Origin of the sequence: Actinoalloteichus caeruleus, from assembly GCF_049311605.1 — a bacterium.
GTDB lineage: Bacteria > Actinomycetota > Actinomycetes > Mycobacteriales > Pseudonocardiaceae > Actinoalloteichus_B > Actinoalloteichus_B caeruleus.
Genome location: NZ_CP186005.1, coordinates 3,165,790 through 3,223,460, shown reverse-complemented (window position 1 = coordinate 3,223,460; position 57,671 = coordinate 3,165,790). Strand labels below are relative to the sequence as shown.

The window sequence follows — 57,671 nt, the reverse complement described above, 5'->3', positions numbered from 1 at the left end:
CGGCACGGGAGACGGTCCACTGGCTCGTGGACGAACCGGCGGCTCCGGCCTGCCACGCGGCCACCTCGCGGTTCCGCCACGGTGGCGGTGTGCGGGCCGGGACGCCGGAACGCCGCCACCCGCCCGCCACCCGCCGGCCGGTGCTCGACCCGACCAGGAGGCGGGGTCCTACATTCCGTTCAGCTGCCTGGGCCAGCCGGACGCGTCGACAACGTCCATTCAGCTGGCCCTCCCGAGGAACAGGCCTGCCTAGCCTGGAACGGCCCCAAGATCCCTGGTCGAAACACGAGGAGAAGATGATGACGATGAGACGATTCCCGCGCGTGATGGCCGCCGCCACCGGTATCGCCGCCGCCGTCGCCGGCACGGTCCTCACGACGGGCGCCGCCGCCGCCGAGAGCCCGACCCTGATCGCCGAGGAGCCCGGCATCCAGATCATCGCGCAAGGGCAGACGGCTGACGGCGGCTGGGTGGAGTACACCGGCGTGGGCGAGATCGTCGTCGACGGCACCAGCGACGGCGTCGGAGCGCGGGCGGTGGAGGAAGTCGGCGGTGGCATCTGGAGCTACGGTTCCACGCGGAACCTCGCCGGGCGGAAGGTCTGTTACTCGCAGTACCAGCATCAGACCGCCGCCCACGGATCTTCGGTGTCGATGAACGGCAAGGAGGACTCGGACTGGGTCGGGCCGGGAGCGGTGTCGAATGCGCGGCTCACCGAGTACACCAATGCGACCTGCCACGCGTACTGGCGGAAGTGAAGCGGCCGCCGGCGGCCGCACCCTGGCCGCCGGCGCCGGACGAGACGGGGTCCATTGCCGGCGACGACCCGCGCGCACCTGGTCACGGGGTGGTGCGCGGGCCGAGCGATTCCGACGACCGGGGCTTTCGTCCAGTCGTCGCCGAGGGGCCGGACGACCGTCGGCGGGCGGACGGGGAGTGGCCAGTGGATCACTCACCGCTCCGGACCAGCATTACTTGACATAATGTACATTATCGGCGTTTTGTGGAACCGCTGGTGGGACCGTGCTAGGGACTCCGATCGCCCCGATATCCCGCGTCTCCCGTGCGCGGGTTCCGCCTGGACCCTGCCGGCCGTGGCACTCGCCGACGCGGCCCCCACGAGCGGCGACGCCGTCGTATTCGTCCCGCCGGCGAGGCGGCGGCCGGGTGGGCGGCACGACACGCCGTGCCAGGCGCCGTCGCCGTCGGCTGCCGAGGACATGGCCCGTCCGTTCGCGGCCGAGGGCGACACCGTCGGCTGGTGCGCGGGTGACCCACGGCCCGGGTGCGACGGTCGCCCGCTCGCCAGCCACGTCCGCGCCGGACCGGGCGGTGCGAGGCTGGCGAGCCACGTGCTGTCGCGTGAAGCCCGCCAGAGGCCCGGCGGGCGCACCGAGGCGGTCCCCCGAGGTGGGCCTTCGAGGCCGGACGGCGCGGGGTCACCCCCACCGCACCGCGGGCTTCGGAACCAGCCCCACTTTTCATGGATAATTGCGATTATCCATGAAAAGTGCCGGGACGGCGGTGCTCGTCCGCGTTGCCGCGAACTCCGCCGTCCGCATCGGACAGGCATGCGGCGCGCGATCCCGGGACCGGCCCGCGTTTCGTCGCGGCCCCCGTGGTCCGGCTCCTCTCCCCTGCGGGGTGGACCGTGACCGGCGGGTCCACCCCGCCCGTGGCGGTAACCGATCCCGCCGGTCCCCTCCCCGTCGGGCTGGCCGGGTCACCACCCGCCGCCGTCGCCCTCGTGGGCGGTCGCCGGGGCCACCGGAGGCCGGACGTGCTGGGGTGACAGTGCCGGTGAGCGGAGGCGGCCCCTCCCCCACCCGCTCTGTCGGTCCGCGCCGCGAACCGTGGGGAGGCCCGCCGGGTGGTCGAGGACTCCCGGCCACTCGCGCGGGCGACCCCGCGCGGCGGCCCGTCGCCTCCCGCCCCGGGGAGGCCTGGGCCGGCGCGACCGGCGTCGCGGGTGATCAGTTCGGGCCGAGCGCCGGAGGCTGATCGATCCCGAACTCGTGGCGGAGCACCCGCGACGCCGCGTGGTAGCCGCACATGCCGTGCACACCCGGGCCGGGCGGAGTGGCGGAGGAACACAGGTAGACGCCGGACAACGGGGTGCGGTAGGGGTCCCAGCGGGGGGCGGGCCGGAAGATGGCCTGCCACGGCGTCATGGCTCCCGCACCGATGTCCCCGCCCACGTAGTTGGGGTTGTACGCGGCCAGCGCGGCGGCGGGAACACCACGGGCGGCGATGATGGTGTCGGAGAAGCCGGGGGCGAAGCGTTCGATCTGCCGACGGACCCGGTCGACGGGGTCGCGGGTGTCACCGTGCGGGACGTGGCAGTAGGACCAGACCGGACGTCGGTCGGGGCGGCCGCGTGTCGGGTCGATCGTCAAGGGTTCGGACAGGAGGGTGAAGGGGCGGGCGACGTGGCGTCCGCGCGCGGTCATGGTTTCGGTGTCCCACACCTCGTGGTGGTCGCCGCCGAGGTGGACGGTGCCCGCTCCTCGGGTGTCGGGGTCGGACCAGGGAACCGGGTCGGAGACGAGGAAGTCGACCTTGGCGGCGGCGGCACCGTACCGGAAGCGCTCGAGGCTCCTGCGGTAGCCGGCGGGCAGGGAGGGGCCGGCGATGTCGAGGACGCCGGCTGGGGCGAGGTCGAGCAGGACGGCGCGCGACGCGGCGAGCTGCCGGAGGTCGGTCACGCGGCTTCCGGTGTGGAGGGTGCCGCCGTGGGCTCGGAGGTCGTCCAGGAGCGCGTCGGTGATGCGGGCGGAGCCGCCCTCGACCAGGGGCCAGCCGGTGGTGTGCGCGAGGTGGCCGAGGAGGAGGGCGACCGCGGCGCCGGTGAGGCTGGGGAGCCGGCCGACGGTGTGGGCGGCGACGCCGGCCAGGAGGGCGGGCGCCGCTGGGTCGCGGAAGGCGTGGCGACCCAGTCGGGTGCCGTGGGTGAGGACGCGGGTGGGTAGCGGCAGGGCGGCGCGTGGTGCGGCGGGCAGGTGTCGTTGGTCGGCGAGGAGCAGGTCGCAGAGGTCGCCGCTGTGTCGGACGAGTGGGGTCATCAGGGATCGCCAGTGGGCTCCGTCGGGGCCGAGGCGGTCGCAGGTGCGGTCGAGGTCCCGGTAGGCCACGGCGGTGGGGGCGTTGTCGAGGGGGTGCGCGTAGCTGGTGTCGGGGGTGCGGAGGTGGACGCCGCGTGTGCTGAGGTCGAATTCGCGGAAGAAGCGGGAGGCGGCGGCCATGGGGTGCACGGCGGAGCACAGGTCGTGGATGGTGTCGCTGTCGAAGAGGGTGGTGGTGCGCAGTCCCCCGCCGGGGGTGTCGGCGGCTTCGTGGACCTCGACGTCGAGGCCGGCGCGGGCGAGGGTGACGGCGGCGGCCAGGCCGTTGGGGCCGGATCCGACGACGGAGACGTCGGGGGTGGGCATCGGGCCTCCGTGGGATGGGTGTCCTCGGTGGTGGTGTGGGGGCGGGGGTTGTGCTGGGGACTCTTCCACGGGGAGGGGGCGGGTGCGGGGAGGGCCACGCGGGGGTGGGGAGGGGGTGGGGGTGCCCTCCCCTCCCCCGCTGGTGGGTGCCGGGCGGGTGTCCCCGGTTCCGGCCGGGGATGGTGGGTGGGGGTGGCGGCACGGCGTGACGGTGCCGGGCGGGGTCAGTCGAGGGTTGTGGGGGTGTCCTCCCGCCACAGGTGGCAGTGGTGGGTGGTGTGGGGGTCGGTCAGGCGGATCCCGGTGGGGCCGGGTGCCAGGGCCAGGGTGGCGGGGTGGGGGGACGAGGGGTGGAGGGCCGGCCAGGTGGGTGCGCCGGGGCTGTTGGGGTCGCCGTGTCGGGCGAACTGGGTCCAGTAGGTGACCATGTCGTGGGCCAGTCGCCGTTGTGCGGGGGTGAGCTGTTCGGTGACCCCGCCCCAGTCGAACAGGTAGCCGAGTTCGGAGGCGTGGCTGGCGCCCAGGGGGACGTCGGGGCGACGGGGGTGGCCGGGGTTGGGGGCGCCCGGGTCGGCGAACTCGTAGGTGTGGGTGGGGACGTGGTTGGCCCAGGCGCGCGCTTCGGTGAGGACGGGGCAGGCGACGGCGCGGGCGGTGTTGAGGGCGGCCCAGGCGGAGGCGGGGCTGGGGTGTGCTGGTGCGGGGTAGTGGGCGGCGACGGTGTCGGCATGGGGGCCGAAGGTGTCGTGGAGCAGGTGGAGGTAGTCGTCGTTGGCGAAGCGGCCGTGCAGTGCCGAGGCGACTCCGGTCATCTCGTCCCGGGTGGTGCCGATGAGGACGGGGACCCGGTGGACGGCGGCCTGGTCGAGGGCGGTGGGGGGTGGGAGGGGGATGAGCGGGGTCCCGTACGCGGGTTGGGTGAAGTCGTCGTGGTGGGGTGTGAGTGCGGTGACGTCCAGGGAGCGGAGGCAGCGGAGGGGGTCGTCGTCGTGCTGGCATCCCAGGGCGGCGGTGGTGCGCTGGCCGGCTTCCTCGGTGCGGGTGAGGGAACGCCAGGGCAGGTGTCCGGGATCTCCGGGGCCGAGTGCGTTGCGGGGGAAGATGGCGGAGCAGGAGCCGCTCTGGAGGATGGCCCGGTGGAAGAGGGAGCGCGCGGTGGGTGAGGTGAGGTGGGTGCAGACGCTCATGCCGCCGGCGGACTCCCCGGCGAGGGTGATGGTGGTGGGGTCGCCGCCGAAGGCGGCGATGTTGCGGCGGACCCAGGCCAGGGCGGCCTGTTGGTCGGCGAGGCCGAAGGTGCCGCTGCCGGGGAGTTCGGGGTGGCCGAAGAATCCGAGGGCGCCGAGGCGGTAGTTGAGGGTGACCACGACGAGGCCGTTGGCCGCGAGTGCGCGGGGGTCGTGGTCGCTGCCCGCGCCGGTGGTGAAGCCGCCGCCGTGGATCCACACCAGGACCGGTGCCGGGTGGTGGTGTGCGGTGGGTGGTGGGGCGGTGACGTTGAGGTGGAGGCAGTCCTCGGCGGTGCTGGCGGGGGTGCCGCCGAGGCCGGGGCCCTGGGCGCAGCGGGGGCCGGGGGTGGTGGCGTCCCGGGTGCCGGTCCAGGGTGGTGGTGGGTGGGGTGGCTGCCAGCGGAGGTCGCCGACGGGTGGGGCGGCGTAGGGGATTCCGAGGAAGTCGCGGTGGTCGGTGTCGTGGTGTCCCTTGAGGAGCCCGGTGTCCACTCTGACCAGGGTTGGGTCCGGGGTGGGTGGTGGGTGGCCCGCGAGGGCGGCTGGGATGAGGAGTGCGAGGGCGACGGCGAGGGCGAGGGTGGTGGTCAGGGGGCGGTGTCGTGTGGTGTGGGGGTGGTGCGGGGGCCGCATGGGGTCACTCCGTTGTGGTCGTCCCGACCGCGACGTCGTGTGAGGGTGGCGGTGTCCGCCCGGCGGGGCGCGGGTGGCCTCGTCGGGTGCGGTGTCCGCTGTGCGGGTGGGTGGTCGCGGTCGGGTGGGCCGGTCCTCGGGCGGGCCGGCCGGTGGGTGGGACGGGTGTCGCCGCGTGTCCTGCGGCTGCTCCCCGGGTGGTCAGGGGGCGCTGCTGGGCGTGTGGCGACGGGTGGTTCGGGGTGGACGTGTGGTGCGCGTCGGGTCGCGTGGTGGTCGGGGCCGGCCGGTGCGCGGGGCTGCGCGGGATGGTCGGCGTGCGACGTGTGCCGGGCTTCCGGGTGGGTGCGCGGTGGTGGCCGTGGTGGGCGTCACCGGGTGCGCGCCGCGTTCCGTGGTGGTTTCCGGTTTCGGCGACGACGGGCGGCCGGGTCCAGGGACCGCCCGTGACAGGTTATCAACGGTCTGTGATCGACGCCAGGTCCGGTTGGTGGTGGGGTGGTGGGCCGGGCGGTGGATGGGAGTGGCGCTCGGGCTTGGGGTGTCCGGCGGTTGGCGTGGTGGCGGGGCGTGGGCGGTCCGAGCGGTCGTGGTTGGAGGGTTGGTGGCGTGTGGCGGGGTGCCACCGGGCGAAACGTGGCACCAACCTTCTAGCGGGTTGGCGTGGTGTGGGCGGGGGGAGTCGTGTGGCGGGCCGGTGGTGCGGGTGTGGTCGCCGGGGTCGTGTCGCCCGGTCGGAGGTGGTGGGAGGAGCGCGGTGGCCGTGCGGGCGCGTCGTGGGGCGGTGCGGTCCAGGTGGCTTCGCGGTGCGGTCCTGGGGTGGTGTGGTCGCGTGTGCGGTCCAGGCCGCCAGGTGCACGCGGTCCACTGCTCCCCTGGTTGGCGTAGCCGTGCGCGTCGCCCGAGGGGAAGTAGGGGGAAGTAGGCGGAGTTGCCGGTCTCCGGTGTCAGGGCTCGTCCGTCGGTGGTGAGTGTGCGGGTTCCTGACTCGATGAGCTCGAAGCCGTGGGAGGCGGGGAGTTCTCCCGTGTCGCCTCCGGGTGGCAGGGTGCCGTGGATCCGGTCGAAGTGGGTTCCGGGGGTTCGGGGGTGAGGATTCCCGGTGCCATCCCCCGGCCTCGTGGAGGTGGGCGTGGTCGCTGGCGGGGTGCGGGTACCACCGGGTCCTGTTCGGCTGCGGTGATCACGGGGTGGTGGGGCGACGAGAGTCCGCCCGGCGGTCCGGGTCAGGACGACCACGGTGGGTACCTTCTCGCCGCGTTCGACGGCGGGGAGCATGCTGGCGCTCACCGAAGGCGGCGGTGGCCAGGTCGTGCGGGGTCATGCCTCGTCCCCGGCGGGGGCGTTGTACGCGGTGGGCGAGGACACGCGGTTCCAGCACTACAGTGTTTTTGTGTCCGCTGTAGAGGAAAGTTCGGGGCGGGTTGGTGCCGTGCTGATCCGTCCCGCGCGTGTTGGTGACCTGGCCGAGGTGGCGGCGATCTTCGCCCACTACGTGACAGGCACGGTGAGCACCTTCGAGGAGGTGCCGCCCACGGTGGAGTGGTGGGGGCAGCGCCTGGCCGATGTCACCGGCCGGGGGCTGCCGTTCCTCGTCGCCGAGGTCGAGGGGGGTGTCGCGGGGTACGCCTATGCCGGGAGTTGGCGTGACAAGCCGGCCTATCGGCACACGGTGGAGGATTCGATCTACGTGCGTCCGGACCGTACGGGTCTGGGTATCGGGGGCGCGTTGTTGAGCCGGTTGCTCGGCGAGTGCGCCCGTGCGGGTGCGCGGCGGATGATCGCGGTGATCGCGGACTCCGGTGACGCGTCCTCCACGGAGTTGCACCGGCGGCATGGGTTCACCGAGGTGGGGCGGCTGGTGGGAGTGGGTTTCAAGCACGGCAGGTGGTGGGACACGGCGCTGTGGCAACGGCCGCTGGGGGTGGCCGGCTGGGGCGCTGGGCCTGGCGTGGGTGAGGTGTCGCGGCCAGGGGGCTGACGGTGCGGGGCCGGGTCGCGGTGGACCCGGCCCCTCCGTTCCGCTGGTGCGGTCCGTGTGGTGTGGCCGGTGCTCAGCTGGCGACGCGGATGGTCGGCTGGTGACGCACGGGGAAGTTGACCGAGTTCGCGATGAAGCAGTCGCGGTGCGCCGCGGCGTGCAGTTCCTCCGCCCGCTCGACCATGCTGGCGTCGGTGACGGTGACCACGGGGTTGAGGACGACCTCGACGAACCTGCCGCTGGAGACCCGTTCCATGCGCATCAGGCCGGTGGCGGCGTCCTCGTAGGAGGTGACCACCACCCCCTGGGTCGCGCACAGCGCCAGGTAGGTCAGGAGGTGGCATTCGGACAGCGCGCCGACGAGGAACTCCTCGGGGTTCCACCGGGACTGGTCACCGCGGAAGGAGGGATCCGCGCTTCCCTGGAGGACGGGCTTGCCCTCCACCACCAGGTCGTGGTCACGGGTGTAGGTGCGGTAGGACGAGGTGTCCTGTCCTGGCTGGGGGGTCCAGCGCACCGTGACCGCGTAGTGATGTTCCTTGCTCATCGTTCGTGTTCCTCCTCGCTCCCGTGTGTCAGGAGACGGTGGGCGACGGTACCGCTCGTCGGCGACGGGAACATCCAGGTTTTGGTGGAGTGTCCGGCGTGGGTGTCGCTGGGGGTGCGCTGGACTCGGCGGGCGTGGCGCCGGGAGGGTGTCGTGGTTCCGCTGGGGGTCAGGTCCGTGCCTGGCGGTCGCGGCGGCGGTTCGTGGATCCTTCCGCCGAGGTGGGTGCTGCTGAGGTCGCGCGCCCAGGTCGCCTCGTCCTCGGAGCTGGCCGTGCGGCGGGTGGGCGTCCCTGCTCCGCACCTGGTGTTGCGTGGCGCGCCGCGCGTGGTGTGGGCGGACGAGGGCGCCGAGGTCTTCCGGGTGTTTCGGTCCTGGCCGCTGCCCGGGGCCGGGAGGCCGGCCTGGCGGTGGGCGTTGGGGGCTTCCCGTGAGGTGGCGGCGCTGGGTGGTCTTCGGGTGCCGGTGCCGGTGGCGTGGTCGGTGTCGCGCGGTGATTTGTGCATCCGGTCGGGCGCCGGGGTGACCGGGACCCGGTAGCAGGGGACCCGTCGGTGCGTCGGGTGGCGTGGAGGACCTGGGTGCTCGTTCTTCTCGAGGCTGTTGGGGCCGCTGTTGGCCGTCGTCGGGAACCTTCCGGGGTTTTCGGCGAGGAGGGCGGGTGGGCTGGCCTGCCGGTCCTTCGCACCCCCCGGTTCGTGCTCCGCCCGCCAGGGGTGCGGGGTGGTCCCGTGGGCCCGGTGGTCCTCGGCTGTCCGGGTGGTGGCCGGAGTCAGGGGTGCGGATGGGGCGGCCGCTCCCCCGCCCGGGCGGGGGCCCGTTCCCGTCGGGGTCCGGGGGCCCGGGCCCCGGCTGGTTCCCGCCCCACGCGCCCCGTGAGGTGGGCCCCTCCCTCTCGGGGGGTGGGCGGGGGCTCTCGGTGTCGCACGGTGGGGCGGAGGAACGGACGAAAGTCACCGTCGGGCGTCGTGGCGGGTGTGGGACCGGCAGGATGTGCCTCATGAGCCACCACCACCCGTCCCGGCCCACGCCCGAGTGCGACGGCACCTCGACGCCCGGCCCGCAGGACTGGGAGCAGCGTTCCCGAGAGCTCGAACGTGAGGCGGAGCTGGCCGTCCCGTGGGTCACCGCCGCCACCCGGTGGATCGCCGAGCTCGTGGGCCCCAACCTGGTGGAGTGGGTCCTCGACGTCGGGTCAGGGCCGGGAGTGCACACCGAGACCCTGGCGTTGACCTTCCCCACCGCCAGGGTGACCGCCGTGGACGGTGCGCCGGCTCTCCTGCGCCACGCCGAGGCGCGGGCGCGGCGGGCGGGGCTGTCGGAGCGGCTCGACGTCCACCACGCCGATCTGAACACGGACCTGGACCGTCTTCCGGTGGCGGACGTGATCTGGGCGAGTCGCGTCCTGCACCACGTGGCTGACCAGCCGCGCGCGGTGCGGTCGCTGGCGGGGCGTCTGCAGCCCGGGGGGTTGCTCGCGGTCGTCGAGGGAGGGCTGCCGATGCGGTTCCTGCCCGCGAGGTCCGGGCCGGGGTCGGCCGGGTTCCCCTCGCGGTTGGACGCCCTGGTGTCGGAGGCCGTGGCCGAGGCGCTGGCGGGCCATCACGAGCCGGGCGGTCCGGGTCCGGTGACCGACTGGCCGGCGGAGCTGGCCGGGGCCGGGCTGGTGGGTACCCGGAGTCGGTCGTTCCTGTTGGACGTGCCCGCTCCGGCGCCCCCGGAGGTCCGCGAGTACGTGGTGGACCGGCTGGGCCGGGCGAGGGAGATGGCGGGCGGGGCGCTGGGCGCGCCGGACCGGGGGGCGTTGGACCGGTTGTTGGATCCCGAGGATCCGGAGGGGGTGGCGCGGCGGCCGGACCTGTTCCTGCTGTCCGCGGCCACCGTGCACGTCGGGTGGCGGGAGGCCTGAGGGGGCTGGGTCCGGTGGCGTGGCCGGCGTCAGTCGGGGTCGGTGGCGCGGGGGCGGGCACGGACGTGGACCCGCTCGCCTTGGCGGCCGAACAGGCTCAGCAGTTCGACGGGCCCCGAGCCGGTGCTGCCGAACCAGTGGGGCAGTCGGGTGTCGAACTCGGCGGCCTCACCGGCGCGCAGGACGACGTCGTGTTCGGCCAGCACCAGGCGCAGCCGGCCGCTGAGGACATAGCACCATTCGTAGCCCTCGTGGGTTTTGGGGTCGGGTTCGGTCTGCGTCTCGGGGATGACGAACTTGTAGGCCTGGAGTCCGCCGGGTTGGCGGGTCAGCGGGATGACGGTCATCCCCCGGATCTGGCGGGGTCGGGTCCGGATGCGGGGGTCGCCGACCGGTGGGCTGCCCACCAGTTCGTCGATGGGTACCTGGTGGGCGCGGGCGATGGGGAGCAGGAGTTCCAGGCTGGGTCGTCGCCGTCCCGACTCCAGGCGGGACAGGGTGCTCACCGAGATGCCGGTGGCGGCTGACAGGGAGGACAGCGTCGCGCCGCGTTGTTGGCGCACCCTCCGCAGCCGGGGTCCCACCTCGGCGAGGACCGTCTCCAGTTCGTCGGGGGGTGAGGTCGGGTCGCTGTCGGGGTCCCCGGGTCCGCTCATGACCCGATTATGGCAGGGACGGCAACGTGGGTTGCCGTTGTCAGGCGGGGCCGGAGAGGAGCCCGCCGTCGTGGACCAGCCGTTCCCGGCCCGGGGGGCCGGTGTCGTCGAGGGCGCGTCGCACGTGGTCGCGGTCCGCGTGGGAGGCGAGGCGCAGCCGCAGTCGTTCGGATCTGAGCACGGCGACGCGGAGGCGGAGCAGGCGTCCGCTGTCGGGGTCGAGGTCGGGTAGGTAGGCGGCGCGCAGGTCGGGGCGGTAGGAGTCGTGCCCGGTGATGCCTTCGTAGTCGTTGATGAGGTCACCGCAGCCGTAGAGGACGAGGTGCCCTCGGTAGACCTCCCAGGCGCGCGGGTGGTGGGAGGAGTGGCCGTGGACGAGGTCCACTCCCCCGTCGATGAGGTGGTGGGCGAAGTCCACCTGCGCCGGGGGCACGGTGTACCCCCAGTTGCCGCCCCAGTGCACCGAGACGGCGGTGGTCGCGCCGGCGCGGCGGGCGGGGGCGAGGCGGGCGGCGAGGGTGTGGGCGGCGGTGGGTGAGAGGTCGGGGATCAGGTGCACGCCGGGTCGTGCCGGGTTGGCGGCCCAGGTGGCGGGGACGCCGCTGTCCGGGGTCGCGCAGCCCAGCACGGCCAGCGAGTTCCCGCCGGGCAGGGGGATCGGGTGGGGGCGGGCTGCGTGGTCGGCGTCGGTGCCCGCCCCGACGGTGGGCAGGCCGGCGTCGGTGAGGGCGCGCAGGGTGTCGAGCAGTCCGGGGTGGCCGAGGTCGAGGACGTGGTTGTTGGCCAGCGTGCACACGTCGGGGGCCAGCGCGGTCAGCACGGGGAGGTTGTCCGGGGACATCCGGTAGTGCTGGGCCTTGGCGGGGTCGAACGTGTCGGCCCTGGTGACGCTGGTTTCGAGGTTGATCAGCCGGGCGGCGGGCCGGAGTTCGGTGAGCAGGGCGAGCAGGTCGCCCCAGGGCCAGTCGTGGGGGGCGGGGGCGGGCAGGGGGCCGTGCGCGGCCTCGGCCAGCCGCAGGTAGTCGCGGGCGTCGCGGAGCCAGTCCTCGCGGATCTCGGGGGCGCCGGCGCCGGGGAGCAGCTGGTCGACGCCGCGTCCGGTCATGACGTCGCCGGCCAGGAACAGGGTGACCGGTGGGGCGCGGCGCGCGGCGCTGTCCCGGTCGTGTCCGGGGTGGGGGTGGTGGGCGGGGGTCATCGGGGAGGCCGCCGGCGGTGGGTGGGGTCTCAGGCGGGGTGGGTGAGGGCGGCCAGGTGGGTGGTGAACCAGCGGGTGGCGAGGTCGGCGACCTGGTCGAGCGCGCCGGGTTCCTCGAACAGGTGGGTGGCGGCGGGCACCACGGCCAGGTCGGCGGGGCCTCCGAGTCGGGTGTGGGCCTGCCGGTTGAGTTCGAGGACGATCTCGTCGGCTCCGCCGACGATGAGCAGGGTCGGTGCCCGGACGGCGGGGAGGTGGGGGCCGGCGAGGTCGGGGCGGCCGCCTCGGGAGACGACGGCGGCGATGTCGGCGTCCCGGTCGGACGCGGCCCACAACGCGGCGGCGGCACCGGTGCTGGCCCCGAAGTAGCCGATGGGCAGGCCGGCGGCCCGGGGGTGCTCCCGCGCCCAGGTGGTGGCGGCGCGGAGGCGGCTGGCGAGTAGGGGGATGTCGAAGACCCGCGCCCGGTCCCGTTCTTCCTCGGCGGTGAGCAGGTCGAACAGGAGGGTGCCCAGGTGCCCGGCGGTGAGGGCGTCGGCGACCCGCTGGTTTCGGGGGCTGCGGCGGCTGCTGCCGCTGCCGTGGGCGAAGATCACCAGGCCCAGGGGTTGGGCGGGCAGGTGGAGGTGCCCGGGGAGGGTGACGGTTCCGGCGGGCACGGTGACGTCCTGGTCGGCGGTGGTGCTGCTCGCCGGGGGGCCGGGCACGGAGGACGGCCCGGTGTGGTCGCGGGAGAGCAGGTCCACGACTTCGGCGTCGCTGGTCTGGTCGAAGTGCGCGTAGGCCTGGCCGACGGCCAGGAACATCGAGGGGGTTTCCAGGCAGATGAGGTCGTCGACCTCGTCCCGGAGGGCGTCCACGGCCTCGGGTGGGGCGACGGGGACGGCGAGGATGACCCGTCGGGCGCCGTGGGCTCGGACGACCTGGGCGGCGGCGCGGGCGGTGGAACCGGTCGCGATGCCGTCGTCGACGAGGATGGCGGTGCGACCGGTGAGGGGGGTGCGGGGGCGGTCGCCGCGGAACCGGGCGGCGCGGCTGTCGACCTGGGCGCGTTCCCGGCGTTCGACCTCGGCGAGGTGGGTGGCGTCCACGCCCGCGCGCCGGCGGATGTGGTCGTTGATCACGCGGACGCCGTCCTCTCCGACGGCGCCCATGCCCAGTTCGGGTTGACCGGGTACTCCCAGTTTGCGGACGACGACGACGTCCAGGGGCCGGTGGAGGTGGGCGGCGACCTGGTGGGCCACCGGTACCCCGCCCCGGGGCAGTCCCAGGACCACCACGTCCTGGTCGGCGAGGGGCGTCAGGCGGTGCGCCAGGCGCTGGCCGGCGTCGGTTCGGTCGGTGAAGGGCATCGCTGCCTCCTCACGGGTGGTCGGGGAACCGCCCGCCTGTGAGGGCCGCACGGGGGCGGGGCGGATTGTCCGGTGTCGTGGTCCACGGTAGGCGGGGGTGGGGTGTCGGGGGCAGTGCGGAAGGTCCCGGCCCGGTGGGGTCGGGTGGTCGTCAGGGGGCGCGGCGCGGGTGGGGGGTGAGGAACTGGCGCAGCCGCTGCCAGGGGTAGGTGTTGATGACCTCGTCGGGGCCGACCCAGCCGCGTTGCGCGGTGCCCACGCCCAGCCGCACCTGGTCGAGGTGGGTCGCGGCGTGGGCGTCGCTGGCGACGGAGAAGCGGACGCCGAAGTCCCGGGCCCGGCGTGCGAGGTCGCCGTCGAGGTCCATGCGGTCGGGGAAGGAGTTGATCTCCAGGGCGGTGTCGTGGCGGGCCGCTTCGGCGAAGACGGCGTCCCAGTCGGCGTCGAGTGCCGGGCGGTGTCCGATCAGCCGGGTGGTGGGGTGGCCGAGCACGTTCACCAGTGGGTGCCGGACGGCGGCCAGCAGTCGGGCGGTGGTGTCGTGCCTGCTCTGCCGGAAGTGGGAGTGCACCGAGGCCACGCGGATGTCGAAACCGCGCAGGATGTCGTCGTCCCAGTCCAGGCCGCCGTCGGGTTGGATGTTCAGTTCGGTGCCGTGGAGCAGGTGGATGCCGGCGTCGCGGTCGAGCCGGCGGATCCGCCGGCGCTGCTCGAGTGCCTTCTCCGTGGTCATGCGCTGCATGCGCAGCAGGGGGGCGTGGTCGGTGATGGCGCAGTACTCGTGGCCGGCGGCCCGGGCGGCGCGCACCATCTCCTCCAGGGAGGCGACGCCGTCGGTGAGGTCGGTGTGGGTGTGGAGGTCACCGCGCAGGTCGCGGCGTCGCAGCAGGCGGGGTAGTTGGTGCCGTTGGGCGGCCTGGATCTCCCCGGTGTCCTCGCGCAGGGGTGGCGGTATCCAGTCGAGGCCGAGCCGTGCGTAGAGCTCCTCCTCGCTGTCGGCTCGGACCGGGCGTCGGGTGCGGGCCCGGAGCAGGCCGTACTCGGACAGGGTCAGGCCGGCGTGCACGGCGATCTCGCGGATGCGGATGTTGTGGGCCTGGGATCCGGTGAAGTACAGCAGTGCGGCTCCCCAGGCTCGGGGTGGGACGGCGCGGACGTCGATCTGGACGCCGTCTCGGGTGCGCACGGAGGTCTTGGTGCCTCCGCTGCCCAGGACGCGGTCGACGGCGGGCAGGGTGGTGACCGCGCGCATGACGGCGTCGGGGTCGGTGGTGGCGACCAGCAGGTCGAGGTCGCCGACGGTGTCGCGTCGGCGGCGGACGGAGCCGGCGACCTCGGCCCGCTGCGCTCCGGGCAGGGCGGTGAGCTGGCCGAGTGCCTGGTCGGCGAGATCCAGGGCGAGGGCGAGGGGGATGCGGTGCCCGGCTCGCTGGGTCTCGCGGAGGGCGGCGGTGAGGTTCTCCTCGGTGCGCGGCCCCCACCCCCGCAGGTCGCGCAGGTGTCCGTGCCGGAGGGCGTCGCGCAGTGCGGCGGTGGAGGTGATGCCCCGTTCCTGGAAGACCTGGTGGGCGCGGCGCGGGCCGAGCCCGGGGACGGCCAGGAGGGCCCGCAGGCCCGCGGGTACCTCGGCGCGGAGCGTGTCGAGTTCGGTGACGGTGCCCGTGTCGAGGTACTGCTTGATCTTGGTGGCGAGTTGGTCGCCGACGCCGGGGATGGCGCGCAGGCCGCGTCGGTCGAGGCCGGTGAGGTCGGCGGTGTGCCCCCGCACCGATCGGGCGGCGCGTTCGTAGGCCCGGATCTTGAACGGGTCGGCCCCCGAGATCGCCAGGAGTTCCGCGAACTCGGTGAGCATGTCCGCCACGGCCTCGTTGGAGCGGGGCATGCTTCGACGGTACGTCGGCGGGCCGGGCGGCGCGGGCGCGGCGGTTTCCCGGGCGTGACTGGTCACCGGGGGTGGCCGGGGCCCGTGGTCCGCGGGTGGTGGGGGCGGCCCAGCACGTAGGTGGCGGTGACGGCGCGGTCGTCGCCCAGGGTCATGAGGGCGAGGAGCCGCTCGGTCAGGGTCGTCGCCCGCCGGGTTCGGCGTCGCAGTACCGGGGTCGCCGCCCAGTCCAGGACGACGAAGTCGGCTTCCCGCCCGGGGTGGAGGTTTCCGATGGCCCCGTCCAGGCGCAGTGCCCGCGCGCCGCCGAGGGTCGCCAGGTAGAAGGCGCGGAGGGCGGACAGCGGGTGGCCGCGCAGGGCGGCGACGGCGTGGGCCGCGTTGAGGGTGACCAGCGGTGAGTAGCTGGTGCCGGCGCCGACGTCGGTGCCGATGCCCACCGGGATGCCGGCGGCCAGCGCCGAGGACAGGTCGAACAGGCCGCTGCCCAGGAAGAGGTTGGAGGTGGGGCAGTGCGCCACGGCGGTGCCGGTGCGGGCGAGCCGCCGCCGGTCGGTCGGGTCGATGTGGACGCAGTGGCCGAGGATGCTGCGGGGGCCGAGCAGTCCGTGGGCGTCGAACAGCGCGACAGGGGAATCGGTGCCGAACAGGTGGTTCACCAGCGCCACCTCCTCCTGGTTCTCGGCGGCGTGGCTTTGGATCCACAGGTCGGGAATCTCCCGGTGGAGGCGGGCGACCATCGTGAGCAGCGCCTCGGTCGAGGTCGGGGCGAAGCGGGGGGACAGCGCGTAGCCCAGGCGTCCTCGCCGGTGCCAGCGTTCGAGGAGGTCCCGGGTCTGGTGTTCGGCGGTGGCGAGGTCGGGGTCGCGGAGTCCGTCGGGGGCGTGGGGTGCGCGGTCCATGAGGACCTTGCCGCTGATCATGCGGAGGTCGCGGTCGAGCGCGGCGGAGAGGAAGCCGTCGACGGAGGCGGGGTGGGCGGTCGGGAAGACCCCGGCGGTGGTGGTGCCGGCGGCCAGCAGGGTGTCGAGGAGGAAGTCCGCTGCCCGCCGGGCGTGGTCGCGGTCGTCGAACTCGCGTTCCCTCGGGTACACGGTGGTGGTGAGCCAGTCCTGGAAGTCCTGGCCGGGGCCGGCGATGGCGTCGATCTGGCTGGAGTGGACGTGGGGGTCGACGAAGCCGGGCAGGATCAGGCCGCCCCGGTGGTCGACGTGGGGGGCGTGGCGGTGGCGTGAGGGCAGCGCCGTGGCCGGGCCGACCCAGTCGACGTGCCCGTCGGGGGTGACGACCAGGGCGCCCTCGGGGTGGTGTTCCGCGCTGCCGGGCGCCTCCTCGTCGCCGGGGTCGTCGAGGAAGTGCAGGATCTCACCGAGGAAGACGGTGGCGGTGTCCTCGGGTCCGGTGGGGGTGTGGTGGTCGGGGCGGGTGGTCGGCGGGTTCATGGTGCGGGTGGGGTCGGCCGGCGGCGCCGGGGGGCGCGGTGTGGGCGGGCGGGGGCGGGTTCCCGCGGTGGGATCACGGTGGCCTCCCGGGTGGGTCGTGGGTGCGGGGTTCTCCGCCGGGGGCGGTGTCGGCGTGCCTCCCATCCTGCCCGGCTGGGCACCGTGGGGGCGGGTGGGACGGGTGCGTGGGCGGCCGGGAGGGGTCGCGGGCCGGTGCGCCGTCCCGCCGGCGGGCGCGACGGCGGGGAGGGCGCGGTGTCGGAGGTCTCAGCTGCCCTCGCCCGGTGGTCCCGCCCCGTCTGCCTCCCCGGGCTCCCCGGGCCGCAGGGAGCCCTCGAGGAGGCCGTCGACGCCCAGCCGGACCAGGGTGCGCCCCAGTTCCGCGGCCTGTCGTGCCTGGTCCTGGAGTTGGAGCAGCCGCAGGACCACGCGTCCGTAGGCGCGTTGCTCCTCGATGGGCAGGCGGGGGACCTGGGCGCGGCGCGGGTCGACGCGGCTGGCCCCGGGCAGGTGCCGGGCGGTGGCGGCCAGCAGGACCCCGGCGAGGAAGTGCGGGTCGATCTGGTCGGGGTCGACGCGGTAGCGGGTGAGCGGGGGGGCGAGGATCGCGGGGGTGTCGACGACGCGGACGGCGCCGAGTCCGGCGACCACGTCCCCGATGTCGACGCGGACGCAGCCGGGTTGCCATTCGGCGCGGTCGGAGGGGGGGCCGCCCTCGGCGAGGTCGGTGGCGGTCAGCACGGGTTCTCGTCCTGTTCCGGTGGTCAGCCGGGTGGGGGCGGTGCGGATGGTGACCAGGCCCGCCCTGGCGAGTTCGCCCAGGGTGGTCGGGGTGGGTGGGGGGTGGTCGGGGGTCGGGGTGGGCGTGAGGGTGGGGGCGGCCAGGGTCAGTGCTCGCAGCTGGTCGAGGGCGGAGTGGAAGCGGGCGCCGAGGTTCTGGTGGTGGCGGCCGAGGCGGTGGCTGGTGGGTCCGACGTCGACGGTCTCGTCGAGCAGGTCGACCACGGGGAGGGCGGCGGCACCCGGGGGGAGGTCGTCGTGGCGGCCGGTGTCGAAGCGGCGCCAGGCGGTGAGCACGTCGGTGGGATCGTCCCCTTCGGCGGCCATCAGCATCAGGTGGGAGGGCGGGGTGTCCCCGGGGTGGGGGCGGCGCAGCAGCCAGAGGTCGACGGCGGGCGCGGCGAGGGTGACGACGGCGCGCAGGGCTCCGGCGCGCAGCAGGTTCGCCCTGATCCTCCTGCCGGCCCGGCGGCCCGCGGCGGCGGGTGGCATGAGCACGGCGGCGTGCCCGGCGGGTCGCAGCCGGGCCAGGCAGTGTTGGACCCAGGCCAGTTCGGACTCGCTTCGGGGGGGGATCCCGTACTGCCACCGGGGGTCGGCGGTGAGGTGGGCGTGTCCCCAGGACCGTTCGTTGAAGGGGGGGTCGCAGACGACGGCGTCGGCGAGTTCGGTGGCGAGGTGGTCGTCGAGCAGGGTGTCGGCGGGGGCGATCCGGGCGTCGACGGTGTGCAGCCGCAGTCGGGACTCGGTGATCGAGGCCCGGGTCGGGTCGATGTCCTGGCCGAGGCGGCGGGCCGAGGGGGCGGTCATCAGGAGTGTGCCCAGTCCGCAGGCGGGGTCGAGTACCGTGCCCCTGCCGGCGTCGGTGAGGGTGACCATCAGGGTCGCCAGGTCGGGGGAGGTGAGGGCGAGCCGGCGGGAGTGGGTTTCGGCGTAGCGGGCGCAGACGAACTCGAACGCGGCGGCGGGTCCGCGTTGTTCGGCGAGTCGGATGAGCAGTCTGGCGGTGTCGGGGTCGTCGAGTTCGGGTCGGTCGATCTCCGCCCGGGGGGTCAGGGAGAGCAGGAACCGGCCGGTCGCGGCGACCCGGTCGCCGAGGGACAGGTCGTCTCCCAGGCGGAGGCGTTGCCAGACCCGGTCGGCCAGCGACACCTCGTAGGGTTTGCCGTTGCGGCGGAGCCAGTCCTCGACCTCCCGCAGGGAGAACAGGGGGCTGGAGGTGGTGCCGGCGATCGGTTGGGGGAAGTCCTCGTGTCGGCGCCGCCAGTTGCTGACCGCGGCCCGGCCGACGTCAACGAGACGAGCGATCTCCGCCGCGTTCACGGTGGCGTCCTGGCTCATTTCCCCCACCCTAGTTCACACTACGTTCACCGTCCACAACCTACTCGCTTGTGAACACGATCAACCAGTGATTTACTGCCTCCATGATGCACACGAAGCCCCTGCTGTTGCGGTACGCCGCGGGCTCCGATGTTGGCCAACGGCGGGCGGTGAACCAGGACTCGGCGTACGCGAGTCCTCGCCTGCTGGCGGTGGCCGACGGGATGGGTGGGCACGCGCACGGCGAGGTCGCGAGCTCGGTGGTGGTGGCCACCCTCGTCGAGCTCGACGGTTCCCTCGCCGCCTCCGATCCGGATCGGGGCCGTGCCCTGGACCTGCTGGCCGGTGGGGTGAGCTCCGCCGCCGAGCGGCTGACCGAGCTCGCCCAGCGGGACGAGGACCTGGCGGGGATGGGGACCACGCTGACCGCGCTGATGTGGGACGGCTCCCGCCTCGCGCTGGCGCACGTGGGGGACTCCCGGGGCTACCTGCTGCGGGGCGGGGTGCTCTACCAGATCACCCGTGACCACACCATGATCCAGAGCCTGCTGGACGAGGGGCGGCTGACCCCCGAGGAAGCCGCCGACCACCCGCGCCGCTCGGTGGTGATGCGGGCGTTGCAGAGCCACGGCTCGGCCGACCCGGACCTGTCCTCCCACGACGCGCAGGTGGGCGACCGCTACCTGCTGTGCTCCGACGGGCTGACGGCCGTGGTGAGCGCCGAGACGGTGCACGAGGTGCTCAGCACGGTCGAGGACCGCCAGGAGGCCATCCGGCAGCTGATCGACCTGGCGAACCGGGGCGGCGGACCGGACAACATCACCTGCGTGGTCGCCGACGTCGTGGAGTCCGAGCCGGACCCGGAGCCGCAGCCGGGCCTGGTGGTGGGCGCGGCCCAGGACCAGGGCGTGACCGCTGATCCGACGTCCGGGCCGGCCTGGTTGTCCCGGTGGACCGGGGAGGTCTTCCCCGCCGACGCGGACTGACCGCCAGCACCGGGTCCCCTGGCGGACCCGCAGGGCAGGCCGAGGCGGCCGATCATCCGACGACGAGCACGACCAGGACGTCACGCGTCCGCGCGCGCCGACCAGCACCGGCGGCGGGGCGGGCCTGGCCGTCCGTCCCCGACCGGCCTCGCTCCGCCTTCCCGGCCGAGGACCCCGCCCGCCTCCGCGCGGCCCGGCGGCGTCGACGGGTTTCCCGGGCCGGGCCCGGGCAATCCTGGCGGGTGAGGGCCCCGCGTGGGGCGGGCCCGCGCGGTCCGGTGGTACCCGGACCGAGCCCGGCGACGGTGACGGGAGCGGAGGAATGTCACACATCGGTTATCGGCGGGTGTACGAGGAGCCCCGGTTCCGTGACGGCGTGCGGGTGCTGGTCGACCGGGTGTGGCCGAGGGGAATGCGCCGCGAGGACGCCCACCTCGACGAGTGGTTGCGGGCGGTCGCTCCCTCCACGGAGTTGCGGCACTGGTACGGCCACGATCCCGACCGGTTCCCGGAGTTCCGCCGCCGCTACCTGCGGGAACTGCGGGAACCCGGGCGGCGGGACGCCGCGGGGCACCTCCAGGACCTGGCCAGGTCCGCTCCGGTGACACTGCTGACGGCCAGCCGGGACCTCGACCACAGCCAGGCGGCGGTCCTGGCGGCCTGGCTGGCCGAGCACACCCCCGAATCGGCCTGAGCGGCCGCCGGGGGCTCCGCCCACCCCGGGTCGGCGGCCCGGCACCGCGGCACCCGAGGGACACCGCCGGGCGGACGAGGCGGTCGGCGCCCGGGGGCGGGACGCCGGTCGAGGGCGGTCCCGCCCGGGGCCACTACCCGCGGGCTGGGGGTGGAGCCACGCGGTGGACGACCTCCACCAGGGAACCCTCGTCCCCCACGTTGCCGGGGAACACGGTGTAGCGCGGGCCGGCGGGCCGCCCGTCGAGGTCGAGTGGTTGCCACAGCGAGACCGCCCCCGGCAGCAGGGAGCCCAGGACGCGGGCGCGTCGGACCCCGAGGCCGTGCACGGCGACCTCGTGGGAGGTGATGCCGCCCTTGGCGACCACGCAGGAGGGCGGGCACTCCCGCCGCACCGCGCGGACGACGGAGACCAGGGCCCGGGAGACGACCCGGGCGATGCGCAGGCTGTCGGCGGCGTCGACGCCGCGGCGCAGGGCTCGGGAGGTTTCCAGGAGGACGTCGTCACCGCGCCGCAACGCGCCCACGACCCGGCGGGCGGCCTCGTCCACCACGTCGTCCGGGGCGGTGAGCAGGGTGTCCACCGGGAGCGTGACGTCCACCAGCGGACGGGCCGCGCGCAGCGCGGCGGTCTGGGCGGTGGTGAGCGCGGTGTGCGAGCCCACGACCACGAGCACCCCGCTCTCGCGTGGGACGGGGGCGGGCTGGAGGGGGGCCGCTGAGGGCAGTCCGGCCCGCACCCGGACGTAGGCCGGGCCGGTGCGGTACAGGAACCGGTGCCCGGCCCGTTCCAGTTCGGCCAGGGCCAGCGCGGTGACCTCCATGTCCTCGGCGGCGGCGGCGTCGAGGGCGACCACGGCCGGTGGGGACGAGGGGCTCCGGTCGGACAGCCGGCGGTCCAGGAGCGCGACCACCCCGGCCACTCCCCCCTGGCGGATGGTGGCGAGGTCGACGACGGTGACCTCCGCCGGGCTGATCCGGCCGCCGCTGCGCTCGGCCACCCACCCGGGCAGGTCCCCGGCGGTGAAGCCGAAGGTGGCGTCGCGGGAGAACTCGGTGCGCTCGGCCGGGGTCCACACCCCCTCCACGCGGACCAGGTGCTGGCCTCCGACGGTGACCCGGCCGGCCTCGTGGTAGGCGGGGCACAGGACGACGGCGTCGGTGGCTTCGCCGGTGGCCCGCCGCCAGGCGGCGGCGAGCGCGTCGGTCTCGACCGGGTAGTGGCCCCGCAGCGTGGAGTCGCCGCGGCTGAGCAGTCGGACGGTCACGCCGACGCTGGTCGCCGCCCTGGCGAGGGTGGTGGCGACCTCGGTGGCCACCCGGTGGGCCGCGTCGGGGTCCAGGGAACGGGAGTTGGTGAGCACGAAGAGCAGGCCGCGGGTTCGGGCGTGCCGTAGCCCCCAGCGCAGTTCGCGGTCCGACCAGGCCGTGACGAGGGGCACGTCGTGGACGGTTTGGGCGCCGGTGGGGTCGTCGTCGACGGCGACCAGGACGGTGCCGTCGCCCACGAGGCCCTCGGCGAGCCGCGGGAGGGCTCGGGGTTCGCGGCGGGGTGGCGCGATCTCGTCGGCGGGAGGGTAGGCGGGAGTGCTCATCGCGGTGGGCGGCCGGGGCCGCTGCTCCTTTCCGGGGAGTCGGCGGGAACCCGATCCGACCACGGGACACCGCTCGGGTGCCAGGGCGGGGCGCCCCTGACGGTCCGTGCGCCCCTCCCCCAGGGACCGGGTGATGAACCCAGCGCACCGACACGGTCACGCACCGCTATCCTGATCACGGGGTGTGCCCGGATCGTCCCGCGTTGGCGACGGTGTGTGCCCGTCTCGTCCCGGTGCCTCACCGGTTCTCGTCCCTTCCGTCCGTCGTCACTGCCGAAGGAGGGCGCCGTGGCCGCCCCTGTCCAGCTGTCGTTCGAGCAACGCTGTCCCCTGCACGTGGCTCCCGGGCTGCGCGAGTTGCAGGCCACCGGGCCCATCCACCGCATCCGCACCGCCGTCGGCGACGACGCGTGGTTGGTGACCGGCTACACCGAGGTGCGCGCGCTGCTCGACGATCCCCGGGTGGGCCGGTCCCACCCCGATCCGGCCCGCGCGGCCCGCTCCGGGGACGCGGCGTTGCAGGGCGGTCCGATGGGCGAGTTCGCCAGCGAGGACTCCGACCACGCGCGGTTGCGGACGCTGATCCAACCCCACCTCTCCCCCGCCCGGCTCCGACCGTTCACCCCGCGCGTCGAGGCCCTGGTCGAGGAGTGCCTGGACCGGCTCGCCGCGGCGGGCCCGGGCCCGGTGGATTTCGCGCGGCTCGTGGCGGCGTGGCTGCCCACGGCCGTCATCTGCGCGCTGATCGGCGTGCCCGACGCCGACCGGGACCGATTCCGCGGTCACGCCCGGGCGATGGCCGACCTGCGGGACGCCGAGCGGTCCCGGCGGGGGATGGCGGAGCTGTTCGAGTACTGCCGGCGGCTGGTGGCGGTGAAACGGCGGACGCCGGGGGAGGACGTCGTCTCCCGCCTGCTCGCCCGGGACGGGGTGACCGACGAGGACGCGGCACGGGCCTGCGTGCTGCTGCTCTTCGGGGGCGAGGCCGCGGTGATGGCGATCGGGATCGGGGCCGTGCTGCTGCTCACCGACGCCGGCCAGCGGGAGGAGCTGCGGGCCCGGCCGGACCGGATGCCCGGCGCGGTCGAGGAGATGCTGCGCGGCATGGACAAGGGCGGGGACGGCGTGTCCCGGTACGCCCGGGCGGACCTGCGGGTGGGCGAGGTGGTGGTGCGGGCCGGGGACCTGTTGCTGCTGGATACCGGAGCGGCCAACCACGACGTCTCGGTGTACGCGGCACCCGACCGGTTCGATGTGGGTCGCCGCGACGCGCCGCACCTGTCGTTCGGGCACGGTTCCCGCTACTGCGCGGGGGCGCCGCTGGCCCGGGTGGAGCTGCGGGTGCTCTTCACCCGGCTGCTCGCCCGGTTCCCGGGGATGCGCCTGGCGGTGGACCCCGCGCGGTTGCGGGTGGAACGGGACGTGGTCGCCGGAGGCCTGGCGGAGTTGCCCGTGCTGCTGTGACCTGGCCGGTGCGGGCGCTGGGGGTGCGCGAAGCGGCCGCGCCCCCCGGGGTGTGTTCGCCCCGCCGTGGGGCCTTCGCCTCCTCCCGTGGTGGTGGGCCCGGCCCCGAGCGGCGCGTCGCCGGCCGGCTCCACTGTGCTCGGTGGGCTCGGGGTGGACGAATCCGAGGGCGGTGCCGGGACCGCCCCGGCTCCTCTAGTGGCCACGCCGGGGTCGTCCAGCCGAGCGGGGTCCCCCGTTCGGGTGGCACTCCTCCGCCGGCTGTCTCGCTGGCTGGGACGAGGGGACGATCAGCGTGAGCTCCAACGGGTTCGATCGGGTGAGATCGCGGGCAGGGTGTGGACGTCCGGGTCCACCGCGATCGGGAGACGTGGTCGATGGGAGCTGGGCGGGACGAGGGTGGGGCACGCGGTGCGGCGCGGGGGGCCCCGCACGAGGACGCGCCGAGCCGGCGGCGCGGGCGGTGGGGCGTGGCCACCGCCGTCGCGGTGGTGCTCGTCGCCGTCACGATCGGCGCCCTGGTGTGGGGAGGCCGGGGTGCGCGGGAGCCGGCCGCGGCCCCGAGTCCCGGCCCGGTCCCCTCAGCGTCGGAGCCGTCGGCGGAGGCGGGGGGCGGTTGCCCGAGCCGCCCGGAGCCCACCGACGAGTTCCTGGTGGCGGTCTGCGCCGAGGAGAACAGGCAGGGGCGCGGGCGGGCACTGGCCGCGGCGGCGGCGGACACCGGGTTCAGCATCGGGCTCGACGGTGCCGTGCCGACCGAGGGGTACATGGTGTCCTTCGGGGACGCTCCCGTGGTGGAGCTGCCCGGGTGGGTGCTGGGGCGGACCGGGGAACTGCGGCGGCGGGTGGAGGACTACCTGCTGGAGAACCGGTCCTTCTTCGCGGAGCGGACGGATGCCTACCTGGGCGGGTGGGTCAACCCGGAGACCGGGCGGCTGGTCATCGAGGTCTCCGAACGCCACCTCGACCGGGACGCCGCGGTGGCGGCGGGCGCCGAGCGGGGCCAGATCGCCATCTACGACCTGGCCGAGGGCGCGGACATCCTGGTGGACCCGGCGCCGACGCCCGGGAGGTGAGCGTCGCCGACCCCGACCGCACCCCCGTCGTCCCATTCCCTGGGAAGGTCGTGGCCTTCGCCGCCGAGTTCTTCCCAGATCCTGGCACAGCCGACTAGCCTTCCCCCATTCGAGTGATGTACCTGCTCACCGACGGTGTCGGAACCCGCTGGGGTGGCGCCGTCACGGCACGAAGGACCGTGATGTCTCGTCCGCTGCGCCTCGCCACGCTCGCCGTCGTCACCTCGCTCACCGCGGTGGGCTGCAACGCGGCGTCCACCGACTCGGCGGGCTCCTCCGAGGACGGACCGTCCTTCGTCCTGGTCACCCCCAACCCGGTCGGGGTCAACGACTTCCTCACCCTGTCGGTGCGGGGCGTCGAGGAGGCCGCCGACCAGCACCGTGGCAGCCACCGCACCTTCGAGAGCACCGACCCCGCCTCCCTCCAGCACAACGTCGCCGCCGCCGTCCGCGACCAACCCGACGTCGTCGTCGCCGTCGGCTTCAACTTCGCCGACGTCCTCGCCCAGGAAGCCGAACGGAACCCCGACCAGCAGTTCCTCTTCGTGGACTCCTGCACCGAGGACCCCTTCCCCAACGTCACCTGCGCCACCTTCCGCGAACACGAGGCCGCCTACCTCGCCGGGGCGCAGGCGGGCCTGCTCACCCAGACCGACAGGGTCGGCGCCGTCGTCGTCCTGGACTCCCCCCAGTTCCACCGGTTCTCCCTCCCCTTCGCCGACGGCGCCGCCCGCACCAACCCCGACGTCGAGTTCACCCAGTTGTTCATCGGCGGCCAGAACCCCTTCAACGACCCGGCCCGCGCCAAGGAACTCGCCGCGACCCTCGCCGGCTCCGGAGTGGACCACGTCATGGGCGCCGCCTCGGCCGCCGGGAACCTCGGCGTCTTCGAGGCCGCCGCCGACCACGGCATCCACGCCTTCGGCGTCGACTCCAACCAGTGCCCGGCCAGCCCCGGCCAGGTGGTCGACAACGTCGTCAAACGCACCGACGTGGTCATCGCCGACGGCATCGAGGCCATCCTGGCCGGCGACACCGGCGGGAACCGCTCCTACGGCCTGGCCGAGGAGGGCGTGTCCCTGAACGGGCTCCTCGACGACGTCGACGAGTCCGGCTGCGTCATCGCCGAGCACCCCGAGGTCGTCGAACAGGTCCGCCAGCTGCACGACGAGATCGTCGCCGGCGACACCGTCGTCACCGACCCCGCCGCCTGAGCGGCCACGACGGCGGGAAAGGCCGAACACCGGTGACCAACACCGACAACGGGACGAACCACACCACGCCGCGCCCGGTCGTGCGACTGCGGGGCATCACGGTCCGCTACCCCGGCGTACTGGCCAACGACAGCGTCGACCTGGACCTCGCCGCCGGCGAGATCCACGCGCTGATGGGGGAGAACGGAGCCGGCAAGTCCACCCTGGCCTCCGTGCTCTACGGGGCGCGCCGCCCCGACACCGGCACCCTCGACCTGTTCGGCGCCCCCACCCGGCTGGCCAGCCCCGCCGACGCGATCGCGGCGGGCATCGGCATGGTCCACCAGCACTTCATGCTCTTCCCCGGCCTGACCGTGGCCGAGAACGTCGTCTACGGCGCGGAACCCCTCCACCGGTTCGGCGTGGTCGACCGCGCCGCCGCCCGCCGGGCGGTGGCCGACCTGGTGCGCCGCTACGGCCTGGACCTCGACCCCGACGCCCTGGTGCGCGACCTGCCCGTCGGGGTGCGGCAACGGGTGGAGATCCTCAAACTGCTCCACCGGGGCGCCCGCGTGCTCATCCTCGACGAACCGACGGCGGTGCTCACCCCCGGCGAGGCCGACCGGCTCTTCACCGTCCTGCGAGGCCTGGCCGCCGAAGGCCGCGCGGTGCTGCTGGTCACCCACAAACTCGGCGAGGTGCTCGCGGTCAGCCACCGGGTGACGGTGCTGCGCGACGGCCGACGCACCACGGTCCTGCGTACCGAGGAGACCACCGCCGGTGACCTGGCCGCCGCCATGACCGGCCGCGACCTCGACCTGGACGTGGTGCACCCCCCGGGGACCCCCGGCGAACCCGTGCTGGAGGTGCGGGAGCTCACCGTGTCCGGCCGGGGCACCAAACCAGCGGTGGACGCCGCGACGTTCACCGTGCGCGCCGGGGAGATCGTGGGTATCGCCGGTGTCGCCGGCAACGGGCAGGCCGAGCTGGTGGCCGCCGTGGTGGGTCTGCGCCGCGCACGGTCGGGCGTCGTGCGGTTGCGGGGCGAGGAGATCACCCATGCCCCGGTGGCCGACCGGCGCCGCCGGGGCCTGGCCTACCTGCCCGAGGACCGGGGCGAGGTGGGGGCCGCCGGGCAGGCCTCACTCGCCGACAACCTGGCGGCGGGGTTCCACCGCGGCCCGCTCCTCGGCCGGTTCGGGTTCCTCTCCCCCACCGCCCTGACCCGCCACGCCCGCCGGATCATCGACCGGTTCCGGGTGCGCACCCCCGACACGCGCACCCCGATCGCCGCGCTGTCCGGGGGCAACCAGCAGAAGGCCGTCCTGGGCCGCGAACTGGCGCACCAGGCCCCGCTGCTGGTCGCCGAGCAACCGACCCGGGGCGTGGACATCGGGGCCGTGCAGGCCATCCACGCCGAACTGGTGGCCTACCGGGACGCCGGCCACGCGGTGCTGCTGGTCTCGGCCGAACTCAGCGAGATCCGCGGTCTCTCCGACCGGGTCCTGGTCTGCTACGACGGGCGCGTCGTGGCCGAGTGGGACAGGGACGAGGCCACCGAACACCGCATCGGACTCGCCATGGCCGGGGAGGCCGGATGACCAGCCGCACCGCCGAGGCCACACCACCGGCCGGCACCGCCCGCCCGTCCCGCCTGCTCCGCACCCGAGGCGGGGTGGTCGCCCTGGCCATCCTGACCGGCGTCGTCGTGGGCACCCTCGTCCTGGCCGGCACGGGAACCAACCCGCTGACCGCCTACGCCGCCCTGGCCACCGGGGCGTTCGGACCGGACAACCTCCCCGACACCCTCAGCTACGTCCTGCCGGTGCTGGGCATGGCCACCGCGCTCGCGATCCCCCTGCGCGCCGGCATGGTCAACCTCGGCGGCGAGGGCCAGCTGGTACTCGGAGCCGTCGGCGCCCTGGTCACCGGCCTGTTCAGCCCACTGCCAGCACCCCTGACCGTGGTCGCGGCCCTGCTGGTGGGAACGCTGGCCGGGGCGTCCTACGCGGCGCTGGCCGCGCTGTGCGACAGCCACCTCGGGGTGCCCCTGCTGGTGAGCTCCCTGCTGCTGTCCTACCCGGCGATCTCCTTCGCCTCCTACCTGGTCCGGTTCCCCCTCGCCGACCCCGGCTCCAGCCTCCCGCAGAGCGAACGGCTGCCCGCCGGGGTGGCCCTGCCCACCCTCGGCGCCGGGCAGATCTCGGTCGGCCTGGTCGCCGTCCTGGCCGTGGTCGCCGCCTACACCGTGGTGGACCGCCGCACCCCCGCCGGGTACGAGGTGCGGATGACCGGGCTCGGCGCCCGGTTCGCCTCCTACGCCGGCATCGACCGGCCGCGCCTGACCGTGCGGGTCCTGGCCGCCTCCGGGGGCATCGCCGGCCTGGTGGGCGCCATCCTGGTGTTGGGGTTCCCGTTCCGCTTCATCGACGGGGCGCTGATCAGCCCCCAGTACACGTGGATCGGGCTGATGGCCGCGTTGCTGGCCGCCGCCCACCCCGTCGGCACCGCCGTCGCGGCGTTCTTCTTCGCCGCGCTGACCAGCGGCGCGTTCGAGATGGAACGGATCACCCAGGCGCCGCGCGAACTCACCGCCATCGTGCAGGCCCTGGTCATCATCGTGCTGGCCACCTCCACGGGCCTGCTGCGCGGCAAGGGAGGGCCCCGGTGACCATCGACCCCGCGTTGTTCTCGGCGGCGCTGCGCGCGCTGACCCCGATCCTGTTCGCCGCCCTGGCCGGGGCGTTGTGCCAGCGGGCCGGGATCTTCAACATCTCCCTGGAGGGGACGATGCTCGTGGGCTGCTTCGCCGGGGTGGCGGGCAGCTGGTTCACCGGCAACCCCTGGCTGGGCGTGGCGCTGGCCGTGGCCGCCTCGGCCGCGTTCTCCCTGGTGTTGGCGGTGGGATCGGTGTCGTTGGGCGGCGACGCCATCGTGATCTCGGTGGCGATGAACCTGCTGGCCGTCGGCCTCACCGCGTTCCTGCTGCGGACCGTCTTCGGCGCCCAGGGCAGCTTCAGCGACCCCGAGCTGCGCGGCCTCGACCGGGTGCGGCTGCCCCTGGTCGAGGAGATCCCCCTGCTCGGCCCCGTCCTCTCCGGACACTCCCCCCTGGTCTACGTCTCCTGGCTGGCGGTGGCCGTGACCGCCGTCCTGCTCTACCGGTGCCGGTGGGGGCTGCGGCTGCGCGGCCTGGGGGAGAACCCGGCGGCCGCGGCCAGCCTCGGCGTGCGGGTGACCCGCCAGCGGTACCTGGTGGTCGTGGCCGGCGGCGGCCTGTGCGGCCTGGGCGGAGCGCAACTGGCCCTGGGCAACGTCACGCTCTTCGCCGAGAATATGACCGCCGGCCGGGGGTGGATCGCGGTGGTCGCGGTGATGCTGGGGGCGGCGGCACCGGTCGGGGTGTTCCTCGCCGCGCTGCTGTTCGGGCTCGCCGAGGCCCTCGGTTTCCGGTTGCAGGGCCTGGGGCTGCCGCAACAGGCCACCGACGCGGCCCCCTACGTCGTCACCCTGATCGCCCTGTTCGTCTCCAGCCGGCGGCTGCGCCGGCGCGACCCCGTGGAAGGTGCGGTGGACCGATGACGGTCATCCTCCCCATCACGAAGATCCCCCGCGAGGGCCTGCCCACCCGGGCCCTGGTCGTCGGCGACCCCGCCCGCGCCGACGCCGTCGCCGCCCAGCTCGACGACGCCCAACTCCTCGGGGAGAACCGGGAGTACCGCAGCTACCGGGGCCGGTGGCGCGGCACCGACCTCGTCGTCTCCTCCCACGGCGTCGGCGGCCCCGGCGCGCTGTGCCTGTTCACCGAGCTCGCCGCCGCCGGGGTGCGCACCTACCTGCGGCTGGGCACCGCCGGATCGCTCACCGACACCGTCGGCGACGGTGACCTGGTGGTGGCCGAGGCCGCGGTCCGCGACGACGGCGTCACCCCGCAACTGGTGCCCGCCGAGTACCCCTCGTTCGCCACCCCCGAGGCGGTGCTGGCCCTGACCGCGGCGGCCCGCGAACACCGCCTGCGCCATCACCGGGGACTGGTCTGGACACGGGCCGCGTTCTCCCCGGGAGTGCTCGAACTCCCCGTCCGCCAGTACCAGGCGGCCCGGGTCATCGCCATCGAGATGGAGCTGTCCACCCTGCTGGTCTTCGCCGCCCTGCGCGGGTTCACCGCCGGCGGCGCCCTGGTCATCGACGGCAACGCCTCCCAGGACAACGCCGACCCCACCCGCTACTCGCCGCACCGGGCCGTGGTGACCGAGGCCGTCCGGGCCTCCGTCGCGGTGGCCCTGGACGCGCTGGTCAGCCTCGACGTCGAGGAGGACCGGGCATGACGGGCGAGGACCACCCGGGCGCGGAGCCCGCGGCCACCCACTGGCTGGCGGTCGCCGACGAGGTCGCGCGCACCTTGGCCGGCGACGCCGTGGAGCGGGAACAGGCCAACGAACACCCGCGCCGGGAGGTCGCGTTGCTGCGGGACGCCGGCCTGCTGGCGCTGCTGGTCCCGGCCGAGGCGGGCGGCGCCGGCCACCAGTGGCCGTTGGCCCACCAGGTGCTGCGGCGGATCGCCGCCGCCGACGCCTCGGTGGGTCACCTGCTCGGCTACCACTGGTTCCAACTGTGGCGCACCCGGCTGTTCGACCGGCCCGACCTCACCGCACGACTGGAACGGAACACCGCCGAGGACCGGCTGTTCTGGGCGGGGGTCAGCAACCCCCGCGACGCGGCCCTGGCCCTCACCCCCACCGGGCGCGGGTGGCGGGTCACCGGGCGCAAGTCCTTCGCCACCGGGGCCAGCGTCGCCGACCGGCTCGTGGTCAGCGGCACCGAGGACACCAGCGGACGCAAGCTGACCTTCGTGACCGACGCCGCCGACCCTGGCATCCACTACCTCGGCGACTGGGACAACCTCGGGCAACGCCTCTCCGCCAGCGGCGGCGTCGAGTTCCGCGACGTCCTCGTCCACCCCGACGACGTCCTCGGCGCCCAACCGGAGGAGGACGGCGGCGCCGCGCACCGCCAGTCCCTGGCCCCCCTGGGATTCCAGCTGCTGCTCAGCCAGCTCCACGTCGGCATCGCCCACGGCGCCCTGACCACGGCCGCCGGGTACACCACCGAACGCACCCGGGCCTGGTCGGCCTCCGGCGTGGAACGCGCCGTGGACGACCCGCACGTCCTCGCCGGCTACGGCGGCCTCACCGCCCGCATCGAGGCCGCCGCCTGCCTGGTCGACACCGCCGCCGAGGCCTTCGACGCGGCCGCCGCCGCCGGGCAGGCCCTGGACGCCGCCACGCGCGGCCGGGCCGCGCTGCGGATCTCCCAGGCCAAGGTCGTCAGCACCGAGGTCGTCAACGCCGTCACCACCGAGGTGTTCGAGCTCACCGGGGCGCGGGCCACCGCCAACCGGTACGGCCTCGACCGGTTCTGGCGCAACGCCAGGACCATCACCTTGCACGACCCGGTCAAGTACAAGGCCGCCGAGATCGGCCGGCACCTGCTGACCGGCCACTACCCGCCGGTCACCGGATACAGCTGAGGAACGGGTGATGACAGCCACACCGCCGCCGGAACCCCCCGGCCTGCCCGAACCCACGGGCACCCCACCCCGCCCGCCGGGCACCGTCCCCGACCCCGAGGTCCTGCCCGTCCTCGCCGACAGCGTCCGCCTCGACGGCGACACCGTGCTGATCCTGGACCGCCGGTGCTTCCCCTTCGACCTCCGCTGGGTCCGCTGCGGCACCGTCGAGGAGGTCGCCCGCGCCATCGAGGACATGGTCACCCAGTCCTCCGGCCCCTACTTCGCCGCCCTGGGGGCGATGGTCCTGGCCGCCCGCGCCGCCCACCACCACCGGGACCCCGCCGCCGCCCGGGCCGACCTGACCGCCGCGGGGGCGCGCATCATCGCCGCCCGGGCCACCAACAACCACCTCGCCACCGCGGTCCGCGCCGTGGTGACCGAGGTCGACCGGGCGGGAACACCCACCGGATCGGCCCTGGTCGAGGCCGCCCTCACCGGAGCCAGGGCCGGCGACCGCCGCTACCGGGACCGCAGCCGCGCCCTCGGCGAACACACCGCCGCCCTGCTGCCCGACGGCGCCTCGGTCCTCACCCACTGCTGGGCCGACCTCTACCTGGTGGACACCGTCGCCGCCCTGGGCCGCCACGGCAAACGGGTCCGCTACTACTGCACCGAGACCCGCCCCTACCTCCAGGGCGCCCGCCTGACCGCCGAGACCCTCGCGGAGATGGGGGTCGACACCACCCTCATCACCGACGGGATGGGCGCCTCCGTCATCGCCACCGGCCAGGTCACCCACCTGGTCACCGCCGCCGACCGGGTCACCATGGACGGCCACGTCATCAACAAGGTCGGCACCCTGCAACTGGCCACCGCCGCCCACGCCTACGCCGTGCCGTTCCTCGCGCAGGTCCAGGCCCCCGACCCGGCCGCCCCCACCGCCGCCGACGTCCCCATCGAACACCGGGACGGCACCGAGGTCCTGCACACCCTGGGCCGCCGCACCGCCAGCTCCCGGGTCCGCGGCCACTACCCGGCCTTCGACATCACCCCACCCCGGTTCGTGCGCACCGTGGTGACCGACCGGGGCCCCTTCGACCCGGCCCACCTGGCCGACTACCACGACGACACCCGGCCGGACCCCGCGCCGGCCCCCGATGAGGAGGCAACCCCGTGACCGACACCCTGACCGCCCGGTGGGTGGTGGTGGACATCGAGGGAACCCTGACCGCCACCAGCCAGGTCCACGTGGTCCTCTACGACTACGCCCGCCCCCGCCTGGGCCCCTGGATCGACGAGCACCCCGACGACGACCGGGTCACCGCCGCCGTCGCCGAGATCAAGGAGGACGCCGGACTGGCCGCCGACGCCTCCACCGAGGACGTCGTCTCCGTCCTGCACTCCTGGATGGACGCCGACCGCAAGGCCAGCCCGCTCAAGGCACTCCAGGGCCTGATCTGGGAACACGGCTACACCCACCGGGAACTCATCTCCACCTACTTCCCCGACGTCGTCCCCCAACTCCGGGCCTGGAAGACCGCCGGACTGGACCTGGCCGTGTTCTCCTCCGGCTCGGTCGCCGGCCAGATCGCCTCCTTCTCCCACACCACCGAAGGAGACCTGCGGGAACTGTTCGACCACCACTTCGACACCGTCAACGCCGGCCCCAAACGCGTCCCCACCTCCTACGCCGCCATCCGCGCCGCGCTCGGCTCCCCCGACCCCGCGCACCTGGTGTTCCTCTCCGACGTGCCCGCCGAACTCGACGGCGCCGCCGCGGACGGCTGGCACACCGTGGGACTGGCCCGCCCCGGCGAACCCTTCGCCGACGCCGACTTCGGCGCCCACCCGGTCGTCACCACCTTCGACGACGTGACGATCGAGCGAGCCGATGACTGACCCCGCACCCACCCCCACGGCCACCGAGGACCGGGACGCCGCGGGCACCGCCCTGGCCGCCGAGGCCGCCCGCTACGCCGACCTCGGCTGGATGCGCGGCACCTCCGGCAACCTCTCGGTCACCCTGGGACGCCACCCGCTGCGGCTGGCCGTCACCGCCAGCGGCCTGGACAAGGGCGAACTGACCCCCCACGACGTCGTCATCGTCGACGAACACGGCCACGCCACCCCCGACCAACCCGAACCGGTCCCCCGCCCCTCCGCCGAAGCCGGCCTCCACGCCCGCATCGCCCGGGTCGCCGGCGCCGGCGCCGTGGTCCACATCCACGTCCTGGCCGCCGTCCTGGCCGCCGAACGCTGGCCCGCCGGGGTGGCACTGCGCGACCTGGAGATGCTCAAGGGATTCGGCCGCCAGGCACACGACGACCTGGTCACCGTCCCGGTCGTCCCCAACAGCCAGGACATGCGCGTGCTCGGCGACGCCTTCGAGGACCGCTTCGACCCCGCCACCCCCGCCTTGCTGGTCGCCCGCCACGGCCTGTACGTGTGGGGAACGGACCTCGTCCAGGCCCGCCACCGCGCGGAGTGCCTGGAGTGGCTGTTGCGGTTCGTCCTGGCCGCCGACCTCGACCTCGGTGACCAACCGGACCCGCTGACGAGGAGGGCACGACGATGACACTGCTGACCGTGTGGCCCGAACAGGGACCCGACGCGGTGCTGCTGCGCACCGAGGACCCGACCGAGATCCGCCGGGTCCTGGCCGAACTGGGAGTCCGCTTCGACCGCTGGGAGGTGGTGCCGGGCCTCCCCGAGGAACCCACCTCCGCGCAGGTCCTGGCCGCCTACCGCGACCAGATCGAGGAGGTCATCTCCACCGAGGGCTACGTGCACGTCGACGCCATGCACATGACCCCCACCGACACCCCCGACTGGCGACGCCGCGCCGAGGAGGCCCGCGCCCGGTTCCGGTCCGAACACACCCACGACGACGACGAGGACCGCTTCTTCGCCCGCGGGTCGGGGGTCTTCTACCTCCACGTCGGCCACCGCGTCCACGCCGTGCTGTGCGAGGCCGGCGACCTGCTCAGCGTGCCCGCCAACACCACGCACTGGTTCGACATGGGCACGACCCCCGACTACGTGTCCATCCGCTTCTTCCACGACGAGCAGGGCTGGGTCGGTGACTTCGTGCCGAACTCCATCGCCGACCGGTTCCCGGGCCTCGACGAGATCCGGGCGACCCTCGGCTAGGGCCCGACGCGGTGCCGGCGCCCCTCGGCCCCCACCCAGGACCGGGTGCCCGACCGAGGAGAGCCGGCACCGCACCCCCTCGGCTGGATCAGGCCAAGCGAGGCCCAGCCACTCGGCACGACACCGGCCACCGGCCAGGGTGGAGTCCTGCCGACCACTCGAGCCGGGGAGAGACCATGACCAGTCCCGTGCTGCCCTCCTCCGGAGTGCTCACCCCACTCGGACTGAACGAGGTCCAGCTCACTTCCGGGTTCTGGGCCCACCGCAGGGCGCTCAGCGCCCAGGTGACGCTCCCGCACTGCGCCGAACGCATGACCACCCTCGGCTGGATCGACAACTTCCGCGACGGAGGCCACCGCGGCCCCGACTTCGCCGACTCCGAGGTCCACAAACTCCTCGAAGCCGCCTCCTGGCACGGCGACGACGCCCTGGTCGAGCGGATCACGCCCCTGCTGGCCCGGGCCCAGCACGACGACGGCTACCTCAACACCCGCTGGTCGGGTCGCCGATACCAGAACCTGGAGTGGGGCCACGAGCTCTACTGCGCCGGCCACCTGATCCAGGCGAGCGTGGCCCGGGCCCGCCGCCACGGCGACGACCTCCTGGTGGAGGTGGGCCGACGCGCCGCCGACCACGTGTGCGCCCGCTTCCTGGAGGGCGACCAGGTGTGCGGGCACCCCGAGATCGAGATGGCCCTGGTGGAACTGTGCCGCCTCACCGGGGAGGAACGGTACCTGGAGATGGCCCGCCGGTTCGTCGAACGCCGAGGCCGCCCGGCGCTGGGCGACAGCGAACACGGCCGCGCCTACTTCCAGGACGACCAGCCCGTCCGCACCGCACCCGCCTTCCGGGGCCACGCCGTCCGCCAGCTCTACCTGGCATGCGGAGCGGTCGACGTGGCCGTGGAGACCGGTGACACCGCGCTGCTGGCGGCCGTGGAGGCGCAGTGGGAACGGACCGTGGCCCGCCGCACCTACCTCACCGGCGGCATGGGCTCCCGCCACCGGGACGAGGCCTTCGGTGAGGACTTCGAACTGCCGCCCGACCGGGCCTACGCCGAGACCTGCGCGGGCATCGCCTCAGTGATGCTGTGCTGGCGGTTGCTGCTGGCCACCGGCCACCCCCGCTACGCCGAACTGGCCGAACGGACCCTGTACAACGTGGTGGCGACCTCCCTGGCCTCCGACGGCCGGTCCTTCTTCTACGTCAACCCCCTCCAGGTGCGCACCCCGGGTGTGCCGGCCGGAGCCGACGAGGTCAGCTGGTGGGGCGGCAGCGCCCTGCGCGCCCCCTGGTTCAGCACCTCCTGCTGCCCGCCGAACATCGCCCGCACGCTGGGCGCCCTCCCCGGGTACCTCGCGACCCGGGACCGCCGGGGAGTGCAGCTGCACCAGTTCGCCTCCGCCGAGATCGACACCCGCCTGGTCGACGGGTCCCGGCTGCGGCTGAGCGTGCGGACCGACTACCCGGAGTCGGGAACGGTGCTGGTCCGGGTCGTGGACGCCCCGAGGGAGACCTGTCGGGTCTCCCTGCGGGTCCCGGTGTGGGCCGACGGCGCCTCGGTGTTCCACCCCGAGGGCGTGGTGCGGGCGGCCCCCGGGCTGGCGACGGTGGACCGGAGGTGGCGGCCGGGCGACGAGCTGCGCCTGGAACTGCCGATGACCCCCCGCTGGTCCTGGCCGGACCGGCGGATCGACGCGGTGCGTGACTGCGTCGCCGTCGAACGCGGGCCGCTGGTGTACTGCGCCGAGTCCCCGGGCGACGAACCGCCCCTGGCCGAGATCAGCGTGGACACCTCGGTCGATCCGGTCGAGCACGCGCGGGGCGGGGTGGTGGAGCTGTCGGTGGCGGGCCATCGCACCTCCCCGGCGGCGGAGTCCTGGCCCTACGGCGGCAGCCCGGCCCCCCGGTCGGTGCGGCCGCACCGGGTGCGGCTCGTCCCCTACCACCAGTGGGGCAACCGGGGGCCGGTGTCGATGCGGGTGTGGCTCCCGAGGTCCGGGCCGCTCGACTGAGGAGCGGGGACGCTGCCCGGCTCCGCTGCCCCCACCCTCCCCGGCCCCGGTGCCGCGCCCGAAGCGTGGCCCTCGGGAGGCTTCCCACGGGGCGGCCGCGTCCGCGTGCCCCCGGCCGTGTCGGTGCCCGAGCGGCCCACTGGCCGGGCATCCCCGAGAACGTCCTCGGCGCGCCCCGCCGGTCATCACCGGTCGGGCGCGCGCCGAGGAGGAGGCGCCGTCGGGCACCCGGGACGCCTCGGAGGGCGCTCGCCCACCCTCCCGGGCCGTGGGAGCGTTCCCAGAGTTCAGGAGACCGGGCGTTCGGTTCGACTCGGTCCCCCGGCGCGAGGTACGAGGTCCAACCGGACCACCGCCTGGGGAGCCGAGGTGCGCGACAGGAGCAGGCAGGCGGGGAGGGAACACCACCGGGGGGAGTCCCGCCCCCGCGACGCGGGCGCGGGCCCTTCGCGCTGGCCAGGAACGCCCGGCCCGCGAGTGGGGCCGATCGGCGGCCCGCGCCGGAGGCCAACCACCGCACTCCCGCCGGGGGCGGTCGGAGTCAGAACGGGTCCGGCGAATGCCACCGGCGCTCCCGCGAACGGAAGAGAACCGCGTGCTCCACCCATTCCGAAGCGTTTTCCGCCGGATCCGTACCAGGCCGGTCCAGTCGTCGGCGGCGGAAGCGAGAATCGACGTACCGGTGGACGCCTCCGCAGGTCACAGGCCCATCGGTCAGAATCAGGTGTGCGGGTTCCCCGATTCGGAGGTGCCACCACCCCGCATCCGGGGGAATCCCCTGGGGCCGTCGATCGTGGCACCAGAAATATCGGCACCGAATGGTGAACGACTCTTTTCAGAGTGTTACCCCATTGGTACAGTCCCTCTCATGGGAGCGCTCCCAGAACTCGGACAAGGACGTCATGAGGGAACGACGAAGGAGCCCACATGAAGACTGACTCGGCACGGGGGGCGCGCGGCTCGCGCCTCCGCCGCGGACTCACCGCGGCATCCGCGCTCGCACTCACGTCGGGCCTGTTCGTGACCGGCGGAGCGGCCGGTGCCGACGACGCCAGCCCGCAACAGGCCAGGGTGGACAACCCCTACGTCGGCGCGGACGTCTACGTGAACCCGGAGTGGTCGGCCAACGCCGCCGCCGAACCGGGCGGCAGCGCCGTCGCCGACCAACCCACCGGTGTCTGGATGGACCGCATCGCGGCCATCGAGGGACCGGAGGGGAAGATGGGACTGCGCGAGCACCTCGACGAGGCGGTCAGCCAGGCCAACGGGCAGGACTTCGTCTTCCAGGTCGTCATCTACAACCTGCCCGGGCGGGACTGCGCGGCCGTGGCCTCCAGCGGCGAACTCGGCCCGAACGACCTGCCGCGCTACCAGTCCGAGTTCATCGACCCGATCGCCGAGATCCTCTCGGACCCGGCCTACGCCGACCTGCGCATCGTCACCACGATCGAGATCGACTCGCTGCCCAACCTGATCACCAACGTCACCCCGCGCCCGACCGCCACACCCGAGTGTGACGTGATGAAGGCCAACGGCGGCTACGTCGACGGCGTGGGCTACGCGCTCGCCCAGCTCGGCGCGATCCCCAACGTCTACAACTACATCGACGCCGGCCACCACGGCTGGATCGGCTGGGAGGACAACTTCGGCCCCTCCGCCGACCTGTTCTTCGAGGCCGCCAACGCCAACGGCGCCACCCCCGCCGACGTGCACGGCTTCATCGCCAACACTTCCAACTACAGCGCGTTGGTGGAGGAGAACTTCAGCATCACCGACGTGGTCAACGGCCAGCAGATCCGGGGCGAGTCCAGCTGGATCGACTGGAACAACTACGTCGACGAGCTGTCCTTCGCCCAGGGATTCCGCGAGCGCCTCGTGCAGGCCGGTTTCGACCCGGGAATCGGCATGCTCATCGACACCTCTCGCAACGGGTGGGGCGGCCCGAACCGGCCCACCGGCCCCGGGCCGCAGACCAGCGCCGAAGCCTACGTCGAAGGCGGCCGCTACGACCGCCGCATCCACATCGGCAACTGGTGCAACCAGGCCGGCGCCGGCCTCGGCGAGCGCCCGACCACCGCGCCCGAGCCGGGCATCGACGCCTACGTCTGGATGAAGCCCCCGGGCGAGTCCGACGGCTCCAGCGAGGAGATCCCCAACGACGAGGGCAAGAGCTTCGACCGGATGTGCGACCCCACCTACGAGGGCAACCCGCGCAACAACCACAACCCCTCCGGTGCCCTGGGTGACGCGCCGATCTCCGGCCACTGGTTCTCCGCCCAGTTCCAGGAGCTGCTGGCCAACGCCCACCCGCCGGTGTGACCCACACACCGCGACCCCCGGTCACGGCGGGGATGATCCCGCCTCCCTGACCTGATCACCCTCGGCGGGCCCGGTGCCAACGCACCGGGCCCGCCGCCGTACGCCCCGACCCCTGATACCCCCAGGGGGTATAGTCGGTGGGCGACCGCGAGCACCCGCACCCGTGGAGACCCACCATGACCACCCCAACCACCCCCTCCCGCGCCCTGCCCCCACCCCTGCGGCTGGCCGCCTTCGCCGCCGCGACCGCCCTGGTCTTCGCCGGTGGCCTCGGCCTCGGCCACACCCTCGGCGCCCCACCCGACCACGCCGAGCACCCGCCGGCCACCAGCCCGTCACCCCACGACGGCCACCCCCGGCACTGACCGGCACCCCGCAGGCCGCAGGAAGAGGACCACCACGATGACCACCAACACCCCACCCACCACGACCGGCGACCTCGAACTCGACATCGGCGGCATGACCTGCGCCTCCTGCGCCGCCCGGATCGAACGCCGGCTGAACAAGCTCGACGGCGTCGTCGCCACCGTCAACTACGCCACCGAACGCGCCCGCATCACCCACCCCGCGACCCTGCGCCCCCAGGACCTCATCGACCAGGTCGAACGCGCCGGCTACACCGCGACCCTCCCCGCACCCCCCGCCACCACCGACACCCAACGCGGCGACGACCCCACCGACCCCCTCACCCCCCTGCGGCACCGCCTCCTGATCTCCCTGCTGCTGTCGATCCCGGTCATCGCCATGGCGATGGTCCCCGCCCTCCAGTTCACCTACTGGCAATGGCTCTCCCTGACCCTGGCCGCCCCGGTCGTGGCCTACGGGGCCTGGCCCTTCCACCGGGCGGCCTGGCTCAACCTCCGACACGCCACCGCCACCATGGACACCCTCATCTCCCTGGGCACCCTCGCCGCCCTGGGCTGGTCCGTGTACGCGCTGTTCCTGGGCACGGCCGGCACACCCGGCCTCACCCACCCCTTCGAACTCACCATCACCCGCGGCGACGGCGCCGCCCACATCTACCTCGAGGCCGCCGCCGGCGTCACCACCTTCATCCTGGCCGGCCGCTACCTGGAAGCCCGGTCCAAACGCCGCGCCGGACAAGCCCTGCGGGCCCTGCTGGAGATGGGCGCCCGTGAGGTCACCGTCCTGCACCACGGCCAGGAACGACGGATACCCATCGACGACCTCACCGTCGGCGACGAGTTCCTGGTCCGCCCCGGGGAGAAGATCGCCACCGACGGCACCGTCCTCGACGGCTCCTCGGCGATCGACGCCTCCCTGCTCACCGGCGAATCAGTGCCCGTCGAGGTCGGCCCCGGCGACACCGTCGTGGGCGCCACCATCAACTCCGGCGGCCGCCTCGTCGTCCGCGCCACCCACGTCGGCGCCCACACCCAACTCGCCCAGATGGCCCGACTGGTCGAACAGGCGCAGAACGGCAAGGCAGCCGCGCAACGGCTCGCCGACCGCATCTCCGCCGTCTTCGTCCCCCTGGTCCTGCTGCTGGCCGCCGGCACCCTCGGGTTCTGGCTGGGAGCCGACGCCGGCGCGGCCGCCGCGTTCACCGCCGCCGTCGCCGTCCTGATCATCGCCTGCCCCTGCGCCCTGGGCCTGGCCACCCCGATGGCCCTGATGGTCGGCACGGGCCGAGGCGCCCAACTGGGCATCCTCATCCGAGGCCCCGAGGTACTGGAGTCCACCCGCCGCGTCGACACCGTCGTGCTCGACAAGACCGGCACCGTCACCACCGGCCAGATGACGCTGCGCGAGGTGATCCCCGCCGAAGGCGAAACCCGCCACACCGTCCTGCGCAGGGCCGCGGCCGTGGAACACGCCTCGGAACACCCCATCGCCCGCGCCGTGGCCACGTCCGCCACCGACGAACTCGGCGCACCACCCGCCGTCACGGACTTCCACACCACCCCCGGCCTCGGAGTGTCCGGCCACGTCGAGGGCCACACCGTCCTCGTCGGCCGCCCCGCCCTCCTCACCGACCACGGCCACCAGCTACCCACCGAACTCGCCTCGGCCCGAGACCACGCCGAAGCACGCGGCGGCACCGTCGTCGCCGTCGCCTGGGACGGGCAGGCCCGAGGACTGCTGGTCGTCGCCGACGCGGTACGCCCCACCTCCGCCCAAGCCGTCCAACGCCTCCGCCGCCTCGGACTGTCCCCGGTCCTGCTCACCGGGGACAACAGGACCGTCGCCACCGCCGTCGCCCACGACGTCGGCATCACCGAGGTCATCGCCGAGGTCCTCCCCCAGGACAAGGTCGACGTCGTCCGCCGGCTCCAGCAGGAGGGCCGCGTAGTGGCCATGGTCGGCGACGGCGTGAACGACGCCGCCGCGCTGGCCCAGGCCGACCTCGGCCTGGCGATGGGCACCGGAACCGACGCCGCCATCGCCGCCAGCGACCTGACCCTGATGCGCGGCGACCTGCGCGCCGCCGCCGAAGCCGTGCGGCTGTCCCGCCGCACCCTGGGCACCATCCGGGGCAACCTGTTCTGGGCGTTCGCCTACAACGTCGCCGCGCTCCCCCTGGCCGCCGCCGGACTGCTCAACCCCATGCTCGCCGGCGCGGCGATGGCCTTCAGCTCGGTGTTCGTCGTGCTCAACAGCGCACGACTCCGCCGGTTCGCGCCCCTGCCCGACCACCCCTCCCCCGCCGGGACCGGCACGGCGAACACCACCACCCCCCAACCGGCGCGATCCGCATCCTGACCGCCACCCGGCCGCCCAGCCCCACACCCCCACACCCCCAGCACACCGACGCGGGTGCCGACGGCCGGGACACCCCGACCCGGCCCACCGCCGCATCCCGACAGCCCCGCAAGGCACTCCCCCGGGCCTCGAACCCGGCCGGCTCCTTACCGGCGACGCCGACCCCCCACGGCAGTTCGGTCACCTCCACCCGCAGGACCGAACACCACCCCCCTCAGTCAACGCCGACATCGCATCGTCCATCACGATCACCCGCGCATCCCACGACAGAGCCCGCGCGATCTCGACACACCGCTGATCCGCGATCGACAGCCCCCACCGGCCGCCACGGATCCAGATCCACCCCCAGCCAATCGAACAACCCCACGCCCGCGAACCACCCATGAACACGTCCTCCGCGACCGCGGATCACCGGCGCGGCCCCGGACGACGCACCGCGATACCAGCGGAACACGCCTCCGCCAGACCAGAAGCACGCCACACCACCCCATCCACCCGCAACTGCCGACATCCGGCCGGCCCACACCCGCCCACCCGGCCACCCCGTCGACTTCCCGCCCCGTTCCCGCCCCACACACACAAGGCGCGCACCCCCCGCGAACAACTCCACCCCCACCCCGAGCAAACGCCCACACCCACCCGACATACCCGCCGACCTCGAACAACGACACCACCACAACCGCCTCCCACACTCAGCCCCCGCCACGCCACTCACCGACACGCCGCGCACCGCTCCCGCTCGACGCGGAAACGCGCCACACCAGGGTGTCCCGTCGAGCCTTTCCCCGCACCCAACACAACAAGATCCCCCAACCCCCACCACCCGGAACCCGAACACCCCGCACAACACGACGGCGGGGCACGGCCACCACACCGCACCCCGCCGGCACCCCAACGAACTCAGCCGTCACACCCCGCCGAATTCAACCGGAACGACACCGGAGCCTCATTGGACCCGGCATGACGCGCAGTGAACCCGACCGTGACCGAACCTCCCACCCCGATCGTCGCGTTCCACCCCTCATCCCTCGCGCGAACCGCCGTGCCCTCCTGCGAGAACACCGCGTTCCACCCGTGATCAATCCGCTGCCCGGAAGGGAAATCCCACTCCAGGATCCACCCGCTCACCGGCCGACCCGACACGTTCGTCACCACGACCTCACCACTGAACCCCGTCGACCAGCTGTTCGTCACCCGATAACCCACACGACAACCCTCCACCGGCGCTCCACCACCACCGAACGCCTGGTGCACCGCGTCATAGGCGGGCTTGGGCCGCAGATCCTCATCGAAGAGCAACGCCGCCCCCTCCCCCGGGAAGTGGTCCGGGATCCACGAATACCGATCCGTGAAACCCCACGTCGTCACACTCACACACCGCGACACCGCCAGGCAGGCCTCCACCACCGCACGGTAGTCCTCCGCCTGCGTGGCCAACTTCTCCGCCGTCACCGGCAACCCCATCCGAACATCCAGCTCCGTGATCGCCACATCCAACCCCAACGCCGCGAACCGCTCGATGTTCTCCCGGATCCCACCCGGCACCGCCCCCACGATCAGATGCCCCTGAAGACCCACCCCGTCCAACGGCACCCCCGCCGCCACCAGATCCCGAGCCAACTCGTACAACGCATCACTCTTCGCGTTCAGCCCCTCCACGTTGTAGTCATTGACGTACAACTTGGCCCCCGGATCAGCCTCCCGCGCCGCCCGCAACGCCGTCGCCACGTAATCCACACCGAACGCCCTGGTCCACAACGTGTCCCGCAACGAACCATCCTCGTTGAACGGCTCGTTCACCACATCCCACGCATACACCTCACCCCGGTAGTGACCAGCGACCTCCGCGATGTGATGACGCATGATCCCGTCCAACTCCACCGCCGAGAAGTCCCCCTCGGTCAACCACCCCGGCAACTGGCTGTGCCACACCAACGTGTGGCCACGAACCTGCTGCCCCGCCGCCCTCGCCGCCTCCACGACGGCGTCCCCCCGCTCGAAACTGAACACACCACGCGCCGGCTCGGTCGCATCCCACTTCATGTCATTGCCCGGCGTGAGCATGTCGAACTCCCGCGCGGACACCGCCGCGTACTCACCGTCCCGCAGCTCCTCGACCGTGGCGGCGCTCCCGATGCGCACCCCACGCTCAGCGGCCAGATCACGCAACGGAACGTCCTGCGCGACCCCGACCCCCGCACGATCCCCGGCCCCGGCAACCACCACCGGCCCGGCCAACCCCAACCCCGCCGCCAACCCGACGACGACAAGTCCACGTACCCAAGGCATACCGCTCTCCTGACTTCTCGTGAGTACAGGTGCGCGCCCGGAACAGGAAGCTACCCCGCCCATACCCCCAGGTACAGACCTCCACACACCACCCACCCCAACTTCCCCCACCCCACCCCGCACCACCTACCCCGACCGGCCCAACCCCCACACGACCCCGGCCCAGTCCCCCTCCAACGGCCACCGAGGAGCACCTCGACGCGGAACGCACCGCGCACCACGACCAGCGCACCCCGGCCCCGACCAACCCCTACCGGCGGGCAAGGTGACGCCACACCTCCGGCTCAGCCTCCAGGAACTCCCCGAACGTCCACGGACGCACACCCGTCACCGCCTGAACCGTGTGACTGGTCACCGAACTCTCCCCCGAGGCCACCGCCAGGTACGACCCCACCCACGCATCCACCTGCCACTCCGCCGCCCCTGCCCGCGCCCGCACCGCCTCCTCCACCGTCTCCTCCCGGTACCGGATGTTCCGCCCGGTCACCTCCGACAACACCCGCACCGTCTCCCCGAAACCAAGAGCACACGGCCCCGACACGTCATACACCTGATCCGCGTGCACCTCGTCCACCAACACCTCCACCGCCAACCGGGCCACATCCTCCCGAGCCACCCACGCCACCCGACCACCCCCAGCCGGAGCCGAAAGCACCCCGTCCTCCCCCACGAACCCCGGCGCCACATCCGCGTAGAACGTGTTGCGCAACGACGTCAACCGCAGCCCCGCGCCGCTGATCAGCCGCTCGGTCTCCCCGTGCTCCCGCGCGAACCGGAAACTCGCCCGAGGAGCCGCCCCCATGAACGACGTGTAGACCACCCGCTCAACCCCCGCCGCCACCGCCGCCCGCACCGCCGCCCGGTGCAACGGCATCCGATCAGCCGCCTCCGGCGCCGACACCAGGAACACCGTCCGCACCCCCCGAAACGCCTCAACCAACGCCGCCTCCTCCTCGAAGGACGCCACCGCCACCTCCGCGGCACCCGCCCCCACCGGAACCCGACCCGGATCCCGAACCACCACCCGCTGGCGGGCCCCCCGCTCGGCGAGACGACGCACGACACGACGCCCCAACTGGCCACTCGCACCCGTCACCGCGATCAGATCAGTCACACCCCACTCCCTACCCGATCACCACACCACGATCCAGACCGCCACGCCCCCGCCACCGAACCCGGCCCCACCACCACACCGGGGTTGACGACGACGCCACCCGAAATGCAATATTTCGCATGCCCGTCCCCCACCCCACCCAACCCCAACTCCGCCGCACCCTCCTCCGCGACACCGCCTTCCACCTGCTCCGAGACGCCATCGTCACCGGCACACTCGCACCCGGTGAACGCCTCCGCGACACCGAACTCGAACACTGGCTCGGAGTCAGCCGAACCCCTATCAGAGAAGCACTCGCCCGCCTGGAACAGGCCGGCCTGGTCCACACCGTCCCCGGCCGCTCCACCGTCGTCGCCCCCCTCAACCCCCGACAGGTCCACGACGCACAACTCGTCGTCTCGGCGATGCACGAACTCGCCGTCCGCGAAGCCACCCCCCACCTGGGCCCCACCCACCACAACGCCATGCGCACCGCCAACCACCAACTGGCCGCCGCACTGGAAGCCGGCGACCCCGACGCCGCCATCGCCGCCGACGACGCCTTCCACTCCGTCGCCGTCTCAGCAGCGGCCAACCACGCCATCACCGCCGTCCTCGACCAGTTCACCCCCCTGCTCCGACGCGTGGAACGCCTCAGGTTCTCCGCGCTCACCGGACGGGACTCCGTCGCCCAACACGACCACATCCTCAACCTGTGCACCCAGGGCGACGCCGAGAACGCGGCGCGGGCCACCCGCACCAACTGGAACACGCTCCGCCCCTTGCTCGACCTCCCCACCACACCAGCGCCCCACCAGCACGCGGACGACGAAGGACACCGAGTCACCCACCCCACCACCTGACCACCCGGCCCACCGGAAGGAAACCATGTCCCTCGACGGCTTCCCCCGTTTCCCCCTCCTGCTCGGCCCCTCTCCGCTGCACCCCCTCGACCGCCTCAGCCAGGAACTCGGTGGCGCCCGCATCTGGGCGAAACGCGAGGACCTCAACTCCGGCCTCGCCTTCGGTGGCAACAAGACCCGCAAGCTCGAGTACCTGGTCGCCGACGCGCTGGCCACCGGAGCGGACACCCTGGTCTCCATCGGCGGCGTGCAGTCGAACCACACCCGCCAGGTGGCCGCCGCCGCGGCCCGCGCCGGCCTCCGGGCCGTACTCGTCCAGGAGAGCTGGGTGAACTGGGCCGACGACAACTACGACCGGGTCGGGAACATCCAGCTCTCCCGCATGCTCGGCGCCGACGTCAGACTCGTGGACGCCGACTTCGGCATCGGCGTGAAGGAAAGCTGGGAAAAGGCCATCGCTGAGGTCCGAGCTGCCGGCGGGAGCCCCTACCCCATCCCCGCCGGCGGCTCCGACCACCGACTGGGCGGCCTCGGCTTCGCCGGCTGGATCCGCGAACTCGAAACCCAGGAGGCCGAGCTGGGCGTCCACTTCGACACCGTCGTGGTCTGCTCGGTCACCGGGAGCACCCAGGCCGGCATGATCGCGGGAAACGCGCTGAGCCCCCGACCGCGCCGCATCATCGGGATCGACGGGTCAGCGAACCCCACCGCGACCAGGGGGCAGGTCAGCCGGATCGCCAGGGCCACCGCCAGGCTACTGGGCGTCGAGCGGGAACTGGAGGAGGCGGAGATCGTGCTCGACGACCGCTACCACGGTGGTGTGTACGGTGTCCCGGACGACACCACCCTGGCCGCGATCGGGACGGCCGCCCGGTTGGAGGGCATGATCACCGACCCGGTGTACGAGGGGAAGTCGATGGCCGGGCTGATCGACCTGGTGCGGCGACGGGAGATCCCGGAGGACTCCACGGTCCTGTTCGCGCACCTGGGCGGTCAACCCGCGATCAACGGCTACTCCTCCGTCCTCGGCTGAGGACGGGCACTTCGACGCCCACCCGGTCATAATGCCTCCGTCAGCCAACACGACCAGACCAAGCCGCTCCCCCGCCGGGAGCACGCGAAGGGATCCGGGGGGCGCATTCCGTGACCAGCCGAGCAGACCGTGACGCGGGTGGGGACATCCGTTCGCGGAAGTTACGGCACATCGAGGCGTGCCTGCGCCACGACGTCGACTACACCACGAGGACCACCGGCCTGGAGCGGTACGACCTCCCGTACTCCGCGCTGCCCGAGACCGACCTGGCCTCCGTCGACCTGTCGACCAGGTTCCTCGGGAGGCCCCTGCGAGCGCCGCTCCTCATCGGGGCGATGACCGGAGGAGCGGAGCTCGCCGCCCGCATCAACCGCAACCTCGCCACGGCGGCGCAACAGCTCGGGGTGGGCCTGATGTTGGGCTCCCAACGCATCATGTTGGCCAGACCCGAGGTCACCTCGTCGTTCGCCGTGCGCGATCTCGCTCCGGACGCCCTGCTGATCGGGAACCTGGGGGCGGCTCAACTGAACAAGGGGTACGGCGCCGCGGAGGTGTTGCGCGCGGTCCGGGACGTGGAGGCGGACGCCCTGGCGTTCCACACCAACCCGCTCCAGGAAGCGGTGCAGGAGGACGGTGACACCGACTTCCGTGGCCTCGTGGGCCGGCTCGGCGAGGTGATCGAGGCCGTCCCCTTCCCGATCCTGGTCAAGGAGGTGGGACACGGCCTGGGAGCGGGAGTCGCCACTCGGGTCGCCGAGGTGGGAGCGGCCGCGGTGGACGTGGCGGGAGCCGGCGGCACCTCGTGGGCCAAGGTCGAGCAGTACGTCCGCTACGGAGCCGTCCGGCACCCCGAGCTTGCCGAGTGGGGGCTGCCCACCGCGCAGGCCCTGACCGAGATCCGACGAGCCCTGCCGGGCTTCCCCGTGATCGCCTCCGGCGGTATCCGCACCGGCACCGAGGCCGCCAAGGCGCTGGCGTTGGGCGCCGACGTGGTCGCGGTCGCGCGGCCCCTCCTCCGGCCCGCCACGGAGTCAGCGGATGCCGTGCGGGCCTGGATCGAGAACTTCCTGTGGGAACTGCGCGTTGCCCTGCACTGCACGGGCTGCGGAGATCTGCCCGCTCTCCGCGCGCTCAACCTCGCCCCGCCGGCCCAGTGACCCGTCCAGCTCGACAGCGATGCCTGTCCGCCTTCGAATGCTGAGGGCTGCCGGTTCGTCCTGAGGTGGGTTTCGACGGGTCTTGGCGGGTTTTTGCTTCGGTTTTTTGAGTACTGATTTTAGTAGAGACTGAAGCGATAAATATCTCTGAAATTTGTTTGCGGTTGGACGTCCTCGGGGCCCACAGCCAGCTCCGCTCCGGTACATCTGGTCACACCCGTCCCCGCGCAGCCGACGGAAGGGCTGGCCGTGCCACCTCGCGAGGGCATCCGTGGCGATTCGGTCGAGGACCGTCCACCGCGTTCGTGATCGGTCGGTCCCGCCACCTCTGGCCTCCCGGGACGAATTCCCCCACCCGCCGACCCCACGGGCACGGAAATAGCCGGAACCCCGGTTGGAGTTCGACTGGGCCATCCGCCCAGGGCCGGACGAACGATGGGGAACTGGGCCATTCGATCCAGCCCACCAGACGGGACGACCGCACTTCCGGCACCCATTCCACAACTGGTGTCCGAAACGACCCACATCGTGTTCCCAAGGCCGGCCGCACCTCGGCGACGCGCTGATCACCGGCCATATCGCCCAGCGGCAGCGGGTGGGGCGCGCCGTCGCCGCCAGGCCCAGAACGGAGGGCAGCGATTTTCACGCAGTTGGCCGAGAGGCCAGAATAACGGGACTGGTCCCCCATTCCCATCGCGTGCGTTCGTCCGCGCCATCCGGGACTGCTCCGAATGACGCGCGACTTCCTTTCCTGACGAAACTCCACGTTACCCTTGCGGGCGCACCGAATCCTGACCTGTGTTCGCACGGGATACCAACGCGTGTTCGACGAAGAACCCGTTTCCGGTAGGAGGCTTCATGCCGCACCATCGGTTGACGACCCGTCTGTCCGCGGCCGTCTCGGTCGCACTCGTCCCCCTCTTAGTAGGAGCCACCACGTCCACCCCGGTCGGCGGTACCGCGCACGTTCCCGCTGCAGAGGCGACGGAGAACGCCGACACGGCCAACCTGGACCAGCTCTCCCTGGACACGACACTCGTGGCCAGCGGACTCTCCCGCCCCACCGCGATCGCCGCGCCCGACGACGGCAGCGGTCGGCTCTTCATCACCGAGAAACCCGGGACGGTCCGCAGCTACCACCCCGACACCGGCCTGTCCTCGTCTCCCCTGCTGGACATCGTCGACCGGGTGAACGGTGCCGGCAACGAGCGCGGTCTGCTCGGGATCGCCACCGCCCCTGACTTCACCACCAACCCGCAGGTGTACGTGAGCTACACCAGCCAGCCCGACGGCGACGTCACCCTCTCGCGCTTCACCCTGGACACCGCCGCCGAGCGGGCGATCGACCCGGCCAGCGAAGAGGTGCTGCTCACCGAGGAACATCCCACCTACAACAACCACAACGGTGGGGAGGTGGCGTTCGGCCCCGACGGACACCTCTACTGGAGCCTCGGCGACGGCGGCGGTTCGGGGGACCCCGACAACAACGCGACCGACCTGGGCACCCTGCTCGGGAAAATAGTCCGCATCGACGTGGGACCGGACTGCGCGGCCGCCGGCTACTGCGTCCCCGAGGACAACCCCTTCGTCGACAACGCGGAGGCGAAGCCCGAGATCTGGTCCTACGGGCTGCGCAACGCCTGGCGCTTCTCCTTCGACCACGTCGACGAGACGCTGTGGATCGCCGATGTCGGGCAGGGTGCCTACGAGGAGATCAACCACGTGCCCGCGGACCTCGCGGGGGCCCACTTCGGCTGGTCCTGCCTGGAGGGACCAGCGACCTTCGACGAATCCCGCTGCGAGGAGGACATCGACTACGTGGACCCGGTCTTCTGGTACCGCACGTCCCTGGACGGGTGCGCGATCATCGGTGGGCACGTCTACCGGGGTGAACTGTACGAGGACATCGCCGCCGGCACCTACGTGACCGCGGACTACTGCTCGGCCACCGCCTGGGGGGTGGTGCCGGGTGAGGACGGGTACGAGAGCGCCGTGATCGGGGAGACCCCAATCCAGGTGACCACCTTCGGCACGGACGCCGACGGCGAGCTCTACCTGGTCAACGACCTCCCGGGCCAGCTGTACTCGGTGTCGTTCTCGACGTCCGGCTGAGCGCTGCCGGTGGGAGGTGACCGGCGGCACGATGATGATCGGCTGGCCGCCGCCTTCCGCCGGCCCCGAGGTGGCCCGGCCGTGGCGGCCTCGGGGTATGTTGCCGACATGTCGGACAGTGTGCTCGCGGATCTGGTCAGCGCGGCCGAAGGCGAGGACCCGTTGGACGCGCTGCGCGCCACGGCGGAACTGCGCCGCCGTTCCGAACGGTTGGAGGCCGTGCAGGTGCGACGGGCTCGGGTGGCGGGTGTCTCCTGGGCCCGCATCGCCGAGGTGCTCGGTGTCAGCAAGCAGGCCGTGCACAAGAAGTACGGCAGCGGCGGCCTCTTCCGCTGACCCTGCCTGATCTCCGCTGCCGGCCCCGGGGCCCCCGCGTGCTCCCGGCCGCCAGGTCGAGGTGTGTCCCTGAGGCCGACCGAGCACCCTGGTTGGTCCACGCGGCATCGCCACCGGTGTCCGTCGTCCACCCTCCTTCGTCTGGTCGCCCTCAGCGCGTCGTGACCGGTGGCGAGGACCGTCGACGACGTCCTTGGCAGCATCCCTGGTGACCTCCTCCCGCGTCGTCCCTGGCAGGCGGCGCACCCGGCGGCCCGAACCGCGAGGGGAGTTGTCCACAGGGCGAGGTTGTCCACAGGGCGAGGCCCGGGGTGCCGCGAAACCGGGGCGTGGTCGGCCACTGTTGTCCGCGGAAGCAGCGGAGGACGGGGGCCACGATGACGAAGGCGGGCGACGGAACGTGCGGCGGTGTCGGGGTCGCCACGAGAGTGGTGCCCACCCGCGAGCTAGGCCGGTGGGGTGAGGACGTCGCGGTGGCACACCTGGAACGCCAGGGACTGGTGGTGCTCAGCCGCAACTGGCGGTGCCGGCACGGTGAGCTCGATGTCGTGGCGGTCGACGACGACACGCTGGTGGTCTGCGAGGTCAAAACCCGGTTCGGGCCATCAGCGGAGGACCCTGCCTCGGCCGTCACCCCGGCGAAGCTGAAACGTCTCCGAACGCTCACCGCGGCGTGGTTGTCCCGCTACCACGTCGGCTGGTGCGCGGTCCGCTTCGACGTGGTCAGCGTCGTGTTGCCCACGCGGGGGCCCGCCACGCTGCGCCACTTCCAGGGGGTGTCGTGACATGGCGATGGCGAAGGCCTGGTCGGTGGGCCTGCTGGGGGTGGACGGGGTGCCGGTCGAGATCGAGGCCGATGTCGGGGCCGGGTTGCCCGGTGTGCGGCTGTTGGGGCGGTTGGACGCGGTGGTCAACGAGTCGAAGGACCGCGTCCGGGCCGCGCTCCGCAACGTCGGGGAGAGCTGGCCGAGGCAACGCGTCACCCTGGCGTTGTCCCCCGCCGCCCTCCAGAAGACCGGGGCCGGTTACGACCTCGCACTGGCCTGTGTCGTGCTGGCCGCGGCCGGCGCCGTTCCCGCTGAACGGCTGGCCGGGACGCTGCTGTTCGGCGAGCTGGCCCTTGACGGCCGGTTGCGAGCGGTGCGTGGAGTGCTACCAGCGCTGCTCGCCGGGCGGGCCGCTGGGTTGCGGACCGCCGTCGTTCCCGTCGAGGCCCTGCCTGAGGCGGCCCTCGTGGAGGGCGTGCGGGCGCTGGGCGCGGCGGACCTGGGCGCCGTGGTGCGGTGGCTGCGGGAGGACGAGCCCCTGAGCTCGACCGCCCCGACCGTGCCGGAACGCCCGCAGGCCCCGGAACTGGCCGACGTGGTCGGGCAACCCGCGGCGCGGTGGGCGCTGGAGATCGCGGCGGCCGGCGGCCACCACCTCCTGCTCGCTGGTCCTCCGGGCACCGGGAAGACGATGCTGGCCCGCCGGCTCACCGGGCTGCTGCCCGAGTTGTCCCGCGCCGACGCGCTCGAGGTGACCACCATCCACTCGCTCGCCGGGCTGCTGACCCCGGACGCACCGCTGGTCACCTCCCCTCCCTTCGTGGCACCGCACCACGCCACGACCGTGCCGGGGCTGGTCGGGGGTGGGTCCGGGGTGGCCCGGCCGGGGGCGGTGAGCTGCGCGCATCGTGGGGTGCTCTTCGCCGACGAGGCCTGTGAGTTCGGCGCGCACCGGCTGGAGGCGCTCCGCACGGCGGTTGAGGAGGGTGAGGTGCGCATCGCGCGAAGTCACGGCATCGCGCGCTACCCGGCTCGCTGCCAGCTGGTGCTCGCGACGAACCTGTGCCCGTGCGCGCCGCCTCGGGACACCGACTGCGTGTGTTCGCCCACGGCCCGGCGGAAGTACTTCGGTCGGCTGTCGGGGCCGCTGTTGGATCGGGTGGACCTGCGGGTCCGGACCAGGCCGGTGCTGGCCATGACGCCGACCGAGGCCGACGTGGCCCCGGAGAGCACGGCCGTGGTGCGCGAACGGGTTCGGCGGGCGAGGCAGCGGGCCGGTGAGCGGTGGGCTGGCCACGGCTGGCGCACGAACGCCGAGGTGCCGGGGTCGGCGTTGCGGGGCCGGTTCCGCCCCCCGTCCACGGTGTTGGCGGTGTTGGACCGCGGCCTGTGCAGCGGGTCGGTGACCGCTCGAGGCGCGGATCGTTGCCTGCGGGTGGCGTGGACCCTCTGCGACCTGGCCGAGGAGGAGAGGCCGACGGCGGAGCACGTCACCCGCGCGTTGGAGTTCCGGGATTGGAGGGTGCCGGCATGACCGAGGTGTGCGAGGAGGTGTTGCGGGCGCGCGCCTACCTGCTGAGGGTGGCCGAGCCACCGGGTCGGTCGCTGTGCGACTTCGTCGCCGAGCACGGTCCCGTCCGCGCGGCCCAGCTGGTGCGCACCGGCAGGACGCCTCGTGAGGTCACCGACGAGGTCCAGGCCCGTCGTCACCTGTGGTGCGGCGAGGAGGAGGAGGCGGCGGCGCGAGCGGTGGGTTCGGAGCTGCTGGTACCGGAACACGCGGACTGGCCCTCGGACCGCCTCTCGCGGTTGGACCAGGCGAGCCTGGCCGGTCAGGGGCCGGGTCGCTCGCCACTGGCCCTGTGGGTCCGGGGTGCCCGGGAACTGGGGGCGCTGAGCGCGCGATCGGTTTCGGTGGTGGGCGCCCGGGCCGCGACCGGCTACGGGGAGCAGGTCGCGGCGGAGCTGGCGCACGACCTCGCCGGGCGGGGGTTCACCGTGGTGTCGGGTGCGGCGTACGGGGTGGACGGAGCCGCTCACCGGGGCGCGTTGGCCGTGCGGGGTCGGACGATGGCGGTCCTGGCCAGCGGCCTGGACGCCGGGTACCCCGCCGGACACCAGACGCTGCTGCGGAGGATCGTCTCCGGGGGCGGGGCCGTGGTCAGCGAGTACCCACCGGGCACTCCCCCAGCCCGGCACCGTTTCCTGGTGCGGAACCGGCTGATCGCCGCACTGGGTGAGGGTCTGGTCCTGGTGGAGGCCGGGCGTCGCAGTGGTGCCCGGAACACGGCCGGAGCCGCGGCCGCGTTGGGACGGGTCGTGATGGCCGTGCCGGGGCCGGTGACCTCGCTGATGTCGGTCGGGTGCCACGATCTGCTGCGGGATGGCGGTGCGCTCCTCGTCACGAGCGCTGATGACGTCGCGGAGGCGGCCGGGCGTCTCGGGTCGGATCTTCCGGAGGACCAGGGTCCGGGTTCGCCGTCCAGGGCGACGGACGCGTTGAGCGGGGAGCAGTTGCGGGTGCTGGACTCGCTCGACGCGGCCAGGACGCGCAGCGCGGCCGAGGTGTCCGTGCTGTCCGGAGTCGCCCCCGCCGTGACCGCGACCACCCTCGCTGTGCTGAGGAACGCCGGGCTGGTGTGCGGCCGCGAAGGCGGGTGGGTGGCCGTGCGACGGTGATGATCGCGGAGGGACGCGGCGGGCGGCGTCGCGGGCCTGGTGGCACCGCCCGCCGGGGAGGCGGTGCCACCGAATCGACTGGCCTGTGCCTCCCTGCCCTGCCCGGTCCCTCCCATGAGGCGCACCTCGGGCCGCCCGGCACCCGGCCTCCCGGCTCCCGCCGGCGGGCTGGGGGTGGAGGTGGTCCGGACGACGCTCACCGCCGATCGCGGTGGACCAGAGCACCGGATAGCAGGAGGACCAAGAGCCCGAAAACGATCGCCGTCCCCACCGCCACCCGCAGGTCGAGCAGGTCCGACAGCACCCCGATGAGGGGCGGGACCGTCAGGAAGCCGAGACGGGAGCACCAGGTGACGATGGCGATCCCGTGTTCGCTGCGGAGACCGGGGATGTTCCCGGCCGCGTGCACCGCCGACGGGAACAGCGTGGCGGTACCGAGCCCGGCGCAGGCGAACGCGGCGATCAACACCGGAACCGAGTCGAAAGGAAGGGCCAGTGCCAAGGGAAGTGTGATGAGCAGGCCTCCGGCCCGGCCGACGGCCACGTGGCCGTACCGGTCGGTGATGCGGTCGCCGAGGAACCTCCCGACGGTCATCGCGGCCTGGAAGGCGACGAACACGGCGCCGGCGAGCCCGGCGGGAGCACCGTAGGAGTCGAGGAGCAACGCGGCCCCCCACGAGGACGGGATGTCCTCGACGGCGCAGGCGGCCAGCAGCAGGCAGCCCAGGACGACCATGCGCAGGACCGGCCACGCGGCGCGGGGCGCCGAGGGGAGGGACGAGGCGCTCTCCTGGTCCCGTTCGCTCGCCTCCGGCCCCGCCAGCAGGTGTGGGCGCGCGGCCAACGCGAGCGACACGATCAAGAGTCCCACGAGGGGAAGGTGCGAGGTGAGGGGCACACCGAACCCGATGAGCGCGCTGCACACCACACCGCCGGCCACGGCCCCCACGCTCCACACCCCGTGGAAGCTGTTCAGCACGGACCGCCCGTACCGGCGTTGCACCCGCAGTCCGTGCGCGTTGGAGGCGGCGTCTGCCCAGGCGTCCAACGCGCCCATGGTGAAGAGCACCGCGGCCAGGGCGGCCCAGCCACCGACCACCGACACCAGGGGGAGCACCAGCCCAGCTCCGACCATGCACCAGACGGCGACCCGGCCGCTGCCGAACCGACCGGACAGCACTCCGGCGAGCAGCCCCGCCACGAGCGCCCCGGTGGGCATGGCCGCGATGGCCAGGCCAAGCGCGCTGTTGCTCAGGCCGAGGGCATCCCGGATCTCCGGGTAGCGGGGCACGATGTTGGCCATGGCGAAGGCGTTCGCGAAGAACAGCACCGCCACCGCGACCCGCGCGCGCCGCAGCTCGGCCGGGAGACGTGTCGAGGTGTCCACTACCCGGTTCCTCCGATCATGATCACCGCGGAACAGGGTGGCACTTCCGGCGGCCTGGCGGAAGTACCGTCACGGAGGAGGAACCGGTGTCCGGTGCCGGCCCTCGCCGGGGGTGGACATGACGAGTGCCCCCGCCGTGGGCGGGGGCACTCGTGCTCCGGTCGGTTCGTCCTGGCCCTGGTGGGTGGGCGGACGTGGGGGTCAGGCGGGCGCCGGGACGGGCTCGGTGTCCCGAGCGGGCGCCGTCGGCAGGTCCCAGCGGCGCTGGCGGAGGCGGACGGGCACCTGCTCGCCACGCTCCTCCGCCTCGAAGACCTGGGCCCTGGCCCGGCGCCACCACACCACGGTGCGGACCCCGCCGAGGAGCAGGAGGGCGACCGCGCCGAGCAGCGCCACCCGGTAGGCCTCGTTGCCGGGCAGGTGACCGACGACGTCGAGGAGCAGACCGATGATCAGGGACCCGATGGCGGTCGCGGAGTGGCCGCCGACGTTGGCGACACCGGTGGCGGTTCCCACCTGGGCCATCGGGTTGTAGTCGCGGACCAGCGCGAAGGCCACCGAGGAGACCGGGCCGCCCGAGGCGAACACGACGAAGGCCACGGCGGCGAGCAGCACCGGCGGCTGGCCCCCCGGCCAGGCCGAGAGCACCGCCAACAGGCCCACGGAGCTGGCGAGGTAGGTGATGACGATCCCCATGCGGGAGGCGGGGCGACGGCCGATGACCGCACCGACCATGGGGCCGCCCAGCACGCCGGTGAGGACCAGGGTGGCGACCAGGACGCTCGCGGTGCCGGGCTCCACGCCGACGCCGTCGACGAGGTACGAGTAGCCCCAGAGGAGCCCGAGCACACCCGGCAGCATCCCGGTGGAGAAGTGCACCCAGAAGGCCAGCCTGGTGCCGGCCACCTTCCACGCGGCGGGAACCTGCCGGAGCACGTTCTGCGATGCGACGTGGGTGGGCTGTTGCCCGGCCGGGGTGTTGCGCACGCCCAGGGACACGGCCGCGGTGTAGGCGAGGGTCACGGCGCCCACGGCCATGAAGGTGAGGGTCCACCCGGCGCTGCCCAGCGCCATCGACAGCGGCACGGTGGCGATGACCCCGCCGAGCGCGCCGAGCGCGCTGGAGACGGACACGACCATCGCGTAGCTGCGCGCCGCGAAGTGGGAGGCCACAAGACGCAGGAGGCTCACCCAGGTCAGGGCGTCACCCACGCCCACGACGACGCGGGCGCCCAACGCGACCGGGTAGGAGGAGGCCAACGCGAAGAGCACCTGGCCGAGGCCCAGGAGCACGGTGGCGGCGATGAGGACGCGTTTGGCGCCGAACTTGTCGACCAGGACCCCGGTGGGTACCTGCATCGCGGCGTAGACGCCGAGCTGGAGAACGGTGAAGACGGCGAGCGCGGCCGAGCCCACGGCGAACCGCTCGCCCGCGAGCGGGCCGGCGACGGAGAGGGAGCCCCGGTGGAACACGGCGGCCAGGTAGACGATGACGGCGGCGGTCCAGATGACCCATGCCTGCCGCGAGGTGCGGTCCGCAGCCAACTGACAGAACCTCCGGTGTTGGTGAACGGCGAGAGCGGACGGTGGCGAGCACCTGGGCGCCCGTCACGGGGACGCACGGCATCCGACCCGGAGCGTCGTCCTGGTCGGCACGCGCGCTGATCACGTGCTGGTGGAGCGGGGAGGGATGGCCGCCTGTCGGCGGGCCGGGCCGGACGGTGGCTACGGTGCTCACTCACCGGCTCGAGGAGTACGCGGCGATGCGCTCCAGATCGTGCGCACCGGAACACCCCTCAACCACGACGTCGAGCGAACTATTCCGGCTTTGCCGGATTTCCCCGACTGGGTGGGCCACCGCACGCTCTGGCGTGGGACCACGGGTGGCCTACGTTCCCGTAGCGGGTTCCGCCGGCCGTCGGGGTTCACCGTTTCGTGGAGTCCGGTCGGGCCGTGACCGCCGTGGTCAGCTCCCCGAGTGACCGGTCGGTTCGTGGTCTCCGGCTCGCACGATGGGGGAATCGCGCCGCACGTCCCCACTATTACAGCCGTGCGCGCCGATGGAGCCCGTGGTCCGGGGTCGAGGTCGGTGTCCGTGTCCCCCGCTCTCCCCAGTCGGCGACAGCGCAACCCTGTGACCTGCGCTGATGTGGACGGGCGCACTGGTCGGACCCGCCGGGGCAGTGACGCGTTCCACGCCTAGGCCTGGTCGGGAAGACTACGGATTCGCCACCGAGGGGACCCACGGCGGCCGGTGCTCCGCTGGCGGTGTCGGGGGCGTCGCCCCGATCAGTCCGGCGGAGGGCGTGCCCCGCGCCGGGCGAGGCTCGCGGCGAGACGATCCGTAATGCGTCGGGTGGTGTGGCCGATAGCACAGATGCCGGGGGCGGCATCAACGCCGTGCGCGTGGTGACCGCGCCCCGGCACGTTCTCCCGTCCGCCGCGGAGGGTGCGGCCGCTCCCGCACGCCGGGCCTCGGACGAGGACTTCGGTGGGACGTGCTCCCCTCGACTGGGTGTCCGGCGCGGATCCCCTCCCCCACCCCGGGGGTGTCGTGCCGGGTCGGCGGGAGGCCGGTCCTCCGTGGGTTCGGCCGATCCGGTGATCCGGCAGCGCTCCGGGCGGGTGCCACCCCCGCAGCGCTGGGTTCCGATCGCGGGGACGTGGGCGGGGTGAACCCGGGCGCGCCCGGACGGGCGGCGCTTGCCCGGTGGGAGCGGCGTCGCTGCTGGGGGCTGCGGTGCTCCCGGACCCCGTCGGCCTCGGACGATCGTCGCCCCTCCTGGGCCGGGTGTGCCCCTCGTACCGCCGCGACGTGGTCAGGGACGTCCCGCCGCCACCCAGTCGTCGACCAGGCCCCGCAGCAGGTGG

45 protein-coding genes (1 of these 45 running past the window's edge) are annotated in these 57,671 nt (G+C 73.5%); 30 read left to right on the top strand and 15 right to left on the bottom strand.

The genetic code is table 11. The features are described from left to right. The first annotated feature begins 299 nt into the window (after window positions 1–299). Window positions 300–758 (top strand): lactococcin 972 family bacteriocin, encoded by a 459-nt coding sequence (locus ACOJVX_RS13080; RefSeq protein ID WP_422646782.1) that lies wholly within the window; start codon window positions 300–302, stop codon window positions 756–758. 1,215 nt (window positions 759–1,973) lie between these two features. Here ACOJVX_RS13080 and ACOJVX_RS13075 read toward each other — a convergent pair. Together ACOJVX_RS13075 and ACOJVX_RS13070 are read right to left on the bottom strand one after the other, a co-directional pair. Continuing rightward, a complete protein-coding gene (locus ACOJVX_RS13075) occupies window positions 1,974–3,428 on the bottom strand; it encodes a phytoene desaturase family protein (protein ID WP_422646781.1) in 1,455 nt (484 codons plus the stop codon). 224 nt (window positions 3,429–3,652) lie between these two features. Continuing rightward, the gene (locus tag ACOJVX_RS13070; protein WP_418155147.1) at window positions 3,653–5,290 is read right to left on the bottom strand and encodes a carboxylesterase/lipase family protein; all 1,638 of its coding nucleotides are present in this window, start codon (window positions 5,288–5,290) and stop codon (window positions 3,653–3,655) included. A gap of 1,240 nt (window positions 5,291–6,530) precedes the next feature. Between ACOJVX_RS13070 and ACOJVX_RS13065 the strand changes: the two genes are divergently transcribed. After that, complete coding sequence (locus ACOJVX_RS13065) at window positions 6,531–7,271, top strand: GNAT family N-acetyltransferase (RefSeq protein ID WP_422646780.1); 741 nt, start codon at window positions 6,531–6,533, stop codon at window positions 7,269–7,271. 73 nt (window positions 7,272–7,344) lie between these two features. Here the strand turns inward: ACOJVX_RS13065 and ACOJVX_RS13060 are convergent, their stop codons facing one another. Next, a complete protein-coding gene (locus ACOJVX_RS13060) occupies window positions 7,345–7,818 on the bottom strand; it encodes an OsmC family protein (RefSeq protein ID WP_026418021.1) in 474 nt (157 codons plus the stop codon). Between the two features lie 225 nt (window positions 7,819–8,043). Between ACOJVX_RS13060 and ACOJVX_RS13055 the strand changes: the two genes are divergently transcribed. Together ACOJVX_RS13055 and ACOJVX_RS13050 are read left to right on the top strand one after the other, a co-directional pair. After that, window positions 8,044–8,358 carry a hypothetical protein gene (locus tag ACOJVX_RS13055; RefSeq protein ID WP_422646779.1) on the top strand — a complete coding sequence of 105 codons (315 nt, stop codon included), beginning with the start codon at window positions 8,044–8,046 and terminating at the stop codon, window positions 8,356–8,358. A 460-nt stretch (window positions 8,359–8,818) separates the two neighbouring features. Then, complete coding sequence (locus ACOJVX_RS13050; protein WP_081715306.1) at window positions 8,819–9,727, top strand: class I SAM-dependent methyltransferase; 909 nt, start codon at window positions 8,819–8,821, stop codon at window positions 9,725–9,727. A 29-nt stretch (window positions 9,728–9,756) separates the two neighbouring features. Here the strand turns inward: ACOJVX_RS13050 and ACOJVX_RS13045 are convergent, their stop codons facing one another. From ACOJVX_RS13045 to ACOJVX_RS13020, 6 genes are all read right to left on the bottom strand, one after another. Then, window positions 9,757–10,383 carry a helix-turn-helix domain-containing protein gene (locus ACOJVX_RS13045; protein WP_030107213.1) on the bottom strand — a complete coding sequence of 209 codons (627 nt, stop codon included), beginning with the start codon at window positions 10,381–10,383 and terminating at the stop codon, window positions 9,757–9,759. 40 nt (window positions 10,384–10,423) lie between these two features. Next, the gene (locus tag ACOJVX_RS13040) at window positions 10,424–11,581 is read right to left on the bottom strand and encodes a CapA family protein (RefSeq protein WP_418155142.1); all 1,158 of its coding nucleotides are present in this window, start codon (window positions 11,579–11,581) and stop codon (window positions 10,424–10,426) included. A 29-nt stretch (window positions 11,582–11,610) separates the two neighbouring features. Continuing rightward, window positions 11,611–12,933 (bottom strand): phosphoribosyltransferase family protein, encoded by a 1,323-nt coding sequence (locus ACOJVX_RS13035; protein WP_418155141.1) that lies wholly within the window; start codon window positions 12,931–12,933, stop codon window positions 11,611–11,613. Window positions 12,934–13,084: 151 nt separating this feature from the next. After that, window positions 13,085–14,815, bottom strand: a complete 1,731-nt coding sequence (gene polX, locus ACOJVX_RS13030; protein WP_422646778.1) for a DNA polymerase/3'-5' exonuclease PolX — start codon at window positions 14,813–14,815, stop codon at window positions 13,085–13,087. Between the two features lie 62 nt (window positions 14,816–14,877). Further along, window positions 14,878–16,257, bottom strand: coding sequence for a guanine deaminase (gene guaD / locus ACOJVX_RS13025; protein ID WP_081715305.1), 1,380 nt, complete (start codon window positions 16,255–16,257; stop codon window positions 14,878–14,880). 267 nt (window positions 16,258–16,524) lie between these two features. Continuing rightward, window positions 16,525–18,378: an N-6 DNA methylase gene (locus ACOJVX_RS13020; protein WP_051713511.1), complete on the bottom strand. Its 1,854-nt coding sequence runs from the start codon at window positions 18,376–18,378 to the stop codon at window positions 16,525–16,527. Window positions 18,379–18,461: 83 nt separating this feature from the next. On the opposite strand from ACOJVX_RS13020, the gene ACOJVX_RS13015 reads away from it, so the two are divergent. After that, window positions 18,462–19,343, top strand: coding sequence for a PP2C family protein-serine/threonine phosphatase (locus ACOJVX_RS13015; protein ID WP_026418015.1), 882 nt, complete (start codon window positions 18,462–18,464; stop codon window positions 19,341–19,343). Window positions 19,344–19,665: 322 nt separating this feature from the next. Next, window positions 19,666–20,037 (top strand): DUF488 domain-containing protein, encoded by a 372-nt coding sequence (locus ACOJVX_RS13010; protein ID WP_026418014.1) that lies wholly within the window; start codon window positions 19,666–19,668, stop codon window positions 20,035–20,037. Between the two features lie 133 nt (window positions 20,038–20,170). Here ACOJVX_RS13010 and ACOJVX_RS13005 read toward each other — a convergent pair whose 3' ends face one another. Continuing rightward, window positions 20,171–21,631, bottom strand: coding sequence for a four-carbon acid sugar kinase family protein (locus ACOJVX_RS13005; protein WP_422646777.1), 1,461 nt, complete (start codon window positions 21,629–21,631; stop codon window positions 20,171–20,173). Between the two features lie 288 nt (window positions 21,632–21,919). Here ACOJVX_RS13005 and ACOJVX_RS13000 point away from each other — a divergent pair, with 288 nt between their 5' ends. From ACOJVX_RS13000 to ACOJVX_RS12925, 16 genes are all read left to right on the top strand, one after another. Further along, complete coding sequence (locus ACOJVX_RS13000) at window positions 21,920–23,095, top strand: cytochrome P450 (protein ID WP_051313674.1); 1,176 nt, start codon at window positions 21,920–21,922, stop codon at window positions 23,093–23,095. A 470-nt stretch (window positions 23,096–23,565) separates the two neighbouring features. Further along, window positions 23,566–24,171 carry a hypothetical protein gene (locus tag ACOJVX_RS12995; protein WP_422646776.1) on the top strand — a complete coding sequence of 202 codons (606 nt, stop codon included), beginning with the start codon at window positions 23,566–23,568 and terminating at the stop codon, window positions 24,169–24,171. Between the two features lie 182 nt (window positions 24,172–24,353). Beyond that, entirely contained in the window at window positions 24,354–25,385 is a 1,032-nt protein-coding gene (locus ACOJVX_RS12990; protein WP_030107397.1) for a BMP family ABC transporter substrate-binding protein, read from the top strand. Window positions 25,386–25,417: 32 nt separating this feature from the next. Continuing rightward, window positions 25,418–26,965 carry an ABC transporter ATP-binding protein gene (locus ACOJVX_RS12985; protein ID WP_418154089.1) on the top strand — a complete coding sequence of 516 codons (1,548 nt, stop codon included), beginning with the start codon at window positions 25,418–25,420 and terminating at the stop codon, window positions 26,963–26,965. Then, the gene (locus ACOJVX_RS12980; protein ID WP_418154090.1) at window positions 26,962–28,035 is read left to right on the top strand and encodes an ABC transporter permease; all 1,074 of its coding nucleotides are present in this window, start codon (window positions 26,962–26,964) and stop codon (window positions 28,033–28,035) included. Before ACOJVX_RS12985 ends, ACOJVX_RS12980 begins: the two co-directional genes overlap by 4 nt. Then, window positions 28,032–28,946, top strand: coding sequence for an ABC transporter permease (locus tag ACOJVX_RS12975; RefSeq protein ID WP_026418008.1), 915 nt, complete (start codon window positions 28,032–28,034; stop codon window positions 28,944–28,946). Before ACOJVX_RS12980 ends, ACOJVX_RS12975 begins: the two co-directional genes overlap by 4 nt. Beyond that, window positions 28,943–29,692 carry a nucleoside phosphorylase gene (locus tag ACOJVX_RS12970; RefSeq protein WP_026418007.1) on the top strand — a complete coding sequence of 250 codons (750 nt, stop codon included), beginning with the start codon at window positions 28,943–28,945 and terminating at the stop codon, window positions 29,690–29,692. Before ACOJVX_RS12975 ends, ACOJVX_RS12970 begins: the two co-directional genes overlap by 4 nt. Next, window positions 29,689–30,894: an acyl-CoA dehydrogenase family protein gene (locus tag ACOJVX_RS12965; protein WP_418154092.1), complete on the top strand. Its 1,206-nt coding sequence runs from the start codon at window positions 29,689–29,691 to the stop codon at window positions 30,892–30,894. The genes ACOJVX_RS12970 and ACOJVX_RS12965 overlap by 4 nt, the downstream gene beginning before the upstream one ends. Before the next feature lie 10 nt (window positions 30,895–30,904). Then, the gene (locus tag ACOJVX_RS12960; protein WP_026418005.1) at window positions 30,905–32,053 is read left to right on the top strand and encodes a methylthioribose-1-phosphate isomerase; all 1,149 of its coding nucleotides are present in this window, start codon (window positions 30,905–30,907) and stop codon (window positions 32,051–32,053) included. Continuing rightward, complete coding sequence (mtnC, locus tag ACOJVX_RS12955) at window positions 32,050–32,775, top strand: acireductone synthase (protein ID WP_026418004.1); 726 nt, start codon at window positions 32,050–32,052, stop codon at window positions 32,773–32,775. Before ACOJVX_RS12960 ends, mtnC begins: the two co-directional genes overlap by 4 nt. Next, complete coding sequence (gene mtnB, locus ACOJVX_RS12950; RefSeq protein ID WP_051713510.1) at window positions 32,768–33,451, top strand: methylthioribulose 1-phosphate dehydratase; 684 nt, start codon at window positions 32,768–32,770, stop codon at window positions 33,449–33,451. The genes mtnC and mtnB overlap by 8 nt, the downstream gene beginning before the upstream one ends. Next, window positions 33,448–34,026 carry a 1,2-dihydroxy-3-keto-5-methylthiopentene dioxygenase gene (locus ACOJVX_RS12945; protein ID WP_026418002.1) on the top strand — a complete coding sequence of 193 codons (579 nt, stop codon included), beginning with the start codon at window positions 33,448–33,450 and terminating at the stop codon, window positions 34,024–34,026. The genes mtnB and ACOJVX_RS12945 overlap by 4 nt, the downstream gene beginning before the upstream one ends. A gap of 176 nt (window positions 34,027–34,202) precedes the next feature. Then, complete coding sequence (locus ACOJVX_RS12940; protein ID WP_035291629.1) at window positions 34,203–36,041, top strand: beta-L-arabinofuranosidase domain-containing protein; 1,839 nt, start codon at window positions 34,203–34,205, stop codon at window positions 36,039–36,041. 927 nt (window positions 36,042–36,968) lie between these two features. After that, window positions 36,969–38,360 (top strand): glycoside hydrolase family 6 protein, encoded by a 1,392-nt coding sequence (locus tag ACOJVX_RS12935; RefSeq protein WP_026418000.1) that lies wholly within the window; start codon window positions 36,969–36,971, stop codon window positions 38,358–38,360. A 176-nt stretch (window positions 38,361–38,536) separates the two neighbouring features. Then, a complete protein-coding gene (locus tag ACOJVX_RS12930) occupies window positions 38,537–38,725 on the top strand; it encodes a hypothetical protein (RefSeq protein WP_026417999.1) in 189 nt (62 codons plus the stop codon). Window positions 38,726–38,762: 37 nt separating this feature from the next. After that, a complete protein-coding gene (locus ACOJVX_RS12925) occupies window positions 38,763–41,084 on the top strand; it encodes a heavy metal translocating P-type ATPase (protein WP_418154095.1) in 2,322 nt (773 codons plus the stop codon). Between the two features lie 900 nt (window positions 41,085–41,984). On the opposite strand, the gene ACOJVX_RS12920 is transcribed toward ACOJVX_RS12925, so the two are convergent. Then, window positions 41,985–43,373, bottom strand: coding sequence for an endo-1,4-beta-xylanase (locus ACOJVX_RS12920; protein WP_418154096.1), 1,389 nt, complete (start codon window positions 43,371–43,373; stop codon window positions 41,985–41,987). A gap of 250 nt (window positions 43,374–43,623) precedes the next feature. Continuing rightward, window positions 43,624–44,487, bottom strand: a complete 864-nt coding sequence (locus tag ACOJVX_RS12915) for an SDR family oxidoreductase (protein WP_035291626.1) — start codon at window positions 44,485–44,487, stop codon at window positions 43,624–43,626. Window positions 44,488–44,606: 119 nt separating this feature from the next. Between ACOJVX_RS12915 and ACOJVX_RS12910 the strand changes: the two genes are divergently transcribed. The 8 genes from ACOJVX_RS12910 (at window position 44,607) to dprA (ending at window position 53,413) form a co-directional block, all read left to right on the top strand. After that, window positions 44,607–45,329: a GntR family transcriptional regulator gene (locus ACOJVX_RS12910; protein ID WP_418154097.1), complete on the top strand. Its 723-nt coding sequence runs from the start codon at window positions 44,607–44,609 to the stop codon at window positions 45,327–45,329. 25 nt (window positions 45,330–45,354) lie between these two features. After that, the gene (locus ACOJVX_RS12905; protein ID WP_026417995.1) at window positions 45,355–46,362 is read left to right on the top strand and encodes a 1-aminocyclopropane-1-carboxylate deaminase; all 1,008 of its coding nucleotides are present in this window, start codon (window positions 45,355–45,357) and stop codon (window positions 46,360–46,362) included. 110 nt (window positions 46,363–46,472) lie between these two features. Further along, on the top strand, window positions 46,473–47,519 hold the full coding sequence (gene fni / locus ACOJVX_RS12900; protein ID WP_051313670.1) for a type 2 isopentenyl-diphosphate Delta-isomerase: 1,047 nt from the start codon (window positions 46,473–46,475) through the stop codon (window positions 47,517–47,519). Between the two features lie 858 nt (window positions 47,520–48,377). Then, entirely contained in the window at window positions 48,378–49,631 is a 1,254-nt protein-coding gene (locus tag ACOJVX_RS12895; RefSeq protein ID WP_051313668.1) for a PQQ-dependent sugar dehydrogenase, read from the top strand. 108 nt (window positions 49,632–49,739) lie between these two features. After that, a complete protein-coding gene (locus tag ACOJVX_RS12890; RefSeq protein WP_026417993.1) occupies window positions 49,740–49,967 on the top strand; it encodes a hypothetical protein in 228 nt (75 codons plus the stop codon). Window positions 49,968–50,440: 473 nt separating this feature from the next. Then, window positions 50,441–50,752, top strand: coding sequence for a YraN family protein (locus tag ACOJVX_RS12885; protein ID WP_026417992.1), 312 nt, complete (start codon window positions 50,441–50,443; stop codon window positions 50,750–50,752). Between the two features lies 1 nt (window position 50,753). After that, window positions 50,754–52,268: a YifB family Mg chelatase-like AAA ATPase gene (locus ACOJVX_RS12880; protein WP_026417991.1), complete on the top strand. Its 1,515-nt coding sequence runs from the start codon at window positions 50,754–50,756 to the stop codon at window positions 52,266–52,268. Continuing rightward, entirely contained in the window at window positions 52,265–53,413 is a 1,149-nt protein-coding gene (dprA, locus tag ACOJVX_RS12875) for a DNA-processing protein DprA (protein WP_051713354.1), read from the top strand. The genes ACOJVX_RS12880 and dprA overlap by 4 nt, the downstream gene beginning before the upstream one ends. Before the next feature lie 196 nt (window positions 53,414–53,609). On the opposite strand, the gene ACOJVX_RS12870 is transcribed toward dprA, so the two are convergent. The 3 genes from ACOJVX_RS12870 to ACOJVX_RS12860 form a co-directional block, all read right to left on the bottom strand. After that, window positions 53,610–54,800 carry an MFS transporter gene (locus tag ACOJVX_RS12870; protein ID WP_422646775.1) on the bottom strand — a complete coding sequence of 397 codons (1,191 nt, stop codon included), beginning with the start codon at window positions 54,798–54,800 and terminating at the stop codon, window positions 53,610–53,612. A gap of 201 nt (window positions 54,801–55,001) precedes the next feature. Then, on the bottom strand, window positions 55,002–56,345 hold the full coding sequence (locus ACOJVX_RS12865; protein WP_030104968.1) for an MFS transporter: 1,344 nt from the start codon (window positions 56,343–56,345) through the stop codon (window positions 55,002–55,004). Between the two features lie 1,274 nt (window positions 56,346–57,619). Beyond that, on the bottom strand, window positions 57,620–57,671 hold the 3' portion of the coding sequence (locus ACOJVX_RS12860; protein ID WP_418154103.1) for a serine hydrolase domain-containing protein. Its footprint extends 1,148 nt past the window's final position; the window shows 52 of its 1,200 coding nt (coding positions 1,149–1,200); the start codon falls outside the window, past its right edge — the gene reads right to left on this strand; its stop codon occupies window positions 57,620–57,622.

Coding starts and splice junctions, on each gene's coding strand:
- ACOJVX_RS12905 (WP_026417995.1), top strand. CDS start 45,355: ATGTCCCTCGACGGCTTCCCCCGTTTCCCCCTCCTGCTCGGCCCCTCT.
- ACOJVX_RS13040 (WP_418155142.1), bottom strand. CDS start 11,581: ATGACCCCCGCCCACCACCCCCACCCCGGACACGACCGGGACAGCGCC.
- ACOJVX_RS12980 (WP_418154090.1), top strand. CDS start 26,962: ATGACCAGCCGCACCGCCGAGGCCACACCACCGGCCGGCACCGCCCGC.
- ACOJVX_RS13015 (WP_026418015.1), top strand. CDS start 18,462: ATGATGCACACGAAGCCCCTGCTGTTGCGGTACGCCGCGGGCTCCGAT.
- ACOJVX_RS12935 (WP_026418000.1), top strand. CDS start 36,969: ATGAAGACTGACTCGGCACGGGGGGCGCGCGGCTCGCGCCTCCGCCGC.
- ACOJVX_RS12930 (WP_026417999.1), top strand. CDS start 38,537: ATGACCACCCCAACCACCCCCTCCCGCGCCCTGCCCCCACCCCTGCGG.
- guaD (WP_081715305.1), bottom strand. CDS start 16,257: ATGAACCCGCCGACCACCCGCCCCGACCACCACACCCCCACCGGACCC.
- mtnB (WP_051713510.1), top strand. CDS start 32,768: ATGACTGACCCCGCACCCACCCCCACGGCCACCGAGGACCGGGACGCC.
- ACOJVX_RS13080 (WP_422646782.1), top strand. CDS start 300: ATGACGATGAGACGATTCCCGCGCGTGATGGCCGCCGCCACCGGTATC.
- ACOJVX_RS13045 (WP_030107213.1), bottom strand. CDS start 10,383: ATGAGCGGACCCGGGGACCCCGACAGCGACCCGACCTCACCCCCCGAC.
- ACOJVX_RS12890 (WP_026417993.1), top strand. CDS start 49,740: ATGTCGGACAGTGTGCTCGCGGATCTGGTCAGCGCGGCCGAAGGCGAG.
- ACOJVX_RS13010 (WP_026418014.1), top strand. CDS start 19,666: ATGTCACACATCGGTTATCGGCGGGTGTACGAGGAGCCCCGGTTCCGT.
- ACOJVX_RS13020 (WP_051713511.1), bottom strand. CDS start 18,378: ATGAGCCAGGACGCCACCGTGAACGCGGCGGAGATCGCTCGTCTCGTT.
- ACOJVX_RS13075 (WP_422646781.1), bottom strand. CDS start 3,428: ATGCCCACCCCCGACGTCTCCGTCGTCGGATCCGGCCCCAACGGCCTG.
- ACOJVX_RS13070 (WP_418155147.1), bottom strand. CDS start 5,290: ATGCGGCCCCCGCACCACCCCCACACCACACGACACCGCCCCCTGACC.
- polX (WP_422646778.1), bottom strand. CDS start 14,815: ATGCCCCGCTCCAACGAGGCCGTGGCGGACATGCTCACCGAGTTCGCG.
- ACOJVX_RS13035 (WP_418155141.1), bottom strand. CDS start 12,933: ATGCCCTTCACCGACCGAACCGACGCCGGCCAGCGCCTGGCGCACCGC.
- ACOJVX_RS12895 (WP_051313668.1), top strand. CDS start 48,378: ATGCCGCACCATCGGTTGACGACCCGTCTGTCCGCGGCCGTCTCGGTC.
- ACOJVX_RS12880 (WP_026417991.1), top strand. CDS start 50,754: ATGGCGATGGCGAAGGCCTGGTCGGTGGGCCTGCTGGGGGTGGACGGG.
- ACOJVX_RS12970 (WP_026418007.1), top strand. CDS start 28,943: ATGACGGTCATCCTCCCCATCACGAAGATCCCCCGCGAGGGCCTGCCC.
- ACOJVX_RS13060 (WP_026418021.1), bottom strand. CDS start 7,818: ATGAGCAAGGAACATCACTACGCGGTCACGGTGCGCTGGACCCCCCAG.
- ACOJVX_RS12925 (WP_418154095.1), top strand. CDS start 38,763: ATGACCACCAACACCCCACCCACCACGACCGGCGACCTCGAACTCGAC.
- ACOJVX_RS13050 (WP_081715306.1), top strand. CDS start 8,819: ATGAGCCACCACCACCCGTCCCGGCCCACGCCCGAGTGCGACGGCACC.
- ACOJVX_RS12940 (WP_035291629.1), top strand. CDS start 34,203: ATGACCAGTCCCGTGCTGCCCTCCTCCGGAGTGCTCACCCCACTCGGA.
- ACOJVX_RS12920 (WP_418154096.1), bottom strand. CDS start 43,373: ATGCCTTGGGTACGTGGACTTGTCGTCGTCGGGTTGGCGGCGGGGTTG.
- ACOJVX_RS12965 (WP_418154092.1), top strand. CDS start 29,689: ATGACGGGCGAGGACCACCCGGGCGCGGAGCCCGCGGCCACCCACTGG.
- ACOJVX_RS12990 (WP_030107397.1), top strand. CDS start 24,354: ATGTCTCGTCCGCTGCGCCTCGCCACGCTCGCCGTCGTCACCTCGCTC.
- dprA (WP_051713354.1), top strand. CDS start 52,265: ATGACCGAGGTGTGCGAGGAGGTGTTGCGGGCGCGCGCCTACCTGCTG.
- ACOJVX_RS12945 (WP_026418002.1), top strand. CDS start 33,448: ATGACACTGCTGACCGTGTGGCCCGAACAGGGACCCGACGCGGTGCTG.
- ACOJVX_RS13005 (WP_422646777.1), bottom strand. CDS start 21,631: ATGAGCACTCCCGCCTACCCTCCCGCCGACGAGATCGCGCCACCCCGC.
- ACOJVX_RS12960 (WP_026418005.1), top strand. CDS start 30,905: ATGACAGCCACACCGCCGCCGGAACCCCCCGGCCTGCCCGAACCCACG.
- ACOJVX_RS12910 (WP_418154097.1), top strand. CDS start 44,607: ATGCCCGTCCCCCACCCCACCCAACCCCAACTCCGCCGCACCCTCCTC.